General features: G+C 68.7%; 49 protein-coding genes and 1 tRNA gene (2 of these 50 only partly in view). 26 read left to right on the top strand and 24 right to left on the bottom strand.

Annotated features, from left to right (window positions below):
* Nucleotides 1-271, top strand: partial view of a xanthine dehydrogenase family protein molybdopterin-binding subunit gene (locus AB7M35_RS05080; RefSeq protein WP_453957755.1) — the 3' end only. The gene continues 1952 nt to the left of window position 1, outside the view; 271 of the gene's 2223 nt are visible here — the last part of the coding sequence; its start codon lies off the left edge, out of view; it ends in the stop codon at nucleotides 269-271.
* A gap of 13 nt (nucleotides 272-284) precedes the next feature.
* Here the strand turns inward: AB7M35_RS05080 and AB7M35_RS05075 are convergent, their stop codons facing one another.
* Nucleotides 285-686, bottom strand: a complete 402-nt coding sequence (locus tag AB7M35_RS05075; RefSeq protein ID WP_453957753.1) for a VOC family protein — start codon at nucleotides 684-686, stop codon at nucleotides 285-287.
* A 186-nt stretch (nucleotides 687-872) separates the two neighbouring features.
* On the opposite strand from AB7M35_RS05075, the gene AB7M35_RS05070 reads away from it, so the two are divergent.
* On the top strand, nucleotides 873-1622 hold the full coding sequence (locus AB7M35_RS05070) for a class I SAM-dependent methyltransferase (RefSeq protein WP_453957752.1): 750 nt from the start codon (nucleotides 873-875) through the stop codon (nucleotides 1620-1622).
* A 49-nt stretch (nucleotides 1623-1671) separates the two neighbouring features.
* Here the strand turns inward: AB7M35_RS05070 and AB7M35_RS05065 are convergent, their stop codons facing one another.
* The 8 genes from AB7M35_RS05065 to AB7M35_RS05030 all read right to left on the bottom strand — a co-directional run bounded on the left by AB7M35_RS05065 (nucleotide 1672) and on the right by AB7M35_RS05030 (nucleotide 11104).
* Nucleotides 1672-3246 carry an indolepyruvate oxidoreductase subunit beta family protein gene (locus AB7M35_RS05065; RefSeq protein ID WP_453957751.1) on the bottom strand — a complete coding sequence of 525 codons (1575 nt, stop codon included), beginning with the start codon at nucleotides 3244-3246 and terminating at the stop codon, nucleotides 1672-1674.
* Between the two features lies 1 nt (nucleotide 3247).
* Nucleotides 3248-5401 carry a thiamine pyrophosphate-dependent enzyme gene (locus AB7M35_RS05060; protein WP_453957749.1) on the bottom strand — a complete coding sequence of 718 codons (2154 nt, stop codon included), beginning with the start codon at nucleotides 5399-5401 and terminating at the stop codon, nucleotides 3248-3250.
* Nucleotides 5402-5504: 103 nt separating this feature from the next.
* Nucleotides 5505-6002, bottom strand: coding sequence for a MarR family winged helix-turn-helix transcriptional regulator (locus AB7M35_RS05055; protein WP_453957748.1), 498 nt, complete (start codon nucleotides 6000-6002; stop codon nucleotides 5505-5507).
* 19 nt (nucleotides 6003-6021) lie between these two features.
* Complete coding sequence (locus AB7M35_RS05050) at nucleotides 6022-7335, bottom strand: TRAP transporter large permease (protein WP_453957747.1); 1314 nt, start codon at nucleotides 7333-7335, stop codon at nucleotides 6022-6024.
* A 2-nt stretch (nucleotides 7336-7337) separates the two neighbouring features.
* Nucleotides 7338-7844, bottom strand: a complete 507-nt coding sequence (locus AB7M35_RS05045; protein WP_453957746.1) for a TRAP transporter small permease — start codon at nucleotides 7842-7844, stop codon at nucleotides 7338-7340.
* Between the two features lie 102 nt (nucleotides 7845-7946).
* Nucleotides 7947-8942, bottom strand: coding sequence for a TRAP transporter substrate-binding protein DctP (dctP, locus tag AB7M35_RS05040; RefSeq protein WP_453957745.1), 996 nt, complete (start codon nucleotides 8940-8942; stop codon nucleotides 7947-7949).
* Between the two features lie 100 nt (nucleotides 8943-9042).
* Nucleotides 9043-10017 carry a 3-hydroxybutyryl-CoA dehydrogenase gene (locus AB7M35_RS05035; RefSeq protein ID WP_453957744.1) on the bottom strand — a complete coding sequence of 325 codons (975 nt, stop codon included), beginning with the start codon at nucleotides 10015-10017 and terminating at the stop codon, nucleotides 9043-9045.
* 1 nt (nucleotide 10018) lies between these two features.
* Nucleotides 10019-11104: an NAD/NADP octopine/nopaline dehydrogenase family protein gene (locus AB7M35_RS05030; RefSeq protein ID WP_453957743.1), complete on the bottom strand. Its 1086-nt coding sequence runs from the start codon at nucleotides 11102-11104 to the stop codon at nucleotides 10019-10021.
* 225 nt (nucleotides 11105-11329) lie between these two features.
* Between AB7M35_RS05030 and AB7M35_RS05025 the strand changes: the two genes are divergently transcribed.
* Nucleotides 11330-12217, top strand: coding sequence for an MBL fold metallo-hydrolase (locus tag AB7M35_RS05025; protein WP_453957742.1), 888 nt, complete (start codon nucleotides 11330-11332; stop codon nucleotides 12215-12217).
* 9 nt (nucleotides 12218-12226) lie between these two features.
* On the opposite strand, the gene AB7M35_RS05020 is transcribed toward AB7M35_RS05025, so the two are convergent.
* Entirely contained in the window at nucleotides 12227-13627 is a 1401-nt protein-coding gene (locus AB7M35_RS05020; RefSeq protein WP_453957741.1) for a cytochrome P450, read from the bottom strand.
* Nucleotides 13628-13845: 218 nt separating this feature from the next.
* Here AB7M35_RS05020 and AB7M35_RS05015 point away from each other — a divergent pair, with 218 nt between their 5' ends.
* Complete coding sequence (locus AB7M35_RS05015; protein WP_453957740.1) at nucleotides 13846-14562, top strand: response regulator; 717 nt, start codon at nucleotides 13846-13848, stop codon at nucleotides 14560-14562.
* A 2-nt stretch (nucleotides 14563-14564) separates the two neighbouring features.
* On the top strand, nucleotides 14565-15911 hold the full coding sequence (locus AB7M35_RS05010; RefSeq protein ID WP_453957739.1) for an ATP-binding protein: 1347 nt from the start codon (nucleotides 14565-14567) through the stop codon (nucleotides 15909-15911).
* A 248-nt stretch (nucleotides 15912-16159) separates the two neighbouring features.
* Here AB7M35_RS05010 and AB7M35_RS05005 read toward each other — a convergent pair whose 3' ends face one another.
* Nucleotides 16160-16432 (bottom strand): cysteine rich repeat-containing protein, encoded by a 273-nt coding sequence (locus AB7M35_RS05005; RefSeq protein WP_453957738.1) that lies wholly within the window; start codon nucleotides 16430-16432, stop codon nucleotides 16160-16162.
* A 217-nt stretch (nucleotides 16433-16649) separates the two neighbouring features.
* Entirely contained in the window at nucleotides 16650-17201 is a 552-nt protein-coding gene (locus AB7M35_RS05000; protein ID WP_453957736.1) for an SH3 domain-containing protein, read from the bottom strand.
* A gap of 498 nt (nucleotides 17202-17699) precedes the next feature.
* Here AB7M35_RS05000 and AB7M35_RS04995 point away from each other — a divergent pair, with 498 nt between their 5' ends.
* From AB7M35_RS04995 to AB7M35_RS04975, 5 genes are all read left to right on the top strand, one after another.
* Nucleotides 17700-18956: an ABC transporter substrate-binding protein gene (locus AB7M35_RS04995; protein ID WP_453957735.1), complete on the top strand. Its 1257-nt coding sequence runs from the start codon at nucleotides 17700-17702 to the stop codon at nucleotides 18954-18956.
* A 52-nt stretch (nucleotides 18957-19008) separates the two neighbouring features.
* Nucleotides 19009-19917 carry a carbohydrate ABC transporter permease gene (locus AB7M35_RS04990; RefSeq protein WP_453957733.1) on the top strand — a complete coding sequence of 303 codons (909 nt, stop codon included), beginning with the start codon at nucleotides 19009-19011 and terminating at the stop codon, nucleotides 19915-19917.
* Nucleotides 19914-20804: a carbohydrate ABC transporter permease gene (locus tag AB7M35_RS04985; RefSeq protein WP_453957732.1), complete on the top strand. Its 891-nt coding sequence runs from the start codon at nucleotides 19914-19916 to the stop codon at nucleotides 20802-20804. Before AB7M35_RS04990 ends, AB7M35_RS04985 begins: the two co-directional genes overlap by 4 nt.
* Before the next feature lie 2 nt (nucleotides 20805-20806).
* A complete protein-coding gene (locus AB7M35_RS04980) occupies nucleotides 20807-21913 on the top strand; it encodes an ABC transporter ATP-binding protein (protein WP_453960611.1) in 1107 nt (368 codons plus the stop codon).
* Between the two features lie 76 nt (nucleotides 21914-21989).
* Nucleotides 21990-23618 carry an acyl-CoA synthetase gene (locus AB7M35_RS04975; RefSeq protein WP_453957731.1) on the top strand — a complete coding sequence of 543 codons (1629 nt, stop codon included), beginning with the start codon at nucleotides 21990-21992 and terminating at the stop codon, nucleotides 23616-23618.
* A 54-nt stretch (nucleotides 23619-23672) separates the two neighbouring features.
* Here AB7M35_RS04975 and AB7M35_RS04970 read toward each other — a convergent pair whose 3' ends face one another.
* The 3 genes from AB7M35_RS04970 to AB7M35_RS04960 all read right to left on the bottom strand — a co-directional run bounded on the left by AB7M35_RS04970 (nucleotide 23673) and on the right by AB7M35_RS04960 (nucleotide 27021).
* A complete protein-coding gene (locus AB7M35_RS04970; protein ID WP_453957730.1) occupies nucleotides 23673-25580 on the bottom strand; it encodes a TRAP transporter permease in 1908 nt (635 codons plus the stop codon).
* Between the two features lie 86 nt (nucleotides 25581-25666).
* Nucleotides 25667-26632 carry a TAXI family TRAP transporter solute-binding subunit gene (locus AB7M35_RS04965; RefSeq protein WP_453957729.1) on the bottom strand — a complete coding sequence of 322 codons (966 nt, stop codon included), beginning with the start codon at nucleotides 26630-26632 and terminating at the stop codon, nucleotides 25667-25669.
* A complete protein-coding gene (locus AB7M35_RS04960; protein WP_453957728.1) occupies nucleotides 26629-27021 on the bottom strand; it encodes an AtuA-related protein in 393 nt (130 codons plus the stop codon). The genes AB7M35_RS04965 and AB7M35_RS04960 overlap by 4 nt, the downstream gene beginning before the upstream one ends.
* Nucleotides 27022-27256: 235 nt before the next feature.
* Here AB7M35_RS04960 and AB7M35_RS04955 point away from each other — a divergent pair, with 235 nt between their 5' ends.
* The 6 genes from AB7M35_RS04955 (at nucleotide 27257) to AB7M35_RS04930 (ending at nucleotide 35100) form a co-directional block, all read left to right on the top strand.
* A complete protein-coding gene (locus tag AB7M35_RS04955; protein ID WP_453957727.1) occupies nucleotides 27257-28000 on the top strand; it encodes a GntR family transcriptional regulator in 744 nt (247 codons plus the stop codon).
* 25 nt (nucleotides 28001-28025) lie between these two features.
* Complete coding sequence (locus AB7M35_RS04950) at nucleotides 28026-29399, top strand: acyclic terpene utilization AtuA family protein (RefSeq protein WP_453957726.1); 1374 nt, start codon at nucleotides 28026-28028, stop codon at nucleotides 29397-29399.
* Between the two features lie 158 nt (nucleotides 29400-29557).
* Nucleotides 29558-31171 carry a thiamine pyrophosphate-dependent enzyme gene (locus AB7M35_RS04945; RefSeq protein ID WP_453957725.1) on the top strand — a complete coding sequence of 538 codons (1614 nt, stop codon included), beginning with the start codon at nucleotides 29558-29560 and terminating at the stop codon, nucleotides 31169-31171.
* Nucleotides 31172-31574: 403 nt separating this feature from the next.
* A complete protein-coding gene (locus AB7M35_RS04940; RefSeq protein ID WP_453957724.1) occupies nucleotides 31575-32975 on the top strand; it encodes a hypothetical protein in 1401 nt (466 codons plus the stop codon).
* A gap of 5 nt (nucleotides 32976-32980) precedes the next feature.
* Nucleotides 32981-34225, top strand: coding sequence for a methionine adenosyltransferase (metK, locus tag AB7M35_RS04935; protein ID WP_453957723.1), 1245 nt, complete (start codon nucleotides 32981-32983; stop codon nucleotides 34223-34225).
* 38 nt (nucleotides 34226-34263) lie between these two features.
* Entirely contained in the window at nucleotides 34264-35100 is an 837-nt protein-coding gene (locus tag AB7M35_RS04930; protein WP_453957722.1) for a methylenetetrahydrofolate reductase, read from the top strand.
* Nucleotides 35101-35164: 64 nt separating this feature from the next.
* Here AB7M35_RS04930 and AB7M35_RS04925 read toward each other — a convergent pair whose 3' ends face one another.
* Nucleotides 35165-35626, bottom strand: coding sequence for a MarR family winged helix-turn-helix transcriptional regulator (locus AB7M35_RS04925; RefSeq protein ID WP_453957721.1), 462 nt, complete (start codon nucleotides 35624-35626; stop codon nucleotides 35165-35167).
* Nucleotides 35627-35752: 126 nt separating this feature from the next.
* On the opposite strand from AB7M35_RS04925, the gene AB7M35_RS04920 reads away from it, so the two are divergent.
* Together AB7M35_RS04920 and clpS are read left to right on the top strand one after the other, a co-directional pair.
* Nucleotides 35753-36979: a 3-hydroxybenzoate 6-monooxygenase gene (locus AB7M35_RS04920; protein WP_453957720.1), complete on the top strand. Its 1227-nt coding sequence runs from the start codon at nucleotides 35753-35755 to the stop codon at nucleotides 36977-36979.
* Between the two features lie 206 nt (nucleotides 36980-37185).
* Nucleotides 37186-37491: an ATP-dependent Clp protease adapter ClpS gene (clpS, locus tag AB7M35_RS04915; protein WP_453957719.1), complete on the top strand. Its 306-nt coding sequence runs from the start codon at nucleotides 37186-37188 to the stop codon at nucleotides 37489-37491.
* A gap of 49 nt (nucleotides 37492-37540) precedes the next feature.
* On the opposite strand, the gene AB7M35_RS04910 is transcribed toward clpS, so the two are convergent.
* From AB7M35_RS04910 to AB7M35_RS04885, 6 genes are all read right to left on the bottom strand, one after another.
* A tRNA-Gln gene (locus tag AB7M35_RS04910) sits at nucleotides 37541-37614 on the bottom strand.
* 111 nt (nucleotides 37615-37725) lie between these two features.
* Complete coding sequence (locus AB7M35_RS04905) at nucleotides 37726-39366, bottom strand: ABC transporter ATP-binding protein (protein ID WP_453957718.1); 1641 nt, start codon at nucleotides 39364-39366, stop codon at nucleotides 37726-37728.
* 3 nt (nucleotides 39367-39369) lie between these two features.
* A complete protein-coding gene (locus tag AB7M35_RS04900) occupies nucleotides 39370-40236 on the bottom strand; it encodes an ABC transporter permease (protein WP_453957717.1) in 867 nt (288 codons plus the stop codon).
* Nucleotides 40233-41183 (bottom strand): ABC transporter permease, encoded by a 951-nt coding sequence (locus tag AB7M35_RS04895; protein ID WP_453957716.1) that lies wholly within the window; start codon nucleotides 41181-41183, stop codon nucleotides 40233-40235. The genes AB7M35_RS04900 and AB7M35_RS04895 overlap by 4 nt, the downstream gene beginning before the upstream one ends.
* Nucleotides 41184-41214: 31 nt before the next feature.
* Complete coding sequence (locus AB7M35_RS04890; RefSeq protein ID WP_453957715.1) at nucleotides 41215-42699, bottom strand: ABC transporter substrate-binding protein; 1485 nt, start codon at nucleotides 42697-42699, stop codon at nucleotides 41215-41217.
* 197 nt (nucleotides 42700-42896) lie between these two features.
* Nucleotides 42897-44171, bottom strand: coding sequence for an acetylornithine deacetylase/succinyl-diaminopimelate desuccinylase family protein (locus AB7M35_RS04885; protein WP_453957714.1), 1275 nt, complete (start codon nucleotides 44169-44171; stop codon nucleotides 42897-42899).
* Nucleotides 44172-44535: 364 nt separating this feature from the next.
* Between AB7M35_RS04885 and AB7M35_RS04880 the strand changes: the two genes are divergently transcribed.
* The 6 genes from AB7M35_RS04880 (at nucleotide 44536) to AB7M35_RS04855 (ending at nucleotide 53582) form a co-directional block, all read left to right on the top strand.
* Entirely contained in the window at nucleotides 44536-45768 is a 1233-nt protein-coding gene (locus AB7M35_RS04880; protein WP_453957713.1) for a porin, read from the top strand.
* A 492-nt stretch (nucleotides 45769-46260) separates the two neighbouring features.
* Entirely contained in the window at nucleotides 46261-47430 is a 1170-nt protein-coding gene (locus AB7M35_RS04875) for a porin (protein WP_453957712.1), read from the top strand.
* Between the two features lie 275 nt (nucleotides 47431-47705).
* Nucleotides 47706-48881: a porin gene (locus AB7M35_RS04870; RefSeq protein ID WP_453957711.1), complete on the top strand. Its 1176-nt coding sequence runs from the start codon at nucleotides 47706-47708 to the stop codon at nucleotides 48879-48881.
* A 515-nt stretch (nucleotides 48882-49396) separates the two neighbouring features.
* Complete coding sequence (locus AB7M35_RS04865; RefSeq protein ID WP_453957710.1) at nucleotides 49397-50629, top strand: porin; 1233 nt, start codon at nucleotides 49397-49399, stop codon at nucleotides 50627-50629.
* A gap of 661 nt (nucleotides 50630-51290) precedes the next feature.
* Nucleotides 51291-52475, top strand: coding sequence for a porin (locus AB7M35_RS04860; RefSeq protein ID WP_453957709.1), 1185 nt, complete (start codon nucleotides 51291-51293; stop codon nucleotides 52473-52475).
* Nucleotides 52476-52880: 405 nt separating this feature from the next.
* Nucleotides 52881-53582 carry a BON domain-containing protein gene (locus tag AB7M35_RS04855; protein WP_453957708.1) on the top strand — a complete coding sequence of 234 codons (702 nt, stop codon included), beginning with the start codon at nucleotides 52881-52883 and terminating at the stop codon, nucleotides 53580-53582.
* A 95-nt stretch (nucleotides 53583-53677) separates the two neighbouring features.
* Here the strand turns inward: AB7M35_RS04855 and AB7M35_RS04850 are convergent, their stop codons facing one another.
* Complete coding sequence (locus AB7M35_RS04850; RefSeq protein ID WP_453957707.1) at nucleotides 53678-54595, bottom strand: alpha/beta fold hydrolase; 918 nt, start codon at nucleotides 54593-54595, stop codon at nucleotides 53678-53680.
* 261 nt (nucleotides 54596-54856) lie between these two features.
* Nucleotides 54857-56788: a lytic transglycosylase domain-containing protein gene (locus AB7M35_RS04845; RefSeq protein ID WP_453957706.1), complete on the bottom strand. Its 1932-nt coding sequence runs from the start codon at nucleotides 56786-56788 to the stop codon at nucleotides 54857-54859.
* On the opposite strand from AB7M35_RS04845, the gene AB7M35_RS04840 reads away from it, so the two are divergent.
* Together AB7M35_RS04840 and dapA are read left to right on the top strand one after the other, a co-directional pair.
* The gene (locus AB7M35_RS04840) at nucleotides 56781-57218 is read left to right on the top strand and encodes a hypothetical protein (protein WP_453957705.1); all 438 of its coding nucleotides are present in this window, start codon (nucleotides 56781-56783) and stop codon (nucleotides 57216-57218) included. The genes AB7M35_RS04845 and AB7M35_RS04840 overlap by 8 nt on opposite strands.
* Nucleotides 57219-57445: 227 nt before the next feature.
* Nucleotides 57446-57671: the start of a 4-hydroxy-tetrahydrodipicolinate synthase gene (dapA, locus tag AB7M35_RS04835; RefSeq protein ID WP_453957704.1), read on the top strand. It continues 650 nt past the right edge of the window; only the first 226 of its 876 coding nucleotides appear in the window; its start codon is at nucleotides 57446-57448; its stop codon lies beyond the right edge, outside the window.

Raw genomic sequence — 57671 nt, 5'->3', positions numbered from 1 at the left:
AGCGGTGATCGACCACGCGCTGGGCCGCTTCGTGACCCATCACCTGGCCGACTACCATGTCCCGGCCCACGCGGACGTCGCCGACATCGACGTGGTGTTCGTCGAGGAGCATGACGAGCTGAACCCGCTCGGGGTGAAGGGCGTCGGCGAGATCGGCGTGGTCGGCACGGCGGCCGCCGTCGGCAACGCGATCTTCCATGCGACCGGCGTGCGGGTGCGCGACCTGCCGATCACCGTGGACAAGATCTTGGGCGGTTCCGCCGGGCACTGACCCGGCGGCGCGGTCACGCCCAGGGATCGTAGGTGCCGATGTTCCAGAGGTGACCCTCCGGGTCGAAGAAGGAACAGCCGCGCCCGCCGTAGTCCTCGTCGCGCGGGGGAAGGGCGATGCGGGCGCCCAGGGCTTCCGCCTTCACCGCGATGGCGTCGACGTCGGCGACCACCAGATAGGCGCTCTGGGTGACACCGCCGAGCCGCGCGGGCGTCGACTGGAGCTTGCCGAAGGCGTTGTCGGCGTCGCTCCCGAGCATGATCATCCCGTCGCCGAGGACCAGCTGCGCGTGGGAGATCCCGCCGCCTCCGTCCTCCACCACGAGTTGCTTCCGGAATCCGAAGACCTGGCAGAGCCAGTCGATCATCGCGGGCGCGTCGGCGTAGCGCATGGTGGGAATGGCCGTGCCTGGCATTGTCCTGAACCCCTGATTTTTCACCCGCAGGCAGGGTGACGGAGCATTTCGCATCTGGCAATTTTCCCGTCGCACCCAACTTGGTTCATGTAGAAGCGTGTCCTGCGGCCAGGGGCCGTTGGGTGGTCTGATGCCGTGCCGGGGGGCGGACGAATGCAATGTCGTGTTGCGCAAGGTTGGCGGCTGGTGCCGCGCACGCTGGGGCTGGACGAGCTCGCCGGCCGCGCACGCGGGTTCGTGATCGCGCAGTTTCGGCGCCCCACCGGGAAGTTCGGCAAGACCGCCGGTCTCGTCATGGGGTTTCGCCCCTCCAACCGGAAGCGGATCCGCTGGGCGGTCGAGCAGCTCGCGCTCGACGCCGGTGACCGGCTGCTGGAGTTCGGGTGCGGACCGGGCGTCGGCGTGCGTTTCGCCCTGGAGGCCGGGGCCGGCCAGGTGCTGGCCCTCGATCATTCGATCGAGATGATCCGCCAGGCCGACTGGCGCAACCGCCGCGCCGTCGACGACGGGCGGGTGGTCTTCCGGCTCGGCGGGCTGGAGACGCTGCGGCGCGAGGACGGCCCCCTGGACGCCGCGATGATGGTCAACGTCGTCCACTTCCTGCCGGACCGCATCCAGGCGTTCGACATGATCGGAGAGCTGCTCGCCGAGGGCGGCCGGCTGGTCGTCGTCTACCAGCCGCGCCTGCGCAAGGTGGGCGACGCCGAACTCCTGGGCGGGGCCGAGGAGCTCGCGGACGAGATGCGGGAGGCGGGGTTCGTGGACGTCGCCTGCCACCGTCTGGAGCTGTCGCCGAACCCGGCGCTGTGCGTCGTCGGCCGCGCCGGCGCGGCCGGTCCGCGCGCCTTCGAGCGCACGTCGCGCAGGATGCCCCCGTCGCCCACGCCCGCTCGACCCGTGCTTCGGCTGGTCTCGGGTGGCGCGCCGGCGGAGTAGGCGCCCCTGCCGTCCGATCGATCCGATGGCCGAAGGGGCGCCTTGAGCGCTATTCCGCCGCGACCGGCCGGTCGAGCTCGGAGATCATCCGCAACGCGCCGTCGATGCCGCTGCCGCTCTCGTCCTTGAGGGCGATCTCGCGCAGCCGGCGCAGCCAGTCGGCGCCGTCCTCGCGGTCGAGCAGCATGGGCACCGCGGAGAGCACCCGGTCGTACTTGGAGACGCCGCGGGCGTGGGTGTCGCTGTAGCCCTTGATGAGCCGCCGGCACTTCAGGATCTCGACCGCGAGCGCGTAGTTCTGCGCAACGGTGGCGCGCACGGTGTTCAGCCACGCCTCCATGTGCGCGCTCTCGTGCCGGTGACGCAGAAGTCCGCGCCGGAACCTGCGCATTCCGCCCAGCAGATAGAGCATCACGAACCACGACACGGTGTCGGTGCGCACGCGCCGGCCCTTGTTCACCCGCCGGTCGAGCCAGGCGAGGGTGGCCGGGCGGGCCTCGATGGCGGCGCCTAGGCGGGCGGGCAGCATGCCGCAGACTTCCTCGCCGCGCGGATGCATGTACTCGGTGATCGTCAGCACCTGGTCGTCGGTGGCGCGCGCCTCGGCCCGCACCCGCTCGAAGCGGGCCTTGCGGGTCTTCAGGTCGGCGACGCGGATCACGTCGTCGTAGGCCATGGCGTTGGCGATGTACTTGGCCGCGGCGATCGTGAGGTCCAGGCCGCCCGACGCGTCGTCGAGGCGGGCGATGTCGGCGACCCGGTCCAGATAGTCGGCGCCGTAGGCGATGTCCTGATAGTCGACGACCTTCTGGAGGCCGGCGAGGAGCATCGGCCGGGCGGCGGACGCGAACTCAGTGTCGACGCGGCGAAGCAGCCGCGTGTAGGCGTCGACTAGGTCCGACGGGCCTGACGGACCGGCGTCGAAGGCGGCCGGTGCCTGGCCCGACGGCGCGTCGGCCGCGGCCTCGTCGCGGGGCGCGCGGGCGATGTCGTAGCCGGCGGCAAACGCCCTCAGGCTGGCGGCGACGCCCTTGCCGCTCTCGCGGATGGTTTCCTCGTAGCTTTCGCGCGGGAAGGGCAGCGCCTCGGATCCGGCCAGCGCGCCGAACAGGCTCGCCGAAATCACCGATCCGCTCTTCTGGGCGACGGTCTCCATGTCGTCGAGAATGAGCCGGCGCGCCGCATTTCTCAGGACGCCGGACACCGCGCCGCCGTCGCCGATCCCGTCGCCGGGCGCGGACTTCTCCAGAATGCCGAAGGCCCGGTGGGACGAGGCGATCAGCGTGGTGCGGTCGGGGGTGACGAAGCCGCGCTGGACGGCGCGGCCGGCTTCCATCAGTTCGGCGGCGACGACGATGTCGATGTCGCCGGCGGATGGCGACAGCGCCAGCACGGGCTGGCGCCCGTCGGTGCGGGTCATCTCGACATAGTAGATGGTGGCGCCGGTCCGCTGGGCGACGCCCGGCACGCTGGTCGCCTGGGCGACCCAGCCGTTGCGCTCGGCGGTGGCGACCACCCAGTCGGTGACCACGCCGCCGCCCTGGCCGCCGATCGCCAGGATGGCGAGCTTGATGACGGCGGCGTCGACGGGAGGATCGACGATGTCGCGGTTCATGGCGTTCATGTCAGGCGACCCTCTCGAACGTCAGACGGCCGCGCGCGCGGCGCTCCTGGAGCCAGCCGACGATCTGCGTCCTGAGCCGCGCGATGCGGCGTTCCAGCCGGCCGGGGTTGTGGACGATGTCGCCGCGCCAGAAGGAGGGACACAGAACCGCCGCCTCGGCGACCTCGCCGCAGTTGCCGCAGCCGACGCAGTTCTGGTCGATCGCCGCCACCGGGTCGTCGCGCAGCGGATCGTCGAGGCGCTTGACGGAGAGGGAGGGGCATCCGGAAAGCCGGATGCAGGCGTGGTCGCCGGTGCACACGTCCTCGTCGACGCCGAACTTCTGCTTCACGGTGCGCGTGCCCGACGCGATGGCCTTCTGCGCCAGCGGACGCTCGCGCCGCTGCTTGTTCAGCATGCATTCGGACGAGGCGACGATGACCTTCGGACCGGGGTCCTGCGAGGACAGCGCCTCCTTGAGGGTCGCGCGCATTTTGGTGACGTCGTAGGTGCGGTCGAGGGTGCGCACCCAGTTGACGCCGACGCCGCGCACGGCCGCCTCGATCGGGTGGTTGGTGGAGCGGCTGCGGTTCTCGGCGCGGCTGGACGGGATGTCCTGGCCGCCGGTCGCGGCCGAATAGTAGTTGTCGACGACGAGGATGACGTTGTCGTTTTCGTTGTAGACGGCGTTGGCGATGCTGCTGGACAGGCCGTTGTGCCAGAAGCCGCCGTCGCCCATCACCGAGATCGAGCGCTTGTCGGCCTTCACGTTGAAGGCGGAGGCCGACGCTGGGCCGAGCCCGTAGCCCATGGTGGTCGCCCCGATGTTGAAGGGCGGCAGGGCGGCGAACAGGTGGCAGCCTATGTCGGCCGCGATGTGGTGTTCGCCGAGTTCCTGCTCCACCAGCTTCATGGCGGCGAAGATCGGCCGCTCCGGGCAGCCGATGCAGAAGCCGGGCGGACGGGCCGGCAGGTTGTCGGCGAGGATCTGCTCCTGGTCGCTGGTGTCGGGCTCGTTGGGGGCCCGGTAGCGGTCGGACAGGAGGCTGGGCGCATGGTCGGACACGAACCGGCGGAGGGCTGCGACCATCACGCTGCCGGTGTATTCTCCGGCCATCGGGAAGGGGTCCTTGCCGGCGAGAACCGTGCCGAGCCCGGCCTTGTGCAGCATCGCGCCGAAGGCCTGCTCGATGTGGTTCGGCTGGCCTTCCTCCACCACCAGGACCGCGCGCTTGGTGCGGGCGAACTCCAGGAACTCGTCGTCGATCAGCGGGTAGGTGACGTTCAGGACGTAGAGGGGCACGTCGGTCTTGCCGTAGGCATCGGCCAGCCCGAGGCGCTGCAGGGCGCGGATGACGCCGTTGTACATGCCGCCCTGCAGGACGATCCCGACGTCGCCGGTCTCGGGGCCGAAGACCTCGTTGAGCCCGTTGCGCTTGATGTAGTCGACGGCGGCCGGCCAGCGGACCTTGATCTTGTCCTGCTCGTGGCCAAAGCTCGCCGGCGGCAGCACGATGCGCTGGGTGTCCCGGCGCGGGGCATTGAGCGCGTCGGCGGTGGTCATCGCCGTGCGCACGTTGTCCTTGGCGGTGAAGTGGCCGGTCAGGTGGCAGGCGCGGATCCGCATCTCCAGCATCACCGGCGTGGCGCTCGCCTCCGACAGCTCGAAGCCCTTCTCCACCATGTCGACCAGCTTCGGCAGGTTCGGCCGCGGGTCGAGCAGCCAGATCTGCGACTTCATCGCGAAGGCGTGGCTGCGCTCCTGCATGATGGAGGAGCCTTCGCCGTAGTCCTCTCCGACGATGATCAGCGCGCCGCCCTTGACGCCGCCCGACGACAGGTTGGCGAGCGCGTCGGAGGCGACGTTGATGCCGACGGTGGACTTGAAGGTGACCGCGCCGCGGATCGGGTAGTGGACGGAAGCGGCGAGCGTCGCCGCCGCCGTGGCCTCGTTGGCGCTGGATTCGAAGCGGATGCCGAGCTCGGCGAGGATGTCCTGGGCGTCCGCCAGCACGTCCATCAGGTGCGAGATCGGCGCGCCCTGATAGCCGGCGACGTAGCCCACGCCGGACTGGAGCAGGGCCTTGGTGACCGCGAGGATGCCTTCGCCGGCAAAATCCTCCCCGGCACCAAGACGGAGCTTTTCGACTTCCTTGGCAAACGACCGTTCAGCCATCAGCGTACCCCGTCCTGCGAATTATCTGCATATGCATATAATCAGGCAGTGTCTGGAACCTGTCAAATCTGAATTGTGGACAGGCTCGAGCGCAAGCCGGCAATCAGAACGGGTGGTGACGGACGTTCGCCAGCACCTTGTTCAGGAGCGCCAGGAACTGGGCGCGCTCGGTCTCGCTCAGGCCGGCGAGAAGCGCGTCGTAGTGGGCGTTCATGGTGGGCCAGAAGGCGTCCAGGGCGCGCTGACCCTCGGGCGTGATGTAGATCTCGCGGGCCCTGAGGTCGTCGGACTTCGGCACCCGGCGCACCAGTCCCGCCTCTTCCATGGCGTCGAGGTTGCGGCTCATAGTCGACTGTTCGCTGACCGCGAGCACCGAAAGCTCGTTGATGGTCAGGCCCGGCCGGTCGGCGAGCGTCGCCAGCGCCCGCATCCGCATGGTGGTGAGATCCGAGCCCTTCAGCGCGTCGCGGATGGTGGTGTTCCACCGCTCGGAGATTCGGTTGATCAGGTAGGGCGCGAAGCGCTCCAGGCCGAGCTCGGCGAAGGTCGGCGGCCCCGCCGGCGGGGCGTCGCGATCGTCAGTCTCCGGAGGTGTCGGCATCGGGGCCCATCCACATGCCTCAGTTCATGAGGTGGGGTAGAAAGAGCGCGATCTGAGGGAACAGCGCAAGGAGACAGATCAACAGCAGCGTGCAGCCGATATAGGGCGCCGCGGCGCGCGCCACCTCGCCGAGCGTGGTGCCAGGCGGGCCGACGCCGACCATCAGGAACAGCAGCATGCCGAACGGCGGCGTCGCGAGGCTGAGCTCCAGCGCCAGCAGCATGACCACGCCGAACCAGATCGGGTCGAGGCCCATCGTCGCCACCAGCGGCATGAAGATCGGCAGCGTCAGCATCATCATGGAGAGCTGGTCCATGAACATGCCGAGCACGATCAGGGTGATCAGCATCGCGAGCAGCATCACGTTCGGCCCGACGTCGAAGCTGGTGGCCCAGCCGAGAAGGCCGGTGGTGGCACCGGAGAACGCCAGCACCTGGGAGAAGGTCGACGAGCCGAGGATGATGAGGAACATCATCGCGGTGACGGCCAGCGACTCCGTCAGCGCCTTGACGATCGCCGACCAGGTCAGCGAGCGGAAGCACAGCGCCAGGATGACGACGGACAGGACGCCGAAGGCCGCACTTTCCGTCGGCGTCGCCCAGCCAAGCAGGATCAGCCCGATCACCGAGAAGACGACCAGCCCCATCGGCAGGACGTTGATGGCGAAGGCCTTGGCGATCTCGCCCAGCGGGGCCCGCTCGGCGGCGTAGCCGGGGGCGGCGTCCGGGTCGCGGGCGATCTGCACCCGGATCAGCACGACATACATGATGGCGAGGATCACGCCGGGGATGATGCCGGCGATCAGCAGCCCGCCGACGTCGATGCGGGCGAGCGAGCCCAGCAACACCGCAAGCGTCGACGGGGGAATGATCATGGCCAGGCCGCCGGTCGCGAGGATCGGCCCCATGATCATGTGCTTCTTGTACCCGCGCTTCAGCATCTCCGGCATCATCAGCGAGCCGAGCATGGCGGTGTTCGCCATCGACGAGCCGGAGAGCGTAGCGAACAGGGTGCCGCCGCCGACGGTGAGATAGGAGAGCCGGCCGCGGATGCCGCCGAGGCACTTGTCGAGGGCGTCGAAGACGCGCATCGCCAGTCCGGTGTGGAAGAACAGCTCGCCCATGATCATGAACAGCGGCACCGGCACCAGCGTGAAGGTGGTGATGGTGCCCGACGCGTTGTCGACCAGCTGGTCGATGCCGGCCATGCCGCCCATGAAGATGAGCACGCCGACGATGTTGATGGCCAGGAAGGCGAAGGCGACGGGCACGCCGGCCGCCATGAGGATGACGATGCCGCCGAGCAGGATGAGGGCAGCCTGGGGCCAATCCATGGTCAGGCTCCGCTGCCGTGCTGGGCTTCGACGTCGCTGCCGCGCAGGATCAGGAGCCGCAGGAACTCCGTCGCGCACAGGATCAGGCCGGCCGACAGAAGCGTGTAGGCGACCCAGCCCGGGATGTTGATGGAGCGGATGTCGACGGCGCCACGGGCGATCGCGTCGGCGGCGAGCATGGCCGCGCGCCAGCCCAGGAAGGCGCAGACGAAGATGGAGAGCAGCATGCCGCCGACCACGAAGGCGCGGTAGATCGCCGGCGGAAACTGACCGATGAGACTGTCGACGGCGACGTGGCCCTTGCGGCGCACCAGCCAGGGAGACCCGCCGGCCGTTGCCGCCAGCATCGCGTATTCGACGAGGGCGCTGGCCGACTGGAAGGGCGTGAAACCCAGATTGCGCAGCAGCACGTCGAGGACGATCAGGACCGTGGAAACCGCGAGCGTTGCGGCGCCCAGCCCGGCGAAGCCAAAGATGAGGAAGTCGTAGAGGCGGGTCAGCGCACGCATGGGGTCACCGGATCGTCGCGGGGTGGTCGACGAACCGGCGGCCGGGCGCGGCGTTCAAAGTCAGCCGTGTCCGACCGCCGGTAACGCTGGCGAAGTCCGGAACTATTCCTGGTAGTAGCCCTTGCGCAGGGCTTCGTACTTGTCGCTTCCGCTGGCCTTCAGACGGTTCCAGGCGGTCTCGAACGCCGTCTTCAGGAACTTCTCGCGGGCCTCGCCGGTGATGTCGATCACCTGCATGCCGTCGGCGCGCACGACCTTGTCGGTCTCCTTGATAACCTCCTGGTAGTGGTCATAGGATTCCTGCTCGTACTCGGCGGCGGCCTTGGTGAGGATCGCGCGGGCCTCGTCGGACAGGCCGGCCCACTTCTCCTCGTTCATGATGACCACGAGGTCGGTCTGGAAGAATGGCGGATCGATCCGGTACTTCAGGAACTTATCCCAGGACAGGTCCTTGATGCCGACAAGCGGCCAGCCGATGCCGTCGACCACGCCGCGCTCGAGGGCCGTGTAGACTTCCGGAACGGGGACCGAGACGCTGGTGGCGCCGAGGGCGTCGAAGAACTCGCGGTAGATCGGCTGGCTGCGCAGCTTGAGACCGGTGAGGTCAACGCCGCCGTCGGCGGTGCGCTTGGGTTCTTCGGTGAGGTAGATGTGGAAGCCCACGCCCGTGTCGTTGTGCGCCAGCAGATAGGCGCCGAGCTTCTGCTTGTAGACCTCCTGCATCACCGCGAAGCCGCCGTTCTTGCGGGCTTCCATCGCGCTGACGGTCGAGCCGACCCAGGCGTCCACTTCCGGCATGTCGCCCAGATAGTAGGTGCCGGGCCCGTACTGCATGTCGATGACGCCGCGGCGCACGGCCTGGGCCTGCTGCGGCGGGGGAACCACCTCCGGGCCGCCCATGTACTGGATCTTGACCACGCCCTTGCCCTCTTCGTTCACCTTGGCGACGAAGCGCTGGAAGCTCTGGGCGAAATCGAGCGAGGCGGGGAAGGCGGTGACGGCCTTGAGGACCACTTCCTCGGCGCGCGCCGGAGCGGCCATGAGCAGGCCCATCAGGGCGCCCGCAGCGACGGTTTTCAGGAACGGCTGAAGGTTCATGTGACATTCTCCCTCTGGCGGCGGGCGCGCCGCGCCCGATGATGGATGGTCGGAAAGGCGGGTGCTGTTCTTGGTCTTGCCCGCCGTCCGCCGCGTCTCCTCACGCGGGCGGACGAACGAGATCGAGCAGTTTGAGCTGGTCCACGAAGCGGCCGAGGCGCTCCTTGCGGTAGGCGGCGACGTCGCGGTCGGCGTAGTCGAAGAAGCCGATCCCGTCGCGCAGGCCGTTGCGGCCCTCCTTCATGTTCCGGTCGATGATTTCCGGGGCGGCGAAGCGGTCGTCTTTCATCGCGCCGGCCATGTAGCGGCTCGCATAGTACAGGATATCGTTGCCGCCCCAGTCGATGAATTCCAGCAGGCCGAGCACCGCGAAGCGGAAGCCGAAGCCGTAGAGCAGCGCCTTGTCGATGGCCTCCGGCGTGGCGACGCCCTCCTCGACCATCCGGGCGGCCTCGTTCATGGCGAGGGTCTGGACGCGCGGCACGATGTAGCCGGGCGACGCCTTGAGGCGGACCGGCACCTTGCCGATGCCCGTCAGCACGGTCTCAAGCGCCGCGACGGCCTCCTCGTCGGTGCGTTCCGACGGCATCAGCTCGACCAGCGGAACCAGATAGGCCGGGTTCAGCCAGTGGGCGTTCAGGAAGCGGCCCGGCCGGGAGACCATGTCGATCAGCTCGTCGACCAGGATGGTCGAGGTCGTGGAGGCGACGACGGCATCGGGCGAGAGGTGCGGATCGACCAGCGAGAAGGCGTCGGCCTTGGCGTCCTTGCGCTCGGGCACGCCCTCGAAGACGAAGGCGGCCGAGCCGACGGCTTCGGCCACCCGGCTGCGCGGCATCACCGTGATGCGCGCCATGATGCGGTCGATGACCGAGGGATCGAACAGCCCGAGGGCCGCCAGCGTCTCCAGGCCGGAGCGGATCTCGGCGAGCGAGTCGGCTTCGAGCTTCGCGAAGTCCTCGGCCGGGCGCTCCTTGGCGTCGAGCAGGACCACCTCGGAGCCGGCGTAGGCGAAGACGTGGGCGATGCCGCGTCCCATCCGGCCGGCGCCGATGGCGCAGATGCGGGGCGCCATCTCAGATGCCCTCGCGCAGGAGTTCGGCCATCTGCGGCGGCGTGAGGGACGCCAGCCCCAGCGTTTCCAGGCTTCGCCCGGTCGCCGTGAAGTCCTCGCCGACGATCGCGCCGCCGATGGCGAACAGGCCGGCGGCCACCGGCACGGGCGCACCGATCCAGCGGCCGACCGACACGATGAAGCCGAGGCCGAGGGCCAGATCCTCGCGCATGTAGCGGTGTGTCTTCAGGACGAGGTGCTCGCGCCAGTCGCCGCTGTCGGTCAGCTTGTCGTGGGCGAGCGCCCCGTACATCCACTCGTCGCCATCGGACGTGTAGTGGTCGGCGAGCGGGAAGTGGGGAGCGGCGTAGCCGAGCGCCTCGCGCACCGCCATGCGTTCGGCGTCGAGCGCGTTGGTGACGGCGCGGATCGACGGCTGGGTGCCTTCGTTGTGGATGTCCCAGTGCTCGAAGTGCTCGATCGGGCCGGCGTTCATGATGATGAGCGGCGGATGGATGATCGGGCCGGCGTTCATCAGGGCGCCGGACAGCGCATCCTCGACGGGCTCGATGGCGCCCGGAAAGGCCTCGGAGATGATGGCGAGGGCGCGCTCGGTATGCCGGGCCGGAAAGACGCCGGTCGGCAGGCGCGTGGCGCGGGTGGTGATGGCCACGGTGTTGTCGCCGTGCTTGCGGCAGAGCCAGGGGAGGGTGCCCGTCTCGGCGATCGCCACGTCCGCGGTGCAGCCCGCGTCGCGCAGCGTCTTCATCATGAGGTAGCTGCCGAAGGTGCCCGGCGGCAGGTAGATCACCTGGCCGTCGGTCAGGTGCGGCGCCAGCGCCCTGGCGAGCTCGACCTGTCCGAAGGCGGGAATCGGAGCGACGATCAGCTCGGCGCCGGAGACGGCTTCGCCGAGGTCGGCGGTGACGGTGTCGACGGGAACGAAGCGGGTCCCTTCGAAGTCCTTCACCTCGATGCCGCCCGCGGCCCGGGTCGGCTCAAGAGCGGCCGCGTCTCTCCGCCAGAACCGGACGGAATGGCCCCGGAGGGTGATGTCGGCTGCAGCGGCAAACGAGCCGTTCCCTCCACCGATGACCGCTGTTTTCAAAAGCTACCGTCCTCTTTTCAAGCAGGGGAAATGGCAAGTGACGCTCAATTCGGCGCGTCCAAAATCTATGCATATTCATGGAAACCGCGCAAGCGGCCACATGGGCCGACGCCGTGTTGAAACGCCGGGGATGAATATTAGATTTCTCTCATGTAATTGATCTTGCGCATCGCGGACGTCAGTCTGCGGAGCGAAGGTCGGATAAACGATTGGGGAGAAGCGACCATGACCAACTATCCCGTCGACATGTCGGTCAAGCCGGAGGTGACGGCCTTCTTCGATCCGGCGACGAACACGATCAGCTACGTCGTCAAGGATCCGGAATCGTCCGCCTGTGCGGTCATCGATGCGGTGATGGACTTCGACTATTCGTCCGGCCGCACCGCCTTCGAGCACGCCGATGCGATGATCAGCTTCATCGAGGAGAACGGCCTGTCGCTGGAGTGGCTGATCGAAACCCATGTCCACGCCGACCACCTTTCCGGCGCGCCCTACATCCAGAAGAAGCTCGGCGGGAAGGTCGGCATCGGCCGCAACATCACGGTGGTCCAGGAGACGTTCGGCAAGGTGTTCAACGAGGGCACCGAGTTCCAGCGCGACGGCAGCCAGTTCGATCGCCTGTTCGACGACGGCGACACCTACCGGATCGGTTCGATGACGGCGTTCGCCATGCACACGCCCGGGCACACGCCGGCCTGCATGACCCATGTGATCGGCGACGCCGCGTTCGTGGGCGACACCCTGTTCATGCCCGACGGTGGCAGCGCGCGGGCCGATTTCCCCGGCGGCGACGCGGGCACCCTCTACGATTCGATCCAGAAGGTGCTGGCGCTTCCCGACGAGATGCGGCTGTTCATCTGCCACGACTACGGGCCGAACGGCCGCGAGATCCGCTGGGAAACCACCGTCGCCGAGGAAAAGGCCAACAACATCCATGTCGGCGGCGCGCGCTCGCGCGACGAGTTCATCGCCATGCGGCAGGCCCGCGACGCGCAGCTCGACATGCCGAAGCTGATCATCCCGTCGCTGCAGGTGAACATGAAGGGCGGCGAGCTGCCGACGCCGGACCAGAGCGGCCGGCGCTTCCTCAAGGTCCCAATCAACGCGCTCTGATCGCCGGCATCACCCCCGGACGGGGCGGACAAACGCCGGCAGCCCGTCCTTCGGCGTCAGCGTGATGCGCGCCTGGGGAAACACCGAGCCGGGGTCGGCAAGCTCGTAGCGGAACGCCGGCAGGATCCTGGCCATGACGGTCAGGATCTCCTGCACCGCGAAGCGCTGGCCGATGCAGATGCGCGGGCCGAGGCCGAACGGCAGGAAGGCGCCGCGCGCGATCGATCGCCCTTCCTCGCCGAGGAAGCGTTCCGGGCGAAACACGTCCGGCGCGTCCCACAGCATCCTGTGCCGGTGAACGACCCACGGCGAGATGACCACCTGCATCCCCTTGCGCACCTCCTGGCCGTTCAGGTCGTCGGCCTCGATCGCCTCGCGCGCCATGAACGGCACCGGCGGATAAAGCCGCAGGGTCTCGTTGATGACGGCCCGGGTGAAGTCGAGCCGGTCCAGGTGGTCGCGCTCAACTGGCCCGTCGCCGACGGTCTCCGCGAGTTCGGCGCGGACCTGGTCCTGCGCCTCGGGATGCAGCGCCAGCAGATAGAAGATCCACGCGAGCGCGTTGCCGGTGGTCTCGTGACCGGCGGCCAGAAACGTCAGGACGTTGTCGGCCACGGCCGCCTTGTCGAGGGTGAGGCCGGTCTTCGGATCGCTGGCGTGGAAGAGCTGGTCGAGCAGGTCGTTCCCCTCGCGCTGCGGCTCGGACAGGCGGCTCGCGACGGTGCTGTCGACGATGTCGCGGAAGACCTTCAGGGATCTCGCGCCGCGCAGCTTGCCGAGCGTCGGCCACCATTCGGGAAGATCGAGCAGGCTCGCGAGGTCGATGCGTCCGAGCGTGTCGAAGTAGATCGCCATGTTGGCGTGGATGGCCGCGCGGTCGGCATCGAGGGCTCCGGAAAACACCGTGCGAGAGACGATCTCGTACGTGAGGCGCTGGAACTCGGCCGTGAGGTCGAGGGGCGCCGGATCGTCGCCGCGTGCCTCCCAGCGGTCCCGCATCGCCTCGGTCGCGACCTGCATGTCTTCGAGGACCAGCCCGACGGCGCCCGGGCTGAACAGCGGCGCGGTGATCCGCCGGGTGCTGCGCCAGATGTCTCCCTCGGCGGTCAGGAGCCCGTCTGCCAGGGCGGGGCGGAGCCGGCGCTGCTGCTGGGGGCTCTTGCGGTAGTTGGCGGCGTTCTGGACGAGGACGCGCTCGATCATGTCCGGGTCGGACACCAGCAGCGCGCGGCCCGGCCGGATCAGGTCGATGATCGGCTCCTCGTAGGCGCGCTCGGACAGGGCGGTGATCGGGTTGTGGCGCATGGCCAGGTAGGCTTCGAGGAAGCTCGGCGTGCGGGGGCGTGGCAACGGCGCTGCCGGGCGCGTGGATGCGGGCATGACCGAACCGAACGTGGACACCGCTGACATGAGACCGAACTCCCTTGTGCTTCTGGCCGCGACCGGCGACCGGGTCCGTCCAATCTGGGGGTCGGGTTTCACGCCCGCATTGCCGTGAAACATTAAATCTTGGTAACGCGTCTCCGCTCTGTAACGCTGCGTCACAACCCTGCCGGCGGATTCCTCCCGCCGGCGGAGGGTCGCTCTGAGCGCTTGCGCCGGCCGGCGGAATGCCGGAAAAAACCTCCATGAGCACACCCGGCACGACACTCCTGATCGTCGAGGACGACGCGGAAATCCGCGGCCTCGTCGTCGAGATGATGCGCCGCGAGGGTTACACGGTGGAGGAGGCCGAGGACGCCCAGGGCATGGACGCGGTGCTGTCGCGCTGCCGTCCGGACCTGATGATCCTCGACCTGATGCTGCCGGGAGAGGACGGGCTTTCCATCTGCCGCCGCATTCGCGCCCGCGATGCCATGCCGATCCTGATGCTGACGGCCAAGAGCGACGAGATCGATCGGGTGCTCGGGCTGGAAATGGGCGCCGACGACTATCTGGTGAAGCCGTTCGGGCCGCGCGAGCTCCTGGCGCGGGTGCGTGCGATCCTGCGGCGCGGGCAGGGGATGTCGATGACGCCGCCGACGCGCCGCTTCGCCTTCTCCAGCTTCGTGGTCGACCTCGATGCCCGCCAGCTCAGCCGCGAGGACGGCCGCGACATCGCGCTGACAACCGCCGAGTTCGACCTGCTCGCCTGCTTCATCCAGCGGCCGCGACGGGTGCTGACGCGCGACCAGATCCTCGAGTGGACCCATGGCCGTTCCGCCGATCCCTTCGATCGCACGGTCGACATGATCGTCTCCCGCCTGCGCAAGAAGCTGGACGCGGTGAACCCCGGCGTCGACCTCATCTCCACCGTCAGGAATGGCGGCTATCTCTTTGTCGCACCTGTGAAACCGGTTTCCTGACGGTGCGGATCTCGCTCTCCGCGCGGATCACCGCCACGGTGCTGATCACCGTGCTGGTGATCTGGATGATGGCGCTGGCCTCCTACTATCTTCGCGACCAGGACCAGCGCGAGACGGCGCTGATCGAGCCCGCGACGCTCGGGGCCATCGTGGAGCTGGCGGAGCAGGCATCGCCGCAGGAACGCGCGCTCCTCGTCCGGGCGATGGACACGCCCGGCCTGCAGATCCGGATCCTGCCGGCCGCCGAGGCGCCGCTCCAGCCCGGGGCGGCGGTGAACGAGGAGATGGCCGAGCGCTATGCCGCCGTGCTGGGCGACCGCCGGTTCTCGATGGCGGCCCTGTCGGACGGCGGATTGCAGGATCGCTTTCCGGTGATCTTCGGCAGGAAGGTGCGCGCGCTGCAGGTCCGCGTCGCGCTGTCCCCGCAGGAAACCCTCGTCGTCGATTCTCGGACGCCGCTGCTGGTCTCGCGGTTCGGGCTTCCCATCGGCTTCGGGGCCGGCCTGATCGGAACGGTGATCGCGCTGATCGCGCTCGTGATCATGCAGCGCGAGACCCGGCCGATCGCCCGGCTGGCGGAGGCGGCGGACCGCATGGACTTCACCGGCGATCCCGTGCCGCTGCCGAACGTGCGCACCAGCGCCCCCGAGATCCGCTCGCTGGTCGAGGCGTTCAACCGGCTGCAGACGCGCCTCTCGGGCCTCCTGAAGACGCGGATGGCCATGCTTGGCGGCATTTCCCACGACGTGCGCACCTTCGCGACCCGCCTGCGGCTGAGGGTTGAGGAGCTGCCGGAAGGGCCGAGCCGCGACCGCGCGATCGCCGACATCGCCGACATGATCCGCCTTCTCGACGACGCGCTGATTTCCAGCCGGGCCGGGGCGGGGCAACTGTCGGAGGAGCTCGTCGAGCTGGCCGACCTGGTCGCCGAGGAGGTGGCGGACCGGCAGGCGGCCGGCGCGGCGGTGGATGGACGGATCAGCACGGAGGCACGGGCCGCGAGCGTGCTCGGCGACCGGCTGGCGCTCCGGCGCATCGTCGCCAATCTCGTCGACAACGCGCTGCGCTACGGCTTCGTGGCCCACGTCTCCCTGGAGGCCGACGAGGCGGCGATGGTGCTGGTGGTCGACGACGAGGGCGCGGGCGTTCCCGAGGATCTGCGCGAGGCGCTGCTGGAGCCGTTCGTGCGGATGGAATCCTCGCGCAGCCGGCTCACCGGGGGCGCCGGGCTGGGGCTGGCCGTCGTCCGCAGCCTGGTCGACGCGCACGGCGGATCGCTGACGATCGGCGACGCGCCGACGGGCGGCGCCCGCTTCACCGTCCGGCTGCCGCGCTTCCGCATCTCCTGAGCCGTCGGGTACCCGACCCTGCGCACAAAAATCCCGGCCCTCGAAAGGGCCGGGAGGAAAGGCGTTGGAGAAGAGAGAGTTCTTATTGGTGCGCTTGCGAAGGCGCGGCGTGACGCGGAGTTGGGCGGGTGACCGCCCGCCGTCACCCGTGGGAGAACCGGGGCGGGGTGCTCCACCGGGGTGCCGGCAGATGCTGATCCGAAGAACGCACGGATCAGCCGTGGCGGTCCTCCGCGTCGGACGTACCGCTACTTCGCAAGGACCTCGGAAAGCGTCTGCCTGCAGGGCGCCGAGAGCTTGGCGGCGTTCTGCTGCAGGCACTGGCCAATCCGTCCGCCACCCGGCTGGACGCCGGCGCAGAGCGTCTTGACGTCGCTCTTGCAGGCCTTGCCGACGGCGCGCATCTGGGACTGGCTGAGCTCGGGGGTCTGGGCGGCTGCGAGGCCGGCGGATCCGATGAGGGCGAAGCCGAGCACGGCGGCCGTGGCGGCGGCCTTCATCGACGGGGCGGACATGCGCATGGGTGCCTCCTTCAGGCTGGTGCGTGGGGGATAGGCGGGCGCTGCCTCTCGGCCGCGCCCGCCGCAGACACCTGCCGCACGCCGCCGGGCGGGGCGGCGCGAGCGGGCGCTGGTTCGGTGCAGGCGCACGGCGGATGCGGCGCCTGCAGAGTTCGGGAATTCGCAACGGGTCCGTCTCGATCGGGCGATCGTCCGCCCGATCGGACCGGGGAATGCGCTAGCGGTTGACCGACCAGGAGCGGCTGGCGGTTCCGCCGCGCGGTCCGGCGACGCTCGCCGACCCGGAGCAGCCGTCGCGGCAGGCGCCGCGGGCGGGGCCGCGATAGGGAGCGGCGTAACCGCGCGGCGGCGGGGCCCGGTAGACCGGAGCGCGGTACGGGCCGTAATAGGCCGGGCCGCGGGCGTACCAGGGATAGGCGGTGTAGTAGCGGTTCCAGTAGACGGTCGGCGAATAGGTGACGACGGGGAAGCCCACCTGCGGAGTGACCACGACCGTCGTTCCGCCGACCACCGTCGTCAGGTAGGCGGCCGACACCCAGCCCCGGGCCTGGCCGTAGCCGACATCGCACCACGAGTAGTCCGCGACGCAGCCGTAGCTGACGACGCCGGCCCCGGCCGGCACGATCCGCACCGTCGGATACGCCGTGCTCGGACCGGCCCGCATGTTGACGTTGGCGGTGGCGACGGCGGAGTTGGCGGCGGACGCCGCGACAGGCGCCAGGGGAAGCGCCGCAAGCGCGGCCGCTGCAAACAGGGTGGTCCGGTTCATGATGCTCTCCACAGCTTCGTTGCCCCGTCGGCGCGGTCCCGGCATGGGACCGTCGGTTGGGATCGGTGCGCCGACGACGATAGAGGTGGGGAGTGAATGTCTCGGGTGTGTCGCGCCCGCATGGCATCGCGTCCTAACGTGTGCGCGTCGTGTAACGGATTGTGTCAGGGCCGGGGGGCGGCACCCGTTCCGTCGGCCGGAATCGCAGGTCGTGAGATTGCGCGCGCGGCGGGCGGCGCGGCGGTCAGGGAGACCCGCCCAACTCCGGCGGGCCAAGGGTCAAGCCCTTGACGGCGCTTACGGCTTGCCTCCACTCTCGATTGAGAAACGACGCGTCGCGGACCGTGAAATGCGGCCCGCCGAACGGCCTGAGCCTGCCCGCCGGGCGAGCGCGGCGCAGGCCTTCGAGGGGGCGGGCGGCCGGTGCGCTTCGGCGCGTTCAAACGATCAGAAGAGCCGGGCCTCAAGCGGAGGGCCGCGGCCTCCAGGGAGGAAGACATGCGATCCGAGCGCTGGTTCATGGCTGCCGCATGCGCGGTTGGAGTGGCCCTGTCGTCGCCGGCCGCGCAGGCCCAGGGTCAGGTGGAGGTGCTCCACTGGTGGACGTCGGGCGGCGAGGCCAAGGCGGTCGGCGAGCTGAAGGACGCCTACGAGGCGAAGGGCGGCACGTGGATCGATTCGCCCATCGCGGGCGGCGGCGGCGATGCCGCGATGACGGCGCTCCGGGCGCGGGTCGTGGCCGGCAACCCGCCGGCGGCGGTGCAGCTCAAGGGCCCGGGCATCCAGGAGTGGGCCGACCAGGGCGCGCTCGCCGACATGGAGGCCGTGGCGGAGGAAAACAACTGGGACGCCGAGCTCCCCGAGGTGCTGGCCTCCATCATGAAATACGACGGCGACTATGTCGCCGCGCCGGTAAACATCCACCGGGTCGACTGGCTCTGGGCGAACCCGGAGGTGCTCGCCAAGGTCGATGCCGAGATGCCGACCACCTGGGACGAGTTCAACGCGGTGGCCGACAAGCTGAAGGCCGCCGGCATCACGCCGCTCGCCCACGGCGGACAGCCCTGGCAGGACGCGACGCTGTTCGAGGTGCTGGTGCTGGGCATCGGCGGGCCGGACTTCTACCGGGCGGCGCTGGTCGACCTCAATCCCGAGGCGATCGAGAGCGGCACGATGGTCGAGGTCTTCGACGAGCTCCGCAAGCTGCGCGGCTACGTCGATCCGAATTTCTCCGGCCGCGACTGGAACCTCGCCACCGCCATGGTGATGAACGGCGACGCGGCGTTCCAGATCATGGGCGACTGGGCGAAGGGCGAATTCCTCGCGGCCGGCAAGGTGCCCGGCAAGGACTTCATCTGCGCCGCGGCGCCCGGCAAGGGCTTCATCCTGAACTCCGACTCCATCGCCTTCTTCCAGGTGAACGACGAGAGCCAGCAGGAGGGCCAGAAGGTTCTGGCCACCCTGATCATGTCGCCGGACTTCCAGAAGAGCTTCAATCTCGCCAAGGGCTCGATTCCGGCCCGCACCGACGTGCCGCTCGACGACTTCGACGCGTGCGCCCAGAAGTCCCGCGCCGACCTGGACGCGGCGATCGCCTCCGACAGCCTGGTGCCGTCGATGGCCCACGAGATGGCGGTGCCCCGCTCGGTCCGCGGCGAGTTCATGGACGTGGTCACGAACTTCTTCAACTCCGACATGAGCTCGCAGCAGGCCGTCGAGACCCTGTCCGAGGCGATCGAGCGCGCCCAGCTCTGAGGCCGGGTGCGGAGGGGGCCGCGCTTTCGGCGGCCCCCGGTTCGGAGGTCCGATGAGGTCTCGGGGATCAGGGTCGCGGGGGCGTGGCGGCGGGGCGCGCCTGGAGCGCTGGCTACCGCAGCTCGTGGTCTCGCCGATCTTCGCGATGAGCCTGTTCTTCGTCTACGGGTTCATCGCCTGGACGGTCTACATCTCCTTCACCAAGTCGCGGATGATGCCCGTCTACGACTTCATCGGGCTCGCCCAGTACGAGCGGCTTTGGGCGACGCCGCGCTGGTACGTGGCGCTCGACAACCTCTTCATCTTCGGCGGCCTGTTCATCGCCGGCTGCCTCATCATCGGGCTGCTGCTGGCGATCTTCCTCGACCAGCGCATCCGCGCCGAGGGGGTGCTCCGGACGATCTACCTCTACCCGATGGCGCTCTCCTTCATCGTCACCGGCACCGCCTGGAAGTGGATCCTCAACCCCGGCCTCGGGGTGGAGAAGCTGGTCCGCGACATGGGCTTTCCCGATTTCTCGTTCGGCTGGCTCGTCGATCCGAAGATGGCGATCTACACGGTCGTCATCGCCGGGCTCTGGCAGTCGTCCGGCTACGTGATGGCGCTGTTCCTGGCGGGCCTGCGCTCGGTGGACGACGAGATCCTGAAGGCGGCGGCGATCGACGGCGCCGGGCCGGTCCGCACCTATGCCGGCATCGTGCTGCCGATGCTGGGGCCGGTGCTGCTCTCCGCCGTCATCATCCTCACCCACCTGGCGGTGAAGAGCTTCGATCTCATCGTCGCGCTGACCGGCGGCGGTCCGGGCTACGCGACCGACGTGCCGGCCACCTTCATGTACGCCTACGCGTTCCAGCGCAGCGAACTGGGCATGGCGGCGGCGAGCGCGGTGATGATGCTCGCCACCATCCTCGCGATCATGGTGCCGTACCTCTATTCCGAACTCAGGGAGACGAACCGGTGAGCGCGCGCGCCGACGGCATCGTGCGCTCCAGCGGGGTGGGCAACCGCATCCTGCGGGTCCTGCTGTTCGCGCTGCTGATCCTGTTCGCGCTCTACTACCTGCTACCGCTGTTCGTGATGCTGTCGACCTCGCTGAAGACGCTGGACGAGATCCGCACGGGGTCGCTGCTCAGCCTGCCGTCGACGTTCACCTTCGAGCCGTGGGTGGAGGCCTGGTCGAAGGCGTGCGTGGGCGTGCGCTGCGACGGGCTGCGGCCCTATTTCTGGAACTCGGTGGTGATCGCCATCCCGGGCGTGGCGATCTCGACGTTCCTCGGCGCGATTGCCGGCTACGCGCTGACCAAATGGCGCTTCCCGGGCGCCAACATCATCTTCGCGCTGATGCTGTTCGGCGCGTTCATCCCGTACCAGGTGGTGCTGCTGCCGATGGCGCGCACGCTGGGCCTGCTCGGGCTCGCCGGCACGCTCGCCGGCCTGATCCTGGTGCACGTCGTCTACGGGCTGGCGTTCACCACGCTGTTCTTCCGCAACTTCTTCGTCAGCGTGCCCGACGCGCTGGTGCACGCCGCCAAGCTCGACGGCGCCGGCTTCTTCGCGATCTTCTTCCGGATCCTGGTGCCGATGGCGATCCCCACCTTCGGCATCACCGTGATCTGGCAGTTCACCCAGATCTGGAACGACTTCCTGTTCGGCGTGGCGTTCACGGTGGGCGATTCCAATCCCGTCACCGTGGCGCTGAACAACGTGGTGAACACCTCCACCGGGGTGAAGCAGTACAACGTCGACATGGCCGCGGCGATCATCGCCGGCCTGCCGACCCTCCTCGTCTACGCCGTCGCCGGGCGCTACTTCCTGCGCGGGCTGGCGGCCGGCGCGGTGAAAGGATGACCATGACCGGCGTCACCCTCGACAACGTCTGGAAGCGGTTCGGGGCGACCGAGGTGCTGAAGGGCATCGACCTCGCCTTCGAGCCCGGCGAGTTCGTGGTGCTGGTGGGCCCGTCGGGCTGCGGAAAGTCGACGCTGCTGAACATCGTTGCCGGGCTGGAGACGCTGAGCGAGGGCGAGGTGCGGATCGGCGACCGGGTGGTCAACGACGTGCCGCCCAAGGACCGCGACATCGCCATGGTGTTCCAGTCCTATTCGCTCTACCCGACCAAGTCGGTGCGCAAGAACATCACCTTCGGCATGGAAATGCGCGGCATCGACAGGGCCCGGCGGGAGGAGAGCGTGCGCGACGTGGCCGCCCTGCTGCACATCGAGGCGCTGCTCGACCGCAAGCCGGCGCAGCTTTCCGGCGGACAGCGCCAGCGCGTCGCCATGGCGCGGGCGCTGGTGCGCGATCCCGATCTCTTCCTGTTCGACGAGCCGCTGTCGAACCTCGACGCGAAGCTGCGCATCGAGATGCGCACCGAGATCAAGAAGCTCCACCAGCGCATCAGCAAGTCGATCATCTACGTCACCCACGACCAGATCGAGGCGATGACGCTCGCCTCCCGCATCGCCGTCATGGACCAGGGGCGGGTCCGCCAGTTCGCGACGCCGCAGGAGATCTACGAGGAGCCGGCCGACCTGTTCGTCGCCGCCTTCATGGGCTCGCCGCCGATGAACATCCTGGACGGAACGGTCGTGGACGACGGCGGGCCGGCGATAGAGGTGGCGGGCGAGGGCGGATCGGTGCGGTTTCCGCTGCCGGGCAAGCTCGCCGACGCCGTCCGGGGCCAGGCGGGGCGGTCGGTGAAGCTGGGCCTGCGTCCGGAGACGGTGACCGCGCGCGACGGCCAGCAGGCGTCGGCGCACACGTTCGCCTTCGAGCGCCCGGTCGAGGTGATCGAGCCGACCGGCCCGGACACCATGCTGATCACCTCGCTCGGCGGCGCGGAACTGATTGCCCGCGTCCGCCCCGAGGACAGGGCGCGCGTTGGCGAACCGTTCGGCTTCGAGGTGAACATGGCCAAGGCAAAACTGTTCGACGCCGATACCGGCAAGCGACTCTGATCGACCCCTGTTTCCGGGCTATATGCCCGCATCTGGATTGTCGCTGGGCGCCAGCGACGTCGCCGAGGACCCGCCCATGAGCACCAGCGCCTACAATCTTGGCCTCGACCGTCGCACGGCGAACTTCGCCACGCTGTCGCCGCTCGGCTTCCTGGAGCGCTCCGCCAGCGTCTATCCGGATCGGCTTGCGGTGGTGCACGGCGAGCGCCGCTACAGCTGGGCGGAGGTTTACGCGCGGGCGCGGCGGCTTGCCTCGGCGCTGGCGGCGCGCGGCATCGGCGAGGACGACACGGTGGCGGTGATGCTGGCCAACACGCCGGAGATGGTCGAGTGCCACTTCGGCGTGCCGATGACCGGCGCCGTGCTCAACGCCCTCAACATCCGCCTCGACGCCGAGGCGATCGCCTTCATGCTCGGCCACGGCGGGGCGAAGCTGATCATCTGCGACACCGAGTTCGCGCCGGTGATGGCGGCGGCGCTTGAGCGTCTCGGGCGGCCGATCCCGGTGGTGGACGTCGACGATGTGCTGGCGGCGCACCGGCACCCGCGGATCGGCGAGACCGACTACGAGGCGTTCCTGGACGGCGGCGATCCGGCGTTCGACTGGGCGCCGCCGGACGACGAATGGAAGGCGATCGCGCTCAACTACACCTCGGGCACCACGGGCGACCCGAAGGGCGTCGTCTACCACCATCGCGGGGCCTACATGACCGCCATGGGCAACGTCCTCGCCTGGGACCTGGCGCACCACCCGGTCTATCTCTGGACCCTGCCGATGTTCCACTGCAACGGCTGGTGCTTTCCCTGGACCATCGCCGCGCTGGGCGGAACCAACGTCTGCCTGCGCCAGGTGAGCGGAGCCGCCATCCTGGATGCCATCCGCACCGAGGGCGTCACTCACTTCTGCGGGGCGCCGATCGTGCTCGGGCTGGTGGTCGACGCGGTGCTGTCGGAGGCGACCGCGCTGCCGCATCCGGTCAAGGCGATGACGGCGGCCGCCCCGCCGCCGGCCGCCACGCTGGAGGCGATGGAGCGCGCCGGCTTCGACGTCACCCACGTCTACGGGCTGACCGAGGTGTACGGGCCGGCGGTGGTGTGCTCGTGGCACGAGGAGTGGAACGGGTTCCCGGCCGAGGAACGGGCGCGGCTGAAGTCGCGCCAGGGGGTGCGCTACCACGTGCTCGCCGACCTGAGGGTCAAGGATCCCGAGACCATGGAGGACGTGCCTCATGACGGGGAGACCGTCGGCGAGATCATGTTCCGCGGCAACGTGGTGGCCAAGGGCTACCTGAAGAACCGCGAGACCACCGACGCGGCGTTCGCCGACGGCTGGTTCCATTCCGGCGATCTGGCCGTCGTGCATCCGGACGGCTACCTGCAGATCAAGGACCGCTCCAAGGACATCATCATCTCCGGCGGCGAGAACATCTCGTCGGTGGAGATCGAGGACGTGCTCTACCGGCACCCGGCGGTGGCCGCCGGCGCCGTGGTCGCCCGGCCCGACGACAAGTGGGGCGAGACGCCGTGCGCCTTCGTCGAACTCCGGGCGGGCGCGGCGGCGAGCGCGGACGAGATCATCGGCTTCTGCCGCGAGCGGCTCGCCCACTTCAAGTGCCCGCGCACGGTGGTGTTCGGGCCGCTGCCGAAGACCTCCACCGGCAAGATCCAGAAGTTCGAGCTGCGCACCCGCGCCCGGGAGATCTGAGGGGCGGCGCCTTTCTCCGAAACCGGGTTCGCGGCGCGCCGGGCCTGCGCGGGGCTATCCCGCGACGTCGGCCGTGGCCGGGGTGGGCGCGGCGCCCGGCCGGAACTCGGCGGGCCGGCGGAAAGGCCGGCCGAGTGCGATCCCGGTCGCGGTGAGCACGATGGCGACCACCAGCGCCACCTCCGACGGCACGATCGCCAACACCGCGGCGGGAATGTAGAGCGCCGCCGCGAGCAGGCGGCTCTCCCGCACCGTCGTTCCAGACAGGAACAGCGAGGTTGCCAGCACCAGCGTGGCGCCGGACAGGGCCGCCTCGGCGATCGCGACCGGCGTGCCGGACCAGAGCATCCCCGGATAGGAGAGGAACATGAACGGCACCACGTAGGTGACGGCGCCCAGCCGGACCGCGTTGAGGGCGGCGGGCCACCAGTCGGTCTTGGCGATGGAGGCGGCCACGAACACCGCGATGCAGACCGGCGGCGTGATCACCGAGATGGTGGCGTAGTAGAAGACGAACATGTGGGCGACCAGCGGCTCGATGCCGATGGCGATGAGGGCGGGGGCCATCACCGCCGCGACCAGCACGTAGGCCGCCGTCGTCGGGATGCCCATGCCGAGCACCAGGCATGCGACCGCCACGATCAGCCCGACGAGGACCGAGCTCTCGCCGCCGATCGCGACGGTCAGCGAGGAGAGGGTGACGCCGACGCCGGTGAGGTTGATCAGCGACACCAGGATCTGGGCGCCGGCCAGCATCAACGCGATGATGACGATGCCGTTGCCGGCCTCCACCAGGCCGCCGAGCAGCCGCTTGGCGGTCTCGGCCGGCCGCCGGGTGATGGCGAGGTCGGCGATGACGAACGGCACCACCATGCAGATGACGCCGGTGGCCGCCGACAGCGCCACCGATCGCCCGGAGATCAGCATCCAGAGCAGCCCGCCGAGGCCCAATACCACGGGCACCAGGCGCACCGGGGCGAGCGCGGTGCGGGCCGAGGGGATCTCCTCCGGCGGCACGTAGCCGATCTTCTGGCGAAGCGCGATCAGGTGGATGCTGAGGAACACGCCGGCGTAGAACAGCACCGCCGGGATCAGAGCCGCCAGCGCGATGCGCAGATAATCGAGGCCGATCATCTCCGACATGATGAAGGCGGCGGCGCCGAGGATCGGCGGGGTGATCTGACCGCCGGTGGAGGCCACGGCCTCGACCGCCGCGGCGATCGGCGCCGGGTAGCCGATCCGCTTCATCAGCGGAATCGTCATGGTGCCGGTGGTGGCGACGTTGGCCACCGCGCTGCCGTTGACCGTGCCGAACGAGGCGGAGGCGACGGTCGCCATCTTCGCCGCGCCGCCGATGGTGCGGCCGGAAACCAGCAGCGCCAGGTCCATGAAGGTGTCGCCGCCGCCGGTGCGCAGCAGCATCGCCCCGAACAGCACGAAAGCCGCGATGATCGTCGAGGCGATGCCGGTGAGCGAGCCCCACACGCCGATGTCGGAGAGGTAGAGCGTTTCGGTGACGAACAGGATGTCGTAGCCGCGGTGGCCCAGGCGGCCGGGGATCAGGTGGCCGAGGAAGACGTAGGCGAAGCCGACGAGGACGAGGATCGGAAAGGCGATGCCGACGGTGCGGCGCGCCAGCTCGAGCAGCGTCACGACGAGCACGGCGGCGAGCGCGATCTCGACCGGCCCGGCCATCGGCAGGCTGGTCATGATCCAGTTGGCGCTGAAGGTGACGTAGAGGCAGGCGGCCATCGTGCCGGCCCACAGGGCCAGATCGATCGCCAGCGAGACGATGCGGGCGCGTCCGGAGAGCTTGAGCGGATAGGACAGGAAGCCGAGCGTGACGACAAGCGCCACCATCACCGAGCGCTGCACCAGAGCGTCGAACGGTCCGGCGGTCGCCGTGTAGAGGACGAAGACCCCGATGACGAGGGCGACGGCACGCTTCAGATGGTCGCGCATTCAGGCCTCCGAAAGCTCCCCGGCGTCGACCCCGCCGTGAGGTGGAAGGACCGGCGGCGGACCAGGCCCGCCGCCGGCACCGCGGACTACTGGGTCTTCGGGATCAGCCGCTCGGGGACCTCGACGCCGATCTCCTTGAAGTAGCGGATCGCGCCGGGATGCAGCGGCGTCGTGGCCAGCTCCATCGTCATTTCCGGAATGGCGGAGCCCTTCAGGCCGGAGAAGGCCGCGGCCTGGGCCGTCTCGTCTTCCACGACCGCCTTGGTGATCTGATAGGCGGTCTCCTCGTCGAGGTCGGGCTTGGCGAGGGCGGCGACGCCGAAGGCCCAGGTCTTGTAGGTGGGATAGCCCTGACCGGCCTGGTTCTCGCCGATGGACAGCACCGAGAGGTTCGGGAAGTCGGCCTTGACCGTCTCCACCTGGGCATCGTCGAGGCCGATGATGGAGATCGGGGTGAGGGTGGCGATGTCCACCGACGAGGCGTCGAGGCGCTTGCCGGAGCCGCTCTTCACGTAGCCGACGACGCGGTCGTCCTTGATCTGGTTGACGATGTCGCCGGTCGAGCCGCGCGCCCAGTCGGGCTCGATCCCGATCGACTTGAAAACCGCCTCGGAGGTGGCCTCGGTCGCCGATCCGGTGATGCCCGGGTTGAACTTCTTGCCCTTCAGGTCTGCGAGCGTGGAGACGCCGGCATCCTTGCGGACCACCACGTTCTGCGGCGCGGAGGCGTAGACCCACAGCGTCAGCGGCTGGTAGGCCTGCCCCTCGAACTGGCCGCGGCCGTTGTAGATGTCATAGGCGACGTTGGTGGTGACGAGGCCGAGATCGACCTGGTTGCGGCGCAGGCGACGGAGGTTGTCCAGCGTCGCGCCCGTCTCCACGACGTTGGCCTCGACGTCCGGCACCTTGTCGTTGATGAGCTGGGACACGGCGACGAAGTAGCCGTAATGGCTCGACGACGACGACGTGGTGCCGATGGCGAGCTTCTGCTGGGCGAGCGCGGGCGTGGCGACGAGCGTCGCCGCGATGAGCGCGATGGCGGTTCTTTTCATGATGGTCCTCCCGTTTCGGTTTCAAGTTCGCGCGGCTGTCTCTGCAGCGTTTCGGCAAGCGCGGCCGGCACCTCGATTTCCATCGACAGGAGCCGGAACGCGTTGGTCTTGCCATGCGTGTCGAGGGCAAGGGCGGAGTTGACGCCGCCCTCGAGGGCATCCTCGATGACGAAGTTGAGGGCCTGGAGATTGGGGAGAGCGTAGCGCACGACCGCGCTGGCGCCGCGGTGGCTGAACAGCGCCAGCACGCGGGCCTCGGTCACTTCGCTGAGGAGCACCGGCCAGGCCTCCGCCCGATAGGCGATGACGGAGATGTTCTGGCGGTTGCCCTTGTCGCCCGAGCGCCCGTGCGCCAGGCGGTGCAGCGGCATGCGGACCGTCTCGCTCACCCGTCCTCCTTCGGTCGTCGCCTCGGTTCCGTCGCCGGACCGGCGATCGCGTCCCTCGTCTGCGGAGGGGTTGCGCGGCTCGCATTCGGGCCGCGACAGGCGCCGGATCACACCCAAGGCTGACCGCGGCGCTCATCTGGTGCAAAAATCATCGTGACTATTATCGATAATGTCAACGATGATTGTCGGAGGCCGAGGGGTGGGCTACATTCGGGCGATGCGAGCGAACGAACCGATGTCCAAATCCGCCGACCGTCGGGCCCCCTCCGGACCGGAGACGACGCCCTCCAGCCGTCGCCCCCAGGCCTGGAGCGAGGTCTACGAGGCCCTTCAGGGCGCGATCCTGCTCGGCCGGCTCCGGCCGCGCGAGCGGCTGGTCGAGGACGATCTGATCCTGCGGTTCGAGGTGACCCGCCACGCCGTGCGCCGGGCGCTGGACGAGCTGGAGCGCGAAGGGCTGGTGCTGCGCCAGCCGAACCGCGGCGTGCAGGTGCGCGACTACTCCCACAAGGAGGTCGAGGACCTCTACGAGATCCGCACGGCGCTGGAGACGCTGGCCGCCGCGCGCGTGCGGGTGCCCGCCGACCCGGCCTTCCTGGCGGAGCTCCGCGCGCTCGCCGAGACCCACCGCGCCGCCTCGCGGGCGAAGCGCTATCTGGAGCTGTCCCGGCTCAACAACGCCTTCCACGAAAAGCTTTATTCCGGCGCGGGCAACCCGGAGCTCTCGGCCGCGATCCGGCATTATTCGGTGATGACGCAGCCGATCCGGACCCGCGGCTTCGCCAACATGACGCTTCGCGAAACGGCGATCGATGAGCATTTCAGCATGATCGCGGCCATCGAAGGCGGCGAGCTGGACACGCTCGTCTCGCTCTGTCGCGACCACATCCGCTGGCCGAAGGACTTCTACCTCCGCTCCAGCGAGCCGGGCGAGGGCGACGACGAGGTGCCGGGTCTGCCCGCCGGCGTTGCCCGATGAGACCAGCCACCCAGGGGAGGCCTGCATGACCTATCGCATCGGATCCGGGGCGGGCTTTTCCGGCGACCGCGTCGACGCCGCCGGCCCCGTGGTCGAGGCGATTGCCCGGGCGGGCGCGGGCGGCGCCATCATGTTCGAGACGATCGGCGAACGGACCCTGGCGCTCGGCCATCTGGCGCGGCAGGCCGATCCGTCGGCCGGCTACGAGCCGCTTCTCGCCGAGATGGTCGGCCCGATCCTGCGCCGCTGCGTCGAGGCGGGCATCGTCATCGTCGGCAACTTCGGCTGCGCCAACCCGGACGGGGCCGCCGCCCTGATCGCCGCCCTCGCGGAGCAGCAGGGGCTCGCGGGCCTGCGGATCGCCGTCGTCGAGGGCGACGACATCCGGGCCGGCCTCGATCTGGACGCGATGCTGCCCTGGGACGGCGACGGCGGGCTCGCCACGCCCAGCGAGCCGCCGATCGCGGCGAACGCCTATGTGGGCGCCGAGGCGATCGCGCAGGCGATACGGGCCGGTGCCCAGGTGGTCGTTACCGGGCGCGTGGCCGATCCCGCGCTGGCGCTCGGTCCGCTCGTCGCCCACTTCGGCTGGGACTGGAACGACCTCGACCGGATGGCCGACGGCACGCTGGTGGGCCACCTGCTGGAATGCGGCTCGCAGGTCACCGGCGGCTATTTCGCCGACCCCGGCTGCAAGGACGTGCCCAGCCCGGAGACGATCGGCTTCCCGATCGCCGAGGTGCAGGCCGACGGCAGCTTCGTCGTCACCAAGCCGGAGGGCACCGGCGGCCTCGTCGACCTGCGCACGGTTCGCGAGCAGCTGCTCTACGAGATCCACGATCCCGCCGCCTACCTGACCCCCGACGTGGTGCTCGACATCACCGGTGTGACGCTTGCCGAGGACGGTCCGGACCGTGTCGCGGTGCGCGGCGCCAGGGGCAAGCCGCGACCCGACCGGCTGAAGGCCACCGTCGGGTTCCCGGGCGACTGGCTGGGCGAGGCCGAGATCTCCTACGCCGGACCGAACGCGCTCGCCCGCGCGCGCCTCGCCGTCGACGTGATCGGCAAGCGGCTGGCGCTGCGTGGGCTCGATCTGAAGCATCGGCTCGACATCATCGGGCTCTCCAGCGCCTTCGACAGCGACGACGGCGCCCTGCGCGAGGAGATGCGCGGATCGTTCGGCGAGGACTACCGGGTGCGCCTGGCGGTCCGCGACGCCGACCGCCGCCGCGTGGAGCAGGCGGTGCAGGAGATCACCGCGCTCTACTGCTGCGGCCCGGCCGCCGGGGGCGGCGTGCGCACCCGCGTCACCTCCCGCATCGAGACGCGCTCCTATCTCGTGCCCCGGGCGCTCGCGCCCACCGGCTACCGCCTGATCGGAGCCCCGCAGGCCGCCTGAGGTCTCGCGCCAAGAGGTCTTTTCCTCCGGCGCCTTCCCGGCGCGTCGGTGCATCCGTGCGCGCTTTTCGTTGACAACGCGGGGCGACGGCGGTCCGTTGGGCGTCCCACCAGATGCCGAACGTCAATCGGCACATCCTGATCACGAGGAAACGAGACATGCCGCATATGACCGGTGGCGAGGCAATCGTCCGCGAGCTGGAACTGCATGGCGTCGACACGGTCTTCGGGCTTCCGGGCGCGCAGATCTACGGCCTGTTCGATGCCCTGCACGGCTCCAACGCCATCCGCGTCGTCGGTGCCCGCCACGAGCAGGCGTGCGGCTACATGGCCTTCGGCTATGCGCGGGCGAGCGGCCGACCGGGCGTCTACTCCGTCGTGCCGGGTCCCGGCATCCTCAACACCGGCGCGGCGCTGATCACCGCGCTCGGTGCCAACGAGCCGATCCTCTGCCTGACCGGGCAGGTGCCGAGCGCGTTCCTGGGCAAGGGCAGGGGGCACCTGCACGAGATGCCCGACCAGCTCGCGACCCTCGAAGGTCTCACCAAGTGGGCCGGGCGGATGGATCACCCGAGCCTCGTGCCGATGCAGGTGACCCGCGCCTTCCAGGAGATGGAATCGCTCCGGCGCGGTCCGGCTGCGCTGGAAATGCCGTGGGAGCAGTTCGGCGCCCGCGCCCCGGTCGATCTCGCCGATCCGCTGCCGCATCTGGCCGCGCCGCCGGTGGACAGCGACCGCATCGCCGAAGCGGCAAAGCTGATCGCGTCCGCCCGCGCGCCGATGATCTTCGTCGGCTCCGGCGCCATCGAGGCGGCCGGCGAGGTGCGTGCGCTGGCCGAACGCCTCGGCGCGCCGGTGGTGGGCTTCCGCTCCGGGCGCGGCATCGTGTCGGACCGGCATCCGCTGGGCCTCACCATCGCCGACGCCTACGAACTGTGGGCCGACACCGACGTCGTCATCGGCATCGGGACGCGGCTGGAGGTGCCCGGCTGGCGCTGGTCCACCCGGCCGGACGGCCAGAAGACGATCCGCATCGACATCGACCCCACGGAATTCCGCCGGGCGCCGGGCGACATCAACGTGCTCGGCGGGTCGGCGGCGGCGGTCGGCGTGCTGATCGAGGCGCTTGAGGCGGCCGGCGCCGATCTGCCGGACCGCTCGGAGGCGATTGCGGCGGCCAAGGCCAAGGCGGCGCGGGAAATCCAGGACATCCGCCCGCACACCCAGTATCTGCAGGCGATCCGCGACGTCCTGCCCGACGACGGCATCCTCACCGACGAGCTCTGCCAGACCGGCTTCACGTCCTACTACGCCTTCCCGGTCTACCAGCCGCGCACCTTCGTCTCGTCGGGCTATCAGGGGACGCTAGGTTCCGGCTTTGCCACGGCGCTCGGCGCCAAGGTGGCCAAGCCCGACGTGCCGGTGGTGTCGGTCTGCGGCGACGGCGGGTTCATGTTCGCGGTGCAGGAACTCTCCACCGCCGTCCAGTACGACATCGCGGTGACCGTGCTGGTCTTCAACAACGCCTCCTACGGCAACGTGCGCCGCGACCAGCAGCAGCATTTCGCCGGGCGTGAGATCGCCTCGGCGCTGGAGAACCCCGACTTCATGAAGCTGGCCGACGCGTTCGGCGTCGAGGGCGCGCAGGTCCGCACGCCCGAGGAGCTGCGCCCGGCGCTGGAACGGTCGTTCGCCAGCGGCCGCACGACGCTGATCGAGATCCCGCTGGAGCTGAAGGACGAGGCCAGCCCCTGGCGGTTCATCCACCGCTGACACGGTCGGCGCGATCAGGCCACGAAAGTCCTTGAAGGGAAATTGCCCACAATCTCCGTGGGCAACATTCTCTTTGACTTCCCGGCCCATCTGAAATCCAATTTCCGAAAGCAGGAGCGACGCCGGCCGCAACCCGTACGGGTGCAAGGCCGGCGCCCGGACGTTCGACCGATGGCGGCAGGCCCGCCAGCGGACGCGGCGGCCGGATCCGCATGAAGGGCATCACCTGCGTCAGAAGGCGCGGGATGCTTTGGAGGAAACGACCGGCTCGCGGGCCGTCTCGCCCGGATCGAACCGATCCGGCGCATCAGGGACCGCTCGACGGGCCGCAGCGGGAGCCGACACGTTCCGATCCGGTCATCCGGCCCGATCGGACAGGCTCCGGCCGGATGAGGATGGGCGCGTGGACACCAACCAACTCGTCGCTGACATCACGCGCTTCTGTCGAAGCCGCGAGATGGCCGAATCCACCTTCGGCAGGGTCGTCGCCAACGACGGCAAGCTCGTCGCCCGCCTGCGCGACGGCAAGAGCATCACCTTGCGCACCCTGAAGAAGGTCGAGGACTACATGGCCGCCGAAACCGGCGAGGCGGAGCCGGCACCGGCGCCTTCGAACGGCGCCGACGCGGGGCCCGCACCGGCCCCGGCTCCGGCCGTGGCTTCCGACCCGGAGGCCGCCGCATCGGGCCGCAACTTCCGCTTCTTCGATAACCGCCAGAAGTATCTGCTTTTCGTGAACACCTGCTCGGAGAAGTGGGTGGTGGCGAACCGCGTCTCCATGGAGCTCGCGAACATCCATCCCAAGCCGCCGTCGATCCGCCTGTTCGACGCGGGCGTGGGCGACGGCACGGTGCTGACCCGCGTGATGCGGTCGATGCACGCGCGCTACCCGACGATGCCGCACCTGATCGCCGGCAAGGAGATCAGCCTGGAGGACATCCGGCTGACCATCGAGAAGATGCCGGACCGCTTCTACGAGCATCCGGCCAGCGTCATCGTGCTGACCAACATGTTCTATTCCGAGGCCCCGTGGCTGCGCGTCCACGCGCCGGCGGCCGCCAACAGCCTGGTGTGGGAAGAGGTGCCGCTGCGCGGGTCGTCGTCGGCCGATTTCGAGGAGCAGCTGACCGCGCTCGAGCCGTTCCTGGCGGAAAACTGGAAGGCGAAGGCCCACCCGCGCACCGGCAACCCGATCTACGAGCGCCCGGTGGTGCTGGTGCTCTACCGGGAGGACCACCGCTTCCTGCTGGATTCAGTCATCCCGAAGCCGGGCGCCATGCGCGCCGACTACGACCTGATCATCGCCTCGCAGCCCTACCGCCTGCGGGTGCCGGCCGAGTTCAAGGCCCAGAAGGTGATCGCGCCGCTGGCGCGGGCGCTGGGCCCCGGCGGCCGCCTGATCGGCATCCATTCCCACGGCGACGATCCCGGCCTGGACATCGTCCACGGCGTCTGGCCGGACGAGAACCCGTTCGTCAACAACCGCCACGACATCCTGAAGGCGACCAAGGACGCGCTCGGCCCCGCCGGCCGCGACCTCAAGTTCAACGCCTATTCCGACGCCCGCTCGATCTTCCGCTACGACATGCACACGCTGCCCAACGAGCTGGAGGGGCCGATCGGCACGTCGACGCTGTTCGCGGCCTGGAATGCGGCGATCTACGTCAACCAGATCGAGGACGAACGGCTCAACGACGCCGTCAGGACCGGCCTCTATCTCGATGCCACCCGCGACGTCCTGAAGAAGCACGGGGGCCTCTGGTTCAACGACGAGAGCTTCGTCATCTCGCGCAAGATGGGGTAGGGAACATGGCGCAGTCCGATTACGTCTTCACCAGCGAATCCGTTTCCGAGGGCCATCCGGACAAGGTCTGCGACCGGATCTCCGACGAGATCGTCGACGCCTTCTTCCGCGAGGGCGTCGCCGCCGGCTGGAACCCCGCCGACATCCGCGTCGCCTGCGAGACGCTCACCACCACCAACCGCGTGGTGATCGCCGGCGAGACGCGCGGCCCGGAGACGCTCACCCGCGACTTCATCGCCCATGTCGCCCGGCTGGCGATCCGCGACATTGGCTACGAGCAGGCCGGCTTCCACTGGGATACCTGCGATATCGAGGTGCTGCTGCACGCCCAGTCCGCCGACATCGCCCAGGGCGTCGATTCCAGCGGCAGCAAGGACGAAGGGGCGGGCGACCAGGGAATCATGTTCGGCTACGCCTGCCGCGAGACGCCGGAGTTCATGCCGGCGCCGATCTACTTCGCCCACAAGATCCTCGAGCGACTCGCCAAGGCGCGCAAGAGCGGCGAGGCGCCGCTGCTCGGCCCCGATGCAAAGAGCCAGATCTCGGTGGCCTACCAGAACGGCCGGCCGGTGCGGGTCACCCAGATCGTGCTGTCGACCCAGCATCTCGACGAGACGCTGACCTCGGCCGACGTGCGCGCCATCGTCGAGCCGTTCATCCGCGAGGTGCTGCCGGCGAACTGGCTCGACAAGGACACCGTCTGGCACGTGAACCCGACCGGCAAGTTCGTGGTCGGAGGGCCGGACGGCGACTGCGGCCTCACCGGCCGCAAGATCATCGTAGACACCTACGGCGGCGCCGCGCCGCACGGTGGCGGTGCGTTTTCCGGCAAGGACCCGACGAAGGTCGACCGCTCGGCCGCCTATGCCGCGCGCTATCTCGCCAAGAACGTCGTCGCCGCCGGGCTCGCCCAGCGCTGCACCATCCAGCTCGCCTACGCCATCGGCGTCGCCGAGCCGCTGTCGCTCTATGTGGACTTCCACGGCACCGGCAACACCGAGGAGGCGAAGGTCGCCAAGGCGCTCCGCCACGTCATGAAGCTGACGCCGCGCGGGATCCGCGAGCATCTCGGCCTCAACCGGCCGATCTATGCGCGCACCTCCGCCTACGGGCATTTCGGCCGCGAAGCCCAGGCCGACGGCGGCTTCTCGTGGGAGCGCGTCGATCTCGTCGACGACCTCAAGTGCGCGCTGCACTCGGACCACGTGATGTCGGGCCTGCTGCGCCAGCCGGCGGCCGTGGCGAAGTGAGCCGGACTGCGCCGCCTTCACCGGTGGGTGGCGACCGCGTGGCGCACGGCCTGCTCGCGCGACCCGTGTCGCTCGAGCTGGCGCCCGGCGAGGTGGCGGACTTCGCGCCCGATGCGCGCGTGTTTCCGGCGGGCTCGCCCGTCTTCCTCTCCCACATCGCCGGCAAGTCGCTCGAGGCCCAGGCGGAGGCGGCGCGCGTTCTCGTCGAACGCGGCTTCCGGCCGGTCCCGCATCTGGGGGCGCGCAACTTCGAGAGCGAGGCGGCGTATATCGCCCATGTGGCGCGCCTGGCGGCGGCCGGGGTCGAGGACGCGCTGTTCGTCGGCGGCAATCCGGCGACGCCGCACGGGCCGCTGGGCGAGGCGGCCGACCTTCTCGGCCATTCCGTGCTCGCCGACACCGGCCTCCGCACCGCCTATCTGGCGGTCCATCCCGAAGGCCACCCGGCCGTCCCGCGGGCGGCGCTCGACGCTGCGTTCGCCCGCAAGTTGGAGCAGTGCGCGGCGCGTGGCATCCGTCCCGCCGCGGTCTCGCAGTTCGGTTTCGATGGCGACGGGCTCGGCCGGTTCGCGGCGGGCTTCGCCGCCGCGTATCCGGGCATGGAGCTGCGCCTCGGCCTTGCCGGCGTGACGTCGCTGGCCAAGCTCGTTGGCTTCGCGGTGCGCTGCGGCGTCGGGCCGTCGCTGTCGATCCTGCGCAAGTCGCCCGGCGCGATCTTCAGCGTCGCCTCCGACCGCGACCCGGCCGATGTCCTCGCCGGCATCGACGCGGCAGGTCTGCTCGACAGCGCCGACGTGTACGCCCACTTCTTCGTCTTCGGCGGCTGGCGGAAGACCCTTTCCTGGCTGGCGGATCGCCGCGACCTGGCCGCCTGAGAACGGGCCGCAACGCGGGCGTTCATGGGGGGCAGGCAGGGCATGCCGCCGCCCGGCGGCGCTCCTAGCCCGCCGTCTTCAGCGGGGCGCGGCTGTGGTCGTTGGCGGCGGCGGTGGCCTTGGTGAGGAGCCGAAGGAACACCTCGCGTTCGTCAGGGTCCAGCCCCTCCAGCATCCGCACCTGGGCGTGCCGCACGGCAGGCGTCGCCTTCTCGACCGTTTCCTCGCCCGCGGCGCTCAGCGCCAGCTCCCGGGCGCGGCGGTCGCGCGCGCTGGTGCGGCGGCGGACGAACCCCTTCTGCACCAGCCGGTCGACGACGCCGCCGATGGTGACGCGGTCGTAGGCGATCAGGCCCGCGAGCGTCGCCTGGTCGAGGCCGGGATTGGCGCGTATCGCGCACATGGCGGCGAACTGAACCGGCGTCAGCGCGTGTCCGGCCGCCCCCACTTCCTCCAGGAACAGCGACACCGACGCCTGATGCAGGCGGCGGATCAGATGGCCGGGCATCTCCCAGAGTTCAAGCATCGGTCGTCCCCGTCTCGCTGATGGCGCGTGCCACGCCAATTGACACGTATACTAATGATAAGTATACGACTTAACAACATCCCGCACGGGATGATCCAATCAGAACGCGCGCGGGGAGGGACGGACATGCCCGAAGACAGGCCCATTCTCATCGTCGGGGGCGGCATCGGCGGCCTTGCCACCGCGTGCGGCCTCGCCCGCAAGGGGTTCCGGTCGCTGGTGCTGGAGAAGGCGCCGGAGCTGTCGGAGATCGGCGCCGGCATCCAGCTCGGCCCCAATGCCTTCCATGCCTTCGACTATCTGGGCGTCGGCGAGGCGGCGCGCGCGCTTGCGGTCTATGTGGACAGCGTCCGCTTCATGGACGCGATCTCCGGCGAGGAGGTCATGAACGTGGCCGTCGACGACGAGTTCGTGCGGCGCTTCAAGGACCCATACGCGGTCGTCCATCGCGGCGACCTGCACCAGGTGTTCGTGCGCGCGTGCACGGCGAGCGATCTGGTCGAGGTGCGCACGAACGCGCAGGTGGTCGACTACGCGCAGGACGCAACGTCGGTCAGCGCGATTCTGGCTGACGGCACCCGCGTCACCGGCAGCGCGCTCGTCGGCGCCGACGGGCTCTGGTCGAAGATCCGCAAGCGGCTGGTCGGCGACGGTCTGCCCCGCGTCTCCGGCCACACCACCTATCGGTCAGTGATCCCGACGGAACGGATGCCGGAAGACCTGCGCTGGAACGCCTCGGTGCTGTGGGGCGGCCCGAAGTGCCACATCGTGCACTATCCGCTGCAGGGCGGCGAGGCGTTCAACCTCGTTGTCACCTACCACAACCACGCGCCCGAGCCGGTGATGGGGCTTCCCGTCGACACCGAGATGGTGCGGCGCGGCTTCGACCACGTCCATCCGCGCCCGCGTCAGGTGATCGAGCGGGGCGAAAACTGGAAGCTCTGGGTGCTCTGCGACCGCGATCCGGTGACCAACTGGACCGACGGCCGGGCGACGCTTCTGGGCGACGCGGCGCATCCGATGATGCAGTACATGGCCCAGGGCGCCTGCATGGCCATGGAGGATGCGGTGTGCCTGTCGGCCGAGATGGAGGCCGCGTCCGGCGACGCCGAGCGGGCATTTCCGGCCTATCAGGCGAAGCGGGGACCGCGCACGGCGCGCGTCCAGCTGCAGTCGCGCTGGGTGGGCGACTACATCTTCCATCCCGACGGCGCACACGCGCACCTGCGCAACCTGCTGATGCGGTCCAAGACCCAGAGCGAGTGGCTCGATGCCATGGAATGGCTCTACGGCGCCAACGGGCTGGAGGGCGGGGCCGCCGGGATCGGCGCCGGATCGAAGCCGATTTTCTGATCCGGCCGACGGCGCGTTCCGCGTGACCTTGGGGCGCGCCGGAGCGGCGCGCGTCTTGCCGTCGCGCCGGTTTCGCATCATATCCGCGGGAGATCGGGCCCGCATTCGCGCCGAGCAGGGTGGCGGGCCGTGCCTCTTTTGGTTCCGCGACCCAGCCTCGCTGCCGCTTCGATCGGACCGCACTGCAACACCCGCCGGAGGTGCCGATGAGCGACCAGACCACCAAGCCGCGCACGACGGTCCGTCCGAAGGTCGAACGCCCGCGGCTCTACAAGGTGATTCTGCTGAACGACGACTTCACGCCGCGCGAGTTCGTGGTGATGGTGCTGAAGGCGGAGTTCAAGATGACCGAGGACGAGGCGCTGCGCGTGATGATCACCGCGCATCAGAAGGGGTCCTGCGTGGTGGCCGTCTTCCCGCGCGACGTTGCGGAGACCAAGGCCACACGGGCCACCGATGCGGGCCGGCAGATGGGCTATCCGCTCGCCTTCACCACCGAACCCGAGGAATAGGGCCGGCCTGACCGAAGGTGGCTACTTGATGTGTCGGTGGCTGAAAAATTGGCTGGGGCGCCAGGATTCGAACCTGGGATCACGAGACCAAAACCCGTTGCCTTACCGCTTGGCCACGCCCCAACGCTGCGGCGCCTCGGCGCCGAGCCGGCCGACCGCGCGGCGGCCGGCAGCTGTGTGACAGCCTTCTAGCGGGTCGCCGGGCGGGCCGCAACGGGCGAGACGGAGCCGCCGTCAGTCCGGCGCGGCGGACGCCTTCGTCGTTCCGGCCCTGCGGTGCGCGAGCGCGCGCTCCAGCGACGGCGCGGCATCCAGCAGCGCGCGCGTGTAGGCATGGCGCGGCGCGCCGAACACCTCGTCGGTGGGGCCGGCCTCGACGATTTCTCCCTCCTTCATGACGCAGACGCGGTCGGTGACCGCGCGCACCACCGTCAGGTCGTGGGAAATGAACAGCAGGGCCAGGTTCATCTCCAGCCGCAGGCGGGCCAGCAGGTCGAGCACCTGGGCCTGCAGCGAAACGTCCAGCGCGGAGACCGGCTCGTCGGCGACCACCAGCGCGGGACGGGTGACGATTGCCCGCGCGATCGCGATCCGCTGGCGCTGGCCGCCGGAAAACTGGTGCGGGTAGCGCGCGGCGTCGGCCGACGACAGCCCGACCTGCTCGAGCGCCTCGACGATCCGCCGCCGCCGCTCGTCGGCCGGGCACGACGCGCCCAGGAGATGCAGGGGCTCGCCGACGATGCGGGCGACGGTCTGGCGCGGATCGAAGCTGCCGTAGGGATCCTGAAACACCGCCTGGATGCCCGGACGGACGGCGCGCAGGGCGGCCGGGGTCAGCGCGAAGAGGTCGGTGCCCCGGAACCGGACCGTCCCCGCCTGTGGCCGGTCGAGCGCCAGGATGGTGCGCGCCAGCGTCGACTTGCCGGACCCCGATTCGCCGACCAGACCGAGGCTTTCCCCGGCCCGGATCGCCAGCGACACGTCGTGGAGCACCCGCGCCTGGCGACGCGGCCCGAACAGCGAGGTGCGGGGACGGGGATAGGCCCGGGCGATGCCCTCGGCGGCCACCAGGATCGGGGCGTCGGCGGGCGGCGGAGGGACGGTGCGCGGTGCCGCGGTCGTGGCCGCGATCAGCCGGCGCGTCTCGTCGCTCTGCGGCGCGTCGAACAGGTCGAGCGTCGCGGCCTCCTCCACCACGCGGCCATCCTTCATGACCGCGATGCGCTCGGCGGTCTCCGCCACCACCGCCAGGTCGTGGGTGATCAGCACCAGCGACGCGCCGTCGGCCGCCGCGATGTCCTTCAGGAGGGCGAGGATCTGCGCCTGCACGGTGACGTCCAGGGCGGTCGTCGGCTCGTCGGCGATCAGCAGCTTCGGATCGGCCGCGATCGCAATGGCGATGACGACGCGCTGGCGCTGGCCGCCGGAGAGCTGGTGGGGATAGCGGTTGGGGTCGACCTGCTGGGCCGTAAGCCCGACCCGGTCGAGAAGCCGGGCGACCCGGGCCTCGATGTCGGCGCGCGAGAGCGGCAGGTGCAGGCGCACCGCCTCGGCGATCTGGTCGCCGATGGTGTGCACCGGATTGAGCGCCATCATCGGCTCCTGGAAGACCAGGCCGATCCGGCGCCCGCGGACGCCGCACATGGCGCGCTCCGACATCGCCAGCAGGTCCTCGCCATCGAGGCGGATGGACCCGCCGAGACGGGCGTCGACGGGCAGCAGCCGCATCACCGACAGGGCCGTCATCGACTTGCCGGATCCCGATTCGCCGACGATGCCCAGCGTCTCTCCGGCGCGCACGGTGAGGCTCACGTCGTCGAGGATCCGGTGGGAACCGATGGCAAGCGTCAGCCGGTCGATCTCGAGCAGCGCCACGGCCTATCGTTCCCGGTCGAGACGCGGATCGAGGACGTCGCGCAGGCCGTCGCCGAGGAGGTTGAGGCCGAGCACCGAGGCGACGATGGCAAGCCCCGGCACGATCGCCAGCCACGGCGCGATAGTCATCAGCGTCTGCGCGTCGGCGAGCATCTTGCCCCAGCTCGGCATCGGCGGCTGGGTGCCGAGACCCACATAGGAGAGGCCGGCCTCGGCGAGGATCGCCAGCGCGAACTGGATGGTCCCCTGGACGATGATCAGGCTCGCGACGTTGGGCAGGATGTGCTCGACGGTGATCCGCGCCGGCGTCTTGCCGGCGACGCGGGCGGCCAGCACGAATTCCCGGCCCCACAGCGAGCGGGCGGCGCCGCGCGTGACCCGCGCGAAGACGGGAATGTTGAAGATCCCGATGGCGATGATGGCGTTGATGGCGCCGGGCCCGAAGATCGCGGTGATCATCACGGCGGTGACCAGGGCGGGGAAGGCGAACACCAGGTCGCTTCCGCGCATCAGGATGCCGTCGACGATGCCGCCTTCGGACGCGGCGACGAGCCCGAGCGGCACGCCGATCCCAAGCCCGATGGCGACGGCCACCACGGCCACGCCGAGCGAGTTCCGCGCCCCCACCAGCACCATGGAGAAGACGTCCCGGCCGAACGCGTCGGTGCCGAGCCAGTGGATGGGGCCGGGCGCCTGAAGCCGGTCGCGGATGACGACCTCGGCCACCGGAAACGGCGTCCACACGAGGGACAGGAGCGCCGCACCTACCAGGACGGCGGTGATGACCGCGCCGATCAGGAAGGACGGGTGGCGCAGGGCGCGCTCGAGCGGGCCGCGCCGGGAGGTGGCGAGGAGGCTCGCGTCGCTCATCGCCCGGCCAGCCGCAGGCGCGGGTCGACCGCCGCGTAGGCGAGGTCGACCAGGAAGTTGACGATCACCACGGTGGCGACGAGGAGCACGGTCAGGCTCTGTACGACGACGAGGTCGCGCTGGGCGACGGCCTGGAAGATCAGCCGTCCGAGGCCCGGCAGGTAGAAGACGTTCTCGATGATGATCGTGCCGGCGATCAGGAAGGCGAATTGCAGGCCGAGGATGGTGAGCACCGGGATCAGCGCGTTGCGCACGCCGTGTCGCCAGACGGTCGCCAAGAAGGGCAGGCCCTTCGCCCGCGCGGTGCGCATGTAGTCCTCGTGCAGCACGTCGAGCAGGGCGGAGCGCATCACCCGCGCCAGGATCGCCGCCTGGGGCAGGGCGAGCGCCACCGCCGGCAGCAGCAGCGAGCCGAGGGCGGCGCCCGGTCCGGCGTCCCAGCCCGCGAACCCGCCGGCCGGAACCCAGCGCAGCGTGATGGCGAACAGGTAGACCAGCAGGATGCCGAACCAGAAATTGGGGATGGCGATGCCGAGCTGTGCGAACCCCATTACCGCGGAGTCGGGCCAGCGGTTGTGGGCGGTGGCCGCGACGGTGCCGAGGGGAATGGCGATCGCCGTGGACAGGATCAACGCCATCACGGCCAGCGGCAGGCTCACCAGCGCGCGGTCGGCGATCAGTCCGGCCACCGGCACGCGGTAGGTGTAGCTGATGCCGAAATCGCCCGTCAGCATCCCGCCGATCCAGTGCAGGTAGCGCAGCAGGGCCGGCGCATCGAGGCCGAGCTCGGTGCGCAGCGCGGCGATGGTGTCGGGCTGGGCGTTGACGCCCAGCATCAGGCTCGCCGGGTCGCCGGGCAGCAGTTCCAGCACCGCGAAGACGACCATCGTCGCGACCAGGATGGTCGCGACGAGGCCTCCGAGCCTGCGGATCAGGAAGAGGAGCACGGGACTGCTCGCTCCCGCTGCCGGACGACCGTCACTTCGCCCAGTAGGCGTCCGTCAGGTCGTTGGCCTGGATCGGCGCGTTGGCCCACAGGCCCTTGAGGTCCTTGTTCCAGACGCCGGCCTTGGGGAGCTGGAACAGGAAGCCGTTCACCGCGTCCTTGGCGATGATCTCCTGGGCCTGGCGGTAGAGCGCGTTGCGGGCATCGGTGTCGGCCTCCGACGACAGCTTCTCGATCACCGCTTTGAACTCGGGATTGTCGTAGCCGAAATAGTAGTCGTCGCGGGCGTAGATATCGATGTCGAGCGGCTCGGTGTGCGAGATGATCGTCATGTCGAAGTCGTGGCCCTTGAACACCTCTTCCAGCCACTGGGCCCATTCGAGCGGGATGATCTCCACCTTGATGCCGATCTTGGCGAGGTCGGACGCGATGATTTCGCCGCTGCGCCGCGCGTAGGTGGTCGGCGGCAGCTTCATGGTCGCCTCGAAGCCGTCCCCGTATCCCGCCTCGGCCAGCAGCGCCTTCGCCTTCTCCAGGTCGAACGGGTACATGCCGGTGAGGTCCACATAGGCCGGATGATGCGGCGCGAAGTGGGAGCCGATGGGCGTGCCGTAGCCGAACATCGCGCCATCGATCACCGCCTGGCGGTCGATCGCATGGCTGATCGCCTGGCGCACCTTCAGGTCGGAGAACGGCTTGTCGCGGTTGTTCATGGCGAGGATCGTCTCGCCCTCGGTGGTGCCGACGACCACGTCGAAGCGGGGATCGGCTTCCAGCTGCGGCAGGTTCTCGGTCGCCGGGAAGCTCGGATAGGCGTCGAGGTCGCCGGCGAGCATGGCGGCGAGGGCGGCGGCCGGGTCGCCGACGAACTTGAACGTCGCGCCGGCAAGCTTGGCGGGCTCGCCCCAGTAGCCGTCGAAGCGCTCCAGCACCACGCTGTCGCCCTTCACCCAGCGCACGAACTTGAACGGGCCGGTGCCGACCGGGTCGGTCTTGTCGGTCTCGGCGCTCTCCGGCGCGACGATCACCGCGTCGCCCCAGCCGAGGTCGAACAGGAAGCTGCCGGCAGGCTTCGAGAGATGGATCTCCACGGTGGTCGGATCGACGACGGTCACCGTGTCGATCGGCTCGAAGATGCGCTTCTGGGCGTTGGTCGAATCCTCCGCCTTGGCGCGCTCGAACGAGAACTTCACGTCCTCGGCGTCGAAGGTGGTGCCGTCGTGGAAGGTGACGCCGTCGTGAAGCTTGAAGGTGTAGGTGAGGCCGTCGTCGGAGATGGTCCAGCTCTCGGCGAGGCCCGGCTTGACGGTGCCGTCCGCGTCGACGCGCGTGAGACCCTCGAAGACGTTCTGGTAGACCACCTCGTCGATGGCCGCCGCGGCACCCGCGGTGGGGTCGAGATGGGGCGGCTCGAGCCGCATTCCGATGGTTGCGGTGGTCTTCTGGGCGAGCGCCGGCCCGGAGAGGGCAAGGGCAAGCACCAGGCCGGTAGCAAGGGCGTGGAACGGTCGTCGCATCGCGGCTCATCCTTCCTCTGGATCGGATCGCGTCCGGGCGGATCCGGCCCGGACGGCGATGGCATGCTCAGGCGTCGGAAGACCGGAGCCGGACTGTTCGCCCTGGCGCGGACGCGCCGTCGAACCGGTCTCGGGTCTTCAAGGCGATCCTCGTGCCGGCGCGAAGCTGTGCCCCGGCCGGCCGCGTCTATTCGTGCTCAGGCCCTGCCGGCGGTCAACAGCCCATGTGCGGCCATCGCCATGACCTTCGCCGAATCGACCATGTCGTCGATGCCGACGTATTCGTCCGGCTGGTGCGCGAGATCCAGGATGCCCGGGCCGTAGGCGATGCAGTCGTGCAGGTGGCCGATGCGGGCGATGTGCTTCTGGTCGTAGGTGCCGGGCGAAATGACGTACTCGGGATCCTTGCCGAGGACCGCGCGGATCGCCTCGGCGACGCCGAGCACCACCGGCGCGTCCCTGTCGGTCATGGTCGGCAGCGCCTCGAACAGGTCCCGGATGGAGTAGCGGAAGTCGGGGCGCGTCGCCGCGAGCCGGTCGAGGAGACCGATCACCTCCGCCTTCACCGCCTCGATCGGCTCCTCGATCAGGAAGCGGCGGTCGATCACCAGCCGGCATGAATCCGGCACGCAGGCGCTCGGCAGCCCCTCGTAGTCCTCGTCGAGGCCGCCGTGGATGGAGTTGATGTTCAGCGTGGAGCGCCGCGCGCCCTCCGGCGCGATCGGCATCTCCGTGCGCCGGCCGGCGAGCGCCGGAAAGAGCTCCGCCTCGAAGGCGCCGAGCACGGCCGCCATGTGGCGCACGCCGCAATCGCCCAGGAAGGGCATCGAGCCGTGGGCGATCCGCCCCTCCGTCTCGATCTCGGCCCACCAGACGCCGCGGTGGCCGAGGCAGATGCGGTCCTTGTTGAGCGGCTCGGGGATGATGACGTGGTCGACCCTCGGCCGGGAGAAGAAGCCGTTGCGGGCAAGATGGGCGACGCCGCCGAAGCCGCCCGATTCCTCGTCGACCGTGCCGGAGATCTCCAGCGTGCCGGGCAGGTCGGGGAACGCCTCGATCAGCGCCTCGACGGCGATCACCGAGGCGGCGAGCCCGCCTTTCATGTCGCAGGTGCCGCGCCCGTAGATCCGGCCGTCGCGCACCACCGGCTCGAACGGCTGGGTCGACCATCCGTGCCCGGCGGAGACGACGTCGATGTGGGAGTTGAAGTGCACGCACGGACCCGGCCGGCTGCCTTCGCGCCGGGCGACGACGTTGACGCGCGGATACCGGTCGCTGTCGCCGGGCGTGTCGTGGCCGCGGATGTAGGCGACCTCGAAGCCGCGCCGGCGCAGCCGTTCGCCGAGCAGTTCGGCGCAGGGCGTGTAGGCGTCGCCCGGCGGATTGACGGTGGGAATCGCGACGAGGGCGCACGTCAGCGCGACCAGATCGTCGCGCTTGCTGGCGATTCGGGAGTGAAGCGTCTCGAGCATCGAATCGTCCGCGACTCAGGGACCTAGACGAGAACCGTCGGGCAGGGACCCCAGTCTAGCCGAAGGGGACGGGCGCTTGAAACGGGGAAGCCCGGCGGGGGCGGCGCTGTCGCCGTGTCCTGTCTGCAACGGGCCCAACAGAGTTAACGAAAACCTTCGAAAATCCGCTCAATCGGGGCGTTCGGGGGCCGTTTGGTTAGGAACTGTTAACCATAACGGCGCGAGATACGCAGCATGGCTCATGTGTTCGACCTGTGCCGATCCGGAAAACCGGGTCGGTCGGATGAGCCCAAAAAAACACTGAGGCGTCTAGGCGACCAGCGGCCGGTCCACCGTCTGCAACCATGAGCTTGGAGTTAAGACTATGAAGACCAACATCCTGATGCTGAGCGCCGCGGCGACCGTCGCCTGCGCCACGGGCGCCAACGCCGCCGATCTGCCGGTCGCTCCGGAGCCGCTCGACTACGTTCGGGTCTGCGACGCGTACGGCGCCGGCTTCTACTACATCCCGGGCACCGACACCTGCCTCAACCTGGCCGGCCGCGTCCGCGCGGAATACCGGGTGTTCGACTACGACCGCAGCTTCCGCGCCGGCAGCGGCAACGATGTCCACGACCGCAACTTCGACAGCACCGAGTTCCGGGCGCGCGCCTATGTCTACATGGACTCGCGCACCAACACCGAATTCGGCCTGCTGCGCACCTACACGAACATCTACTTCACCAACGACAACGGTGGCGGCACCGACCTGACGATGGATGACGCCTACATCCAGTTCGGCGGCTTCACCTTCGGTCGCGGCCAGTCGTTCTACGACTTCGCCAACTATTCCACCTATGCCTCGGTGTTCACCCCGCAGCTGTCCGACCAGAAGATCAACCACGCGGCCTACACCTTCGCCTTCGGCAACGGCTTCTCCACGTCGGTGTCGATCGAAGACGCGGAAGAGCGCCGCACCTCGATCGGCGGCGACTACGGGATCGGCTACGGCGGCACCAAGTACCCGGATCTCGTCGCCAACATGCGCGTCGACCAGGGCTGGGGTTCCGCGCAGCTCATGGGTGCCCTGCACCAGGTCTGGCCGGGCTACAACTCGGGCGGCCCGACGGCCTCCAGCAAGGTCGGCTTCGCCGGCGGCGCGGGCGTGGTGGTCAACCTGCCGTTCGGCGTGAACACGCAGATGAACCTGACCGGCACCTACGCCCAGGGCGCCACCGACTACGCGTCCTCCGACATCACCGGGTTCTATTCGCCGCGCGGCTTCCTCGTCGAGGCGACCGACGCCACCTACAACTCGGCGACCCAGGACATCGAGACGACGCAGGCCTGGTCGGTTTCGGGCGGCATGGGCACCCAGGTGAGCCCGGAGATCGGCTTCGCCGTCCAGGGCGCCTACTTCAACCAGGAAGACCAGGTCGACGGGAACAACTCGTTCTCCAACGTCGACCTCCAGGGCGACGTGACCTATTCGCCGGGTAACATCTCCGGCTTCGAGATGGGCGTCGGCGTCGAATATCGCTACGTCGACCCGAACGAGGCGGCTGCGCCGTCGGCCAATGCCTACGCTGGCTATTTCCGCGCCGAGCGTACGTTCTAGTCCACTCTCGTGACCGGGCGCACGCGCCCGCTCATCGTACAACGACAGTCGACTTGAATGGTGTGGCCCCGCTGGATCTCCGGCGGGGCCATTTTCTTGTCAAGTTGATCTGTCGTAAACGTGCGTGAAGGTCGACGCATGAAGCGATAAATGCTTCCGTGATTTTCATATTACTGCAGCGCAAAAAAGTAATTTTAGAAACTCTAAAAGTGTTCATGCCCAATCGGGAACTTGAACAGTTTTAAGTTGTTGTTATTTCGTCACATGGACGCAGGAATGCGTCGTCAGCCCGGTGCGTTGCAGCATTTCGGGATTGAGGTGCGCGGCCGGATGCATAGTCTCGTTCGCAACCGGTCAGTTGGGGCATTCCTCCGGACCATCGGCGCCGATCCTTCCTTCCCGCGCCGAAAGAAGAACACGCCACTCCAACTGATCCGAAAGCAGCATCAACCGGCCGTCGCGTCACGGCGACGTTCCCCTTGGAGATTCGTGATGTCCGTAAAATCCGTTCTGCTGGCATCTGCCGCCGGAGTCCTGGCGGTTTCCTCGGCCCAGGCCGCCGACCTGCCGGTCGCGCCGGAGCCGATCGATTACGTCCGCGTCTGCGACGCCTTCGGCGCGGGCTTCTACTATATCCCCGGCACGGACACCTGCATCTCGGTCCGCGGCCGTGTCCGCGCCGAGTATCGCTACTTCGACGCCGATCCCTTCACCCATTCCCGCGACGAGGACTCCACCCAGTTCCGCGCCCGCGGCTACATCTATATGGACTCGCGTACCAACACCGAGTTCGGCCTGCTGCGCGCCTACAACGAAATCTACGTGACCTACGATTCGCCGGGTGGCACGGCCATCGATCTGGAGAACTCCTTCATCCAGTTCGGCGGGTTCACCTTCGGTCGCACCCAGTCCTTCTACGACTTCGTCGCCTATCCGACCTATGCGTCGGTGTTCACCCCGCAGCTCTCCGACCAGCGCCAGAACCTTGCGGCCTATACCTTCGCCTTCGGCCAGGGCTTCTCCACGACGCTGTCGCTGGAAAGCGCGGAAGAGCGCCGGGTCGGCATCGACGGGATCGGCTACGGCGGCACCAAGTATCCTGACCTCGTCGCCAACGTGCGCATCGACCAGGGGTGGGGCTCGGCGCAGGTCATGGGCGCGCTCCATCAGGTCTGGCCGGCATACAATGCCTTCGGCACCACGCCGGACAGCGAGCTCGGCTTCGCCGTCGGCGGCGGCGTGAGCGTGAACCTGCCGTTCGGCACCGACGTGACCGCCAACCTGTCGGGCGCCTACACCCGCGGCGCGGTGGCGTATGCCACGTCTTCGGCCGACGGTCCGGACATCGAGGACGCGGTCCTGGATACGGCCGGCGATCTCGAGCTGACCTCGGCCTGGTCGATGTCGGGCGGCTTCGGCTTCGCCTTCACCCCGACGGTGAGCGCGGCGATCCAGGGCGGCTACCTCGACTACAAGAACGACGCGGCATCGGCGAACGACTTCAAGAACTACGACCTGCAGGGCAACGTGTCCTGGACGCCGGTCGACGGGCTGCTGTTCGGCGTCGGCGTGGAATACCGCTACGTCGATGTGGACGCCGCGTCCGGCTTCAGCGACGAGGACCTCTGGGTTTCCTACTTCCGCGCCGAGCGCACCTTCTAGAACCCGTGGATGGGGGAGGGCGCCGACCGGCCCTCCGCAACCACATCGCAAGCGCTACGGAAAGCCCGCCGGCGACGGCGGGCTTTCTCGTTTGCGCGCGCCGCGACACGCCGACGACAGCCACGCGCACGAATCGTCATGTAGGATTGCTAGCGTCTGGTCGAGCCGAAGGCTGTCCGAGGGCTTTCGCAGGTCCGTATCCAGGCCGCCGCGACACGCGATGGTTCAGGCATTGAACGCGTGTTCCCCGGTGGAGCCGAAGGAGTGGTGTGTTGATGATCAAGTGTCTTGTCGCCGGCCTTGGGGCCGGCTTTCTCTTGTCGACCGCGGCGCAGGCCGCGGATCTGCCGGTCGCGCCGGAGCCGATCGACTACGTGCGCGTCTGCGATGCGTTCGGCGCCGGCTTCTACTACATCCCGGGCACGGACACGTGCATCTCCGTCCGCGGTCGAATCCGCACCGAGTACCGCTACTTCGCCAGCGAGTACGCCGATCACGCGCGCGACTACAATTCCACGAGCTTCCGGGCCCGCGGGTACATCTACATGGACTCGCGCACCAACACCGAGTTCGGCCTGCTGCGCGCCTACAACGAGGTGCGCCTGACCATCGACAGCCCCGGGTCCACGAGCCTCTCGCTGGAGCATGCCTTCGTGCAGTTCGGCGGCTTCACCTTCGGCAAGACGCAGTCGTTCTACGACTTCCTGGAGTACACGACCTTCGCCTTCGCCTGGGTCCCGAGCGTCGACGACACCAAGACGGCCGTCGCCGCCTACACCTATGCCTTCGGCAACGGCGTCTCCAGCACGCTGGCCATCGAGACGAGCGACGTCCGCCGCACCGGGATCGGCGGCTACGCGCCGGACTACGGCGGCACCAAGTATCCCGACCTCGTCGCCAACGTCCGGATCGACCAGGGATGGGGCTCCGCCCAGGTGATGGGTGCGCTGCACCAGGTCTGGCCGGGCTACAATGCGTTGGGCGCGACGCCCGACAGCGAACTCGGCTGGGTTGCGGGCGCCGGTGCGACCGTCAATCTGCCGTTCGGATCGGGCGCCAGCATCAACTTCCAGGGCAGCTACTCCCAGGGAGCGGTCGACTACGTGTCGTCTCAGCCCCAGAGCCCGACCGGCGACGTCTATGACGCCTACCTCAATTCGGCCGGCGATCTGGACCTCTCCACCGCCTGGTCGTTGTCCGGCGGCTTCGCGTTCGACCTGACGCCCAGCGTCGCGGCGCACGTGATGGGTGGCTACCTGGACTTCCAGAACGATGCCTGGGCCGATGGCGACTTCAAGAACTACGACCTGCAGGGCAACCTGACCTGGTCGCCGGTGGCCGGCCTGCTGCTGGGTGTGGAGGTCGACTACCGCTACGTGGACGCATCGTCGTCCCTCTACGAGGACGGCAGCGTCTGGGCGGGGGACTTCCGGGTTCAGCGCACCTTCTGAGGGCGGCGCTCCCTTCTTTCCTGACGTCTGAACGCTTGCGAAAGGGCGAGGGGCCAACCCCCTCGCCCTTTTGTCATGAGTCGGACCCTCGCGTGGCCAGACCGGGCCTTCGCGTGGTCAAAGTACGGCAAGTTGGTGGCAGGAACTCAAAGAGACGTCTGGACAGAAAAATATTCCATCGTCGATATTTGCAGTATTCGATGTCTGACCGCGTTTCCGTTTGCTGGTCGGAAATCATATGAATCTCTCGGATTCGCTTGGGAATCCGCGTGTCTGCGTGCTCTCGGAAATTCCAACCGGTTTTTGGATATATTTTCCGACCGTCATCTAGAATTTACTGTGATATTTTGGTCATAGGCGACTTCGACATCTTCGATACAGTTTTGGGCGACCGGGCCGGTGAATGCCCGGCAGGGGCGCGTACGTCGCGCCTCTAAGGAGTGGCGGCCCATCGCGGTGGGCCATGCGTAACTGGTCAACGTCCCGGTCAGGGACGGAGCTTGGAGTTCCCAATCATGTTGAAACGCATCCTTCTGGGTGCCGCGGGTGGTCTTCTGGCGGTTCCGGCCGCCTATGCGGCCGACCTGCCGGTGGCCCCTGAACCCCTCGACTACGTCCGCGTCTGCGACGCCTTCGGTGCGGGCTTCTATTATATCCCCGGTACCGACACCTGCCTGTCGGTCCGCGGCCGTGTCCGCGCCGAGTATCGCATCGGCGAGAGCGAGCTGGCGCAGAACTACGGTGCCCACTGGCGGGACATGAACTCGTCGCAGTTCCGTTCGCGCGGCTACATCTACATGGACTCGCGCACGAACACCGAATACGGCCTGCTGCGCGCGTACAACGAAATCTGGGTGACCTACGATTCCTCCGGCCTGTTCGGCTTCAACGGGAACGGCGGCGGCTCCTCGCTCACGCTCTGGAACTCGTTCGTCCAGTTCGGCGGCTTCACCTTCGGTCGCACCCAGTCGTTCTACGACTTCGTTTCCTACCCGACCTGGGCTTCGGTGTTCACGCCGCAGCTCTCCGACCAGCGCCAGAACCTTGCCGCCTACACGTTTGCGTTCGGCAACGGCTTCTCGACCTCGCTGTCGGTGGAAAGCGCCGACGATCGCCGCAGCGACATCGAAGGCTGGGGCTATGGCGGCACCAAGTACCCGGACCTGGTTGCGAACCTTCGCATCGACCAGGGGTGGGGTTCCGCCCAGCTCATGGGTGCCCTGCACCAGGTCTGGCCGGCGTACAACTCCGTCGGCACGACGCCGGATAGCGAAGTCGGCTGGGCCGTCGGCGGTGGCGTGAAGGTGAACCTGCCGTTCGTGGCGGGCGCCACGGTCAACCTGCAGGGTGCGTACACGAAGGGCGCCTACGCCTACGCGACCTCCAGCTCCACCGGTCCGGGCAATGCGTTCGGCTACACCGGCGGCAACGGCGGATACGACGCCGCGCTGGATTCGACGGGTGATCTGGAGCTCTCCGAAGCGTGGACCGTTTCGGGTGGTTTCGGCTTCGCCGTCACGCCGACCCTGCAGGTCGCGGTTGCGGGTGGCTACCTCGACTACTCCAACGACGCCAATCCGCTGAACGACTTCAAGAACTACGATGCCCAGGGCCAGATCGTCTGGTCGCCGGTCGAAGGCCTGATCATGGGCCCGGCCATCGAGTATCGCTACGTGGACGCCGACGACAGCGTCTACGAGGACGGCAGCATCTGGACCGGTCTCTTCCGCGTCCAGCGCACGTTCTAAGTCGCAAGGGCTTTGGGCCGTACGGTCCAAAGCCCGGCGGACCTGACGTCCGACCTTCTGGAGCGGGGTGTGCCGGCAACCACCCGGTCATCCCGCTTCAAGGGGCCATCTCCATGGTGCCGCGCCCAGCGCCACCGACCCGGGAGCCCCGCCGCCTCCCTCCCTTCCATCCGCGGCGCAAGCCCGGACCGATCCGCGTCCGCACCAAGACGCGCCGGGATTCGGCCTTACGAGAGGGCTGTTGACGCGAGTCAGCGAAACCGCGTGCAAATGCGCCACACCTCTCGCCGAACGCCCTGCGGCCGATGACATTTCCGGCCATCCTTTATTGATTATTAAGAGAATCTGAGGTCGGAACCGTTCGAATCGCGGTTTCCGAGGGCCTCCGGCACCCCGATTGTGTCGTCGATGCAACAGCGGTTTCCAAATGCGGGTCGGGAAAGGCTCCGAACGCATGGTTGCGATTGAACCGGCAGGCCTAATCGATATGGTCACCCTGCAACCGGTCGCTGGCCGGGAGTGACTTGGGAGCCGACAACGAAACACGAAGTTTCAACAACGGTAACTCGGGTCGATCAGGGATAGGCCGATTGAAACCAACGGCCGCAGTCTTTGGGTCAATTAGGTCAGTCTCTTATCTGACAAGCTTGGAGGTCAGGACATGAATATGAAGAGCATTCTCTTCGGTACCGCTGCCGGCGTGCTGGCAGTTACTGGGGCCCAGGCCGCCGATCTGCCGGTCGCTCCGGAGCCGATCGATTACGTCCGCGTCTGCGACGCGTTCGGTGCGGGCTTCTACTACATCCCGGGCACCGACACCTGCCTTTCGGTTCGTGGTCGTGTTCGTGCTGAATACCGCTACGGCAACTCGAATGCGGCTGGTCACTATCGTGACACGAACAACACCCAGTTCCGTGCCCGCGGCTACATCTACATGGACTCGCGCACCAACACCGAGTTCGGCCTGCTGCGTGCCTACAACGAATTCTGGATCACCTATGACTCCCCGGGTGGTTCGACCGGCCTGACCCTCTGGAACTCGTTCATCCAGTTCGGCGGCTTCACCTTCGGTCGTACGCAGTCGTTCTACGACTTCGTGGCTTACCCGACCTGGGCGTTCTTCTACACCCCGCAGGTCTCCGACCAGCGTCAGAACCTCGCCGCTTACACCTTCGCGTTCGGCAACGGCTTCTCCGCCTCGCTGTCGCTGGAAAGCGCCGAAGAGCGTCGCACGGACATCGGTGGCTATGCCCCGGGTTACGGCGGAACGAAGTACCCGGATCTGGTCGCGAACCTTCGCATCGACCAGGGGTGGGGTTCTGCTCAGGTCATGGGTGCTCTGCACCAGGTGTGGCCGGGCTACAACTCCTTCGGCACCACGCCGGATAGCGAAGTCGGCTACGGCGTCGGCGGTGGCGTGAAGTTCAACCTGCCGTTCGGCGCTGGCGTGACCGCCAACCTGTCGGGTGCCTACACCCGCGGTGCCGTTGCTTACGCCTCGTCCTCCACGACGTTCCCGACGGGTTCGTTCGTTGACGCGGTGCTTGATGCCTCGGGCGACCTCGAGCTCTCCTCCGCTTGGAGCGTGTCGGGTGGCTTCGGCTTCAACTTCACGCCGTCGGTCGGTGCCGCCATCCAGGCTGGTTACCTCGACTACCAGAACGACGCTGCCTCGGGTCTCGACTTCAAGAACTACGACCTTCAGGGCAACGTCACCTGGACCCCGGTTTCGGGTCTCCTCCTGGGCGTCGAAGTCGACTACCGCTACCTCGACGCCAAGCCGGCTTCGGGCGTGGACGACGACAGCTACTGGGTTGGTGCCTTCCGCGTGCAGCGCACCTTCTAATACCGGTTGATCTTCGGATCTTCCTGAGGGACCCGGCGGGCAACCGCCGGGTCCTTTCTTTTGTGCGGGTGGATCCCGCTTCCGGCGCACACCGATCGCGGCTGTTCCGCCGATCGAACGTCGCCACCGCCTTCCGCCTCGGCTCCCTCTCGGGAGCCATTTGCGTTTTTGGGGGGCCGTACGACCGCCCGAAACGCGGTCTCTCGGCCCGCGACGGGGCAACCGTCGGGCCTTTTGTGCCGCCGCGCGCCCTGAGAGCGCGGCCTCGGGGGCGAAACCGGGGCAACTTCGGTGAATATCTCGCGCTCGGGAGGGTGCGGGCCGTCCAAATTTGGCTGCACTTCGAAAGGGTCTAGGATAGGGTCCCGTTCAAGTTCGGCAGTGGTTCAGCTGGGGAGTGGTCTCATGTTTCGTTGGGTGGTCGCGGCGATCGTCACCATCGTGGTCCTGGTCGTCGTCGGGTCGGTGGGGGATCGGGCCGCGACCGATACGGAGCTCGCCGTCCGGGTCGGCGACCGGCTTGCCGCCGAGGGCATCGGCTGGGTCGAGACCGAGGTGACGGGCCGCGACGTGCGGCTCTCCGGCGGGGCCGCCTCGCGGGAGGAGCATGACAAGGCGCTCACGGTGGTGCGGTCGACGCCCGGCGTGCGCGAGGTCACCGACGAGACCGAGGTTCTGGCCGCCGCGTCACCCTATGGCTTCGCCATCGCACGCGACGGCGACCGCACGATCGTGCGGGGTTATCTCCCGAGCACGCCGGCAGTGACGCGAATCAAGGAAGAACTGGCGTCGACCTTCCCGTCGGGACTGGACGATTCCGGGCTGTCGGCGGCGAGCGGCGCGCCGGCCGGTTTCGAGACGGCTGCCGAGACGACCATCAGCGCGGCCGAGCTTCTCTCCTCCGGCACGGCGTCGATCGACGGTACGGTCGTGAAGGTGGAAGGTGTCGCCAACGACGAAGACGACTACGAGGCGCTCACCGGCGGCGGCGGCATCACGGTCCCGCAGGGCTACACCCTGGCCTCGGAGAACGTGACCAAGCCCGACGCGGCCGCGGCCGGCGACGGTGGCACCCCGTCCGGGGAAGCCGCGCCTGCCTCGCAGTAGGTTCCGTGCCCCGACTTCGGGAGCAAAACGCTTTCTGGATCAATGGATTGGGGCGGCTTTCTGGGCCGCCCTTTTTTATTGCCTCTGAGGGCCGTTCAGTCGCTGAACCGTGGCGGCCAGCGCCGTTCGTCGGCGGCCATGAGGAACTCGGCGATCCGCTGCTGGGTCGGGATGTCCCAGAGAAGCGGCGCATGGCCCTGATCCGGCACCAGGTGCGGGCTCAGCCTCGGATGGGACTGTCGCATCGCCTCGAGCGTTGCCGTGGACAGGATGTCGGAGAGGCCGCCGCGGATCACCATGACGGGCACCGCGCGCAGCGCGTAGAAGGCCGGCCAGAGATCCGGGAGCGGCGAATCGGGGCTGAATGCCTCGAATGCCTGTTTCATCGCCGGGTCGTAGTCGTAGACCGGACGCCCGTCGTCTTCGCGGAAGACCTGGCCGGCAAAGCGCCGCCATTCATCCTCCGCCAGCGTCGGGAAGGCGGTCGATTGCGAGGCCTTCAGGGCGGCGATCGCCTCGTCCCAGTCGGCCGGGCTTTCTTCGCCCACGTAGCCGGCGATCCGGGCAAGGCCCTCGCGGGTGATGCGGGGACCGATGTCGTTGAGGACCGCTGCCGTCATGCGGTCGATGGCGGTCACGGCCATGCCCATCATCACCAGGCCGCCCCGCGACGTGCCGATGAAGGCGGCCTTGGTGATGCCGGCGGCGTCAAGCCCCCGGAGCGTGTCGTCCAGCTCGGTCTGCGGCGTGTAGGTCTGCCAGGAGGCATAGCCGGAGCGTCCGCGACCACGGAAATCCATGGCGATGACCCGACGGGCGCGGGGGGCGCGCTGAGAGAGGTAGCGGGCCAGCAGATCGAAGTCGCGGCTGTTGCGCGTCAGCCCCGGCAGGCAGACCACCGGCGGCAGGGTCGTTGCCCGCGTCGGTGCATAGTCGCGCGCGAACAGGGGCGTTCCGTCGCCGCCGGACCAGGTGAGTTCGGTCCATGCACCCTTGCTCGGGTCGCTCGTCATCGCCGCGTCTCCGTCAGGGGCAGGACCCGCTAGGGGATATGGTCGGTGATCAGGTGATCGCAGAAAGGCCGGCGTTGTCAAAGCCCATCCGGGCAGATTGTGCCTGGCCGGGAGCGCCCGGCGAACCGCGCGGCGGGCCCGTCGCCCCGCGCCTTCGCCGATCGGCCTGTGGTGTCTCTCGGCCAGGAAATGTCTTTTAAATCAATGCCATGTCGGGCGCGTTTGCCGTTCGGGTGGGTGCCGTCTGCGCGGCAGGACGGCCTAGCCCGGCCGGCCGCGCTTCAGATCTTCGCTGATGGTCAGACGTCCGCTTCCGAGACGCTCGCGATAGACCTGCACGTTCTCCATGACGCGCTGAACATAGTTGCGCGTCTCGGTGAACGGGATCGATTCGACCCAGTCGATGGCGTCGACGCGCGGGTCGCGCGGGTCGCCGAAGCGGCGGACCCACTCGTAGGCGCGGCTGCGTCCCGCGTTGTAGGCGGCGAAGGTCAGCACGTAGGAGCCGTTGAACTCGTCGATCAGCTCCTGCAGGTGCGCGGCGCCGAGCGTCGCGTTGTAGGAGGCGTCGCTGGTGAGCTTGCTCGGCTGGTAGGCAAGCCCGAGATTGCGGGCCGTGGCCTTCGCCGTTCCCGGCATGAGCTGGAGCAGGCCCAGCGCGCCCGCGGGGCTCACGGCGCCGGTGTTGAAGGTGCTCTCCTGGCGCGCGATCGAATAGACCACGGCGCGGTCGAGCCCGGCCGGCATGCGGGTCGACTGTGGGATGCCCTCGATGGGGAAGGCAAGGCCGCCGACATCGAGACCCCGGTTCAGCCCTTCCTTGGAGACCAGCAGCGCCACGTGGGGCAGCCCGGCACGGTTGGCGAGTTCGGACAGCAGGGCGATCTGGCCCGGCGTCGTCAGCGTTTCCGACAGATTGTCGAACAGCGGCCACGTGCGGTGGGCATGGCCGGTGGCGATGAGCCGGTTGATCGCCACGACCTGGTCGTTGCGCGTGAAGGCCGCGGTGTCGCCGATGCTGGCGTGCGCCGGACGGCCGACGCCGGCCGTGTTCTGGCCGAGCTTCTCGCGGGCGAGCTGGCCGTAATAGGTCATGCCGTAGCGGCCCGCCTTCTGGTAGTAGGAGCGCGCGCGACCGCCGTTTCCGGCGGCTTCCGCCGCGCGGCCCTGCCAGTAGTAGGCGCGGGAGAGGGTGATCGGCGTGGTGCCGAGCTTCTCGATGCGGTCGAAATGGGCGGCAGCCCGGCGCGGATCGTTCAGGTAGCGCAGCGCGTACCAGCCGGCGTGGAATTCGGCCTCCGCCTCGAAGCGGGGCGATTCGGCGGAATGCGCGGCGACGAGCGCGTAGGCCGTGCGCGGGTCGCCTTCCTCGATGAGCCCGCGCGACACGATGCGCCGCTCCACCCACCATTCGTCGGGATTGATCAGGGCGGACTGGCTGCGGGGCGACCTCTGCAGCAGCGCAGCCGCCTCGCGGTAGTTCTCCTGGCGCCGGTTGTAGGCGATCTGGGCAAACATGTAGCCCGGCCGGTTGCGGGCCGAGCCCGGCACGCGGGAGAGCTTCGCCGCGGCATCCCCGGCGCTGCGGGCAACCGCCGCGCGCGCGTCGATGTAGGCGCGATCCCCGTCGGACACGTACGGCTTCAGCGCTTCCGCTTCGCTCAGCTGGTCGCGGTAGAGAAGCATCTCGGCGCGCTGCATGTGATCGTCGGCCCGCAGCAGGCCCGAGAACTCGCTCAGGATCTGCTTCTGGTAGCCGCTGCTCATCCGCTTGTCGTGCCAGACCGGCCGGATGACACTCGCCGCCCGTCCGCTGTCGCCCGTTGCCAACAGGGCCCGTGCGTAGATGATGGCGCCAGGCGTCGAGATCGGCGGCGAAGACGAGAACGTGCGGATGACCTCGTTGGCCGGCGGCTTCTCGCGATAGAGCGCTTCTTCGGCGTTCGAGCGGATGAGGTCCGGCTCGGGCCAGCCGGGCGCCGATGCGGCGTACTCCGCGATCATCCCGGAGGTCACCTCGGGCGACCCTGAGCGGGCGAGGGCGAAGTCGACGATTTTCCGGTCGAGCGGATCGGACAGGCCGTTGCGATAGGCGAAGGTGGTCGAATAGTCGTCGCGGCGCAGCGCGTCGAGGGCGTCCTTGAGCGTTCCCGACTTGCGGGCGTAGGCCGAGAACGACGGGCTGGTGGCCACCGTCGGCGCGCCGGTGCGCGCCGCGGTGGAGGCGGGCGCCGGCGGGGCCGCGGCTGCGACGGGCGCGGACTGGGCGGCCGGAGCGCTGGCGAAAGCGGAGCCGCCCCCGCCGGAGCGCAGCGGGCGTGCCTTCGGAACCGGCGCCTGGGCAAGGATGATGGATGCGGGCGCGTCGGTGCGCGGCCTCGACGCCGCCGGCGCGGCCGCGTCGTCGCGCGCCGGATTCGCCGCAGGAATGCCCGCGGTCAACGTGACCGGCTGGCGCGGCGCGAGCGCCTGCGAGGACGCGAGCGGCATCATGCCGAGCGGCGCCGCCACCGGCGCTTCCATCCCGACCGCAGTCGTCGCTGCCGCCGCTGCCAGCGAGATCCGCCACGTTCTTGAAAACTGCATGCCAAACCTGTTTGTCGGCGCCCCGCACCCACTTTAGCAGCGATTGTACCGCGTCAACCTGACAACCTGGTGAGGTCGCGGTCGCTGCCGGAGTCTCACCTTCTCCTATGCGAAGGTGGTGAAAATTCCGTATCCGGAGAAAAAGACCGCGGGTCGAAATCGACCCAATCGCGTGCTTGTGAGCGGAGGGTCGCGCGACTATTCTCCCGGCTCTTTCCGGCGATCCGCCGGTCCCGTCCCAGAAGACACCTCAAGGGTGCCCCCATGTTGCAAGGTTCCATCGTCGCGCTGATCACACCGGTTCGGGACGGAGCCGTGGACGAGAAAGCGTTTCAGGACCTGGTCGAGTGGCAGATCGCGGAGGGCACCCATGGCCTCGTGCCGGTCGGCACGACCGGTGAGTCGCCGACGCTCTCCCACGCCGAGCACAAGCGCGTGGTCAGCCTCTGCATCGAGTCGGCGGCCGGTCGTGTGCCCGTGGTCGCGGGGG

The sequence above is a fragment of the Amorphus suaedae genome (genome assembly GCF_053629675.1).
Note: the sequence above shows the minus strand (reverse complement) of the source record. Positions and strands in the feature narration are given on the sequence as shown.

Bases quoted from the DNA above. Each gene is read 5' to 3' on its own strand.
- AB7M35_RS04855 (WP_453957708.1), top strand. From the start codon at position 52,881: ATGTTTCGTTGGGTGGTCGCGGCGATCGTCACCATCGTGGTCCTGGTC.
- AB7M35_RS04880 (WP_453957713.1), top strand. From the start codon at position 44,536: ATGAAGACCAACATCCTGATGCTGAGCGCCGCGGCGACCGTCGCCTGC.
- AB7M35_RS04925 (WP_453957721.1), bottom strand. From the start codon at position 35,626: ATGCTTGAACTCTGGGAGATGCCCGGCCATCTGATCCGCCGCCTGCAT.
- AB7M35_RS04870 (WP_453957711.1), top strand. From the start codon at position 47,706: ATGATCAAGTGTCTTGTCGCCGGCCTTGGGGCCGGCTTTCTCTTGTCG.
- AB7M35_RS04950 (WP_453957726.1), top strand. From the start codon at position 28,026: ATGACCTATCGCATCGGATCCGGGGCGGGCTTTTCCGGCGACCGCGTC.
- AB7M35_RS04875 (WP_453957712.1), top strand. From the start codon at position 46,261: ATGTCCGTAAAATCCGTTCTGCTGGCATCTGCCGCCGGAGTCCTGGCG.
- dctP (WP_453957745.1), bottom strand. From the start codon at position 8,942: ATGAACCTTCAGCCGTTCCTGAAAACCGTCGCTGCGGGCGCCCTGATG.
- AB7M35_RS04920 (WP_453957720.1), top strand. From the start codon at position 35,753: ATGCCCGAAGACAGGCCCATTCTCATCGTCGGGGGCGGCATCGGCGGC.
- clpS (WP_453957719.1), top strand. From the start codon at position 37,186: ATGAGCGACCAGACCACCAAGCCGCGCACGACGGTCCGTCCGAAGGTC.
- AB7M35_RS05050 (WP_453957747.1), bottom strand. From the start codon at position 7,335: ATGGATTGGCCCCAGGCTGCCCTCATCCTGCTCGGCGGCATCGTCATC.
- AB7M35_RS04885 (WP_453957714.1), bottom strand. From the start codon at position 44,171: ATGCTCGAGACGCTTCACTCCCGAATCGCCAGCAAGCGCGACGATCTG.
- AB7M35_RS04900 (WP_453957717.1), bottom strand. From the start codon at position 40,236: ATGAGCGACGCGAGCCTCCTCGCCACCTCCCGGCGCGGCCCGCTCGAG.
- AB7M35_RS04995 (WP_453957735.1), top strand. From the start codon at position 17,700: ATGCGATCCGAGCGCTGGTTCATGGCTGCCGCATGCGCGGTTGGAGTG.
- AB7M35_RS05000 (WP_453957736.1), bottom strand. From the start codon at position 17,201: ATGAACCGGACCACCCTGTTTGCAGCGGCCGCGCTTGCGGCGCTTCCC.
- AB7M35_RS04965 (WP_453957729.1), bottom strand. From the start codon at position 26,632: ATGAAAAGAACCGCCATCGCGCTCATCGCGGCGACGCTCGTCGCCACG.
- AB7M35_RS05005 (WP_453957738.1), bottom strand. From the start codon at position 16,432: ATGCGCATGTCCGCCCCGTCGATGAAGGCCGCCGCCACGGCCGCCGTG.
- AB7M35_RS05025 (WP_453957742.1), top strand. From the start codon at position 11,330: ATGACCAACTATCCCGTCGACATGTCGGTCAAGCCGGAGGTGACGGCC.
- AB7M35_RS04890 (WP_453957715.1), bottom strand. From the start codon at position 42,699: ATGCGACGACCGTTCCACGCCCTTGCTACCGGCCTGGTGCTTGCCCTT.
- metK (WP_453957723.1), top strand. From the start codon at position 32,981: ATGGCGCAGTCCGATTACGTCTTCACCAGCGAATCCGTTTCCGAGGGC.
- AB7M35_RS04865 (WP_453957710.1), top strand. From the start codon at position 49,397: ATGTTGAAACGCATCCTTCTGGGTGCCGCGGGTGGTCTTCTGGCGGTT.
- AB7M35_RS04860 (WP_453957709.1), top strand. From the start codon at position 51,291: ATGAATATGAAGAGCATTCTCTTCGGTACCGCTGCCGGCGTGCTGGCA.
- AB7M35_RS04975 (WP_453957731.1), top strand. From the start codon at position 21,990: ATGAGCACCAGCGCCTACAATCTTGGCCTCGACCGTCGCACGGCGAAC.
- AB7M35_RS05060 (WP_453957749.1), bottom strand. From the start codon at position 5,401: ATGGCTGAACGGTCGTTTGCCAAGGAAGTCGAAAAGCTCCGTCTTGGT.
- AB7M35_RS05045 (WP_453957746.1), bottom strand. From the start codon at position 7,844: ATGCGTGCGCTGACCCGCCTCTACGACTTCCTCATCTTTGGCTTCGCC.
- AB7M35_RS05055 (WP_453957748.1), bottom strand. From the start codon at position 6,002: ATGCCGACACCTCCGGAGACTGACGATCGCGACGCCCCGCCGGCGGGG.
- AB7M35_RS05065 (WP_453957751.1), bottom strand. From the start codon at position 3,246: ATGAACGCCATGAACCGCGACATCGTCGATCCTCCCGTCGACGCCGCC.
- AB7M35_RS05075 (WP_453957753.1), bottom strand. From the start codon at position 686: ATGCCAGGCACGGCCATTCCCACCATGCGCTACGCCGACGCGCCCGCG.
- AB7M35_RS04990 (WP_453957733.1), top strand. From the start codon at position 19,009: ATGAGGTCTCGGGGATCAGGGTCGCGGGGGCGTGGCGGCGGGGCGCGC.
- AB7M35_RS04980 (WP_453960611.1), top strand. From the start codon at position 20,807: ATGACCGGCGTCACCCTCGACAACGTCTGGAAGCGGTTCGGGGCGACC.
- AB7M35_RS04955 (WP_453957727.1), top strand. From the start codon at position 27,257: ATGTCCAAATCCGCCGACCGTCGGGCCCCCTCCGGACCGGAGACGACG.
- AB7M35_RS04850 (WP_453957707.1), bottom strand. From the start codon at position 54,595: ATGACGAGCGACCCGAGCAAGGGTGCATGGACCGAACTCACCTGGTCC.
- AB7M35_RS04945 (WP_453957725.1), top strand. From the start codon at position 29,558: ATGCCGCATATGACCGGTGGCGAGGCAATCGTCCGCGAGCTGGAACTG.
- AB7M35_RS04970 (WP_453957730.1), bottom strand. From the start codon at position 25,580: ATGCGCGACCATCTGAAGCGTGCCGTCGCCCTCGTCATCGGGGTCTTC.
- AB7M35_RS05035 (WP_453957744.1), bottom strand. From the start codon at position 10,017: ATGGCGCCCCGCATCTGCGCCATCGGCGCCGGCCGGATGGGACGCGGC.
- AB7M35_RS05020 (WP_453957741.1), bottom strand. From the start codon at position 13,627: ATGTCAGCGGTGTCCACGTTCGGTTCGGTCATGCCCGCATCCACGCGC.
- AB7M35_RS05015 (WP_453957740.1), top strand. From the start codon at position 13,846: ATGAGCACACCCGGCACGACACTCCTGATCGTCGAGGACGACGCGGAA.